Origin of the sequence: Paenibacillus bovis (assembly GCF_001421015.2) — a bacterium.
GTDB lineage: Bacteria > Bacillota > Bacilli > Paenibacillales > Paenibacillaceae > Saccharibacillus > Saccharibacillus bovis.
The window spans coordinates 737501-792500 of sequence record NZ_CP013023.1 but is presented as its reverse complement, the minus strand read 5'-3'; the positions used below and the strand labels follow the sequence as shown (position 1 = coordinate 792500).

The following is a 55000-nucleotide window of genomic DNA, read 5'->3' as shown; positions in this document are numbered from 1 at the left end:
CGACAATAGCTGATTGAACTTGCAATAAGCATAGAAATGATAAGAGTTTCTTTTATAATAAGCAGTTAATTTTTTTGCAACTTCTATATTATATTTTATTACTGCTTTATTGATTATTCTCCTTTGAAGTTTAATCAAACAATTTGTCAGATCCCGTATTAAATTGAGCTTTCGTCAGATGATGAGTGAGTCTCTTTATCTGACGCATGACGTTTTAATCACTTGTTGTGCTTCATCTGATAGTATAAATGCTTAGTGATCATCATAGTACAAGTACTTAGTTATCGTCGCTATATACAAAAACAAACAGAGAACGAATAGATACCCGTTCTCTGTTTTTGAAATGATCTATTACGGACGCAGCAGGTTCTCCATATAGCAGGACTAGAGAAATGCGATCTCGCTTTTCCTTTTGTAAAGCAAGCTCCTCCAAGTTTGAAGATCGTATACGCATGATACATGGCGGTATATTCTTTTTCTCTATAATTATGGAGCCTGAATCTCCGGAAACGCGTTTTGTACCTGTTTGGTAAAATTGGCTAAGACTGCAGCATAGTCGGTATGATTGGTAATGCCTTCTTTTGCGACTTTGCGCCATGTACTGAGAATTTCTTCACTGTACTTGTCGGGTTGGAGCGCAGGCAGGTCTTTGACTACATCGTAGTACACTTTCATTACTTTTTGGTCGCCGGTGATCTCGGAGGTGAATGTATTTAGATTCTTCTCATATACTTTGGCGTTTCCCGGCATATTGCCGGTTGCCTCTAGGTTATGCTGCTGCCACTTCTCACCGGCGATATATTTGATAAACTCGTAAGCAAGTTCCTGATTGGGTGATTCCCGATAAATACCACGGTAGGTTCCTCCGTTATAGTAGCCTTCTGGTGTACGCGCGACTCCGTATTTTCCTTTGGCTGCTCCGTTGTCATTATCAATCATAAATGAGGCCCAGGCCGGCATTGTCGTCAGAACTACACTGCCATCATTAAGGGCATTTCCCCAGCCCGCTGACATAAAGGAGAGCTTGGCATCCACATTGTTATCATTAATCTGCTGCTGGATCGTATAGTACTGTTCCCACTTGGGGTCGATATTTAACTTGCCATCTTTGACCCAGGGTTCTGTATTGTATGCTTCGATATCAAACAGGTCACCTGAATTGGAGATCAGATGCACCTGCCCCTGGCTTTGCTGTTCCACTTTCTGCCCCAGAGCAATGATTTTATCCCAGCTATTCACCATATCGCTGATTTGGTCTGGATCATCGGTACCCAAGTACTTTTGAGCATTCTCACGAATATACCAGAATCCTCCGGGAGAAGAGTGGTCAGATACAGCGCGAATAGTATTATCGGATGCTCTCCCCAGTGCCTGTACGTAAGGCACGTAATTAGCTACCAGATCTTCCGCCCCCATAGCCGACAAATCCGACAGATACTTGGAATCGATAAACTTGCCAATATAGGAACGTTCCAGATCAAATACATCCGGTACATTCTGTCCGGATTGAAGAGCGGTTAGCAGCTTGGTCTGATAATCGTCCCCCGGAAATGTTTTGACTTCGACTTTCACCTTGGGATTTTCCTTCATAAATTGGGCAGCCATATCCTCTACCTGATCAAAAAACGTCCATACGACCAAATTGCCTTCCAGCTCTCCACTGGCATTACGGGCAGGTTGACTTGCTGTTGATTGCTTATCTTTGCCTCCGCAGCCTACCAGCATTGCGGCAATCAGCAAGATAGCGATACTTGTTCTCCAGACAGTTGTTGTTTTCACATGGGATTCTCCTTTGAAATCGAATAGGTACGGGTATAGACGTATATCGAGCTAACCTTTGACTGCGCCTGCTGCTACACTGCTGATAATGCGCTTCGACATGATCGAGAATACAATGAGTATAGGAATAATCGAGATCACAATGCCTACATATTGTGCACCAAAATCAGCTGTGAATTGCGATTTGACACCAGCGATCATAACAGGCAACGTCTGAAGTTCATTATCAAAAAGGATAATTAACGGGTTGAGGAAATCATTCCATTTGCCAATGAAAGTAAAAATTGCGAGTGTAGCTATTCCGGGCATCATAAGCGGCAGTACCAGTCGGTGGAAAATATACAACTCCCCACTGCCATCGATTCGGCCGGATTCGATAATCTCGGAAGGTATAGAGCTATCGGCAAACTGCTTCATCAGAAAAACACCAAATGCATTATGGACCGATGGCAAAATCAGCGGCCAATACGTATTCAGCCATCCAAAGGAGTCCATCAGACGGTAAAATCCGATAATGCCCAGCTGACCCGGGATCATCATCGTACCCAGTACAATAGCAAATAGCATACTGCTAAGACTAAAACGATATTTAGAAAATCCATAGCCTGCCAGCGCAGAGAAATATACCGTTAACAGAGTGGAAATCACACTGATTAATGTAGTATTGGCAAAGCCACGCCAGATCGGTACGGTCTCAATCAATCGATGATAATTATCCAGCAATTGATCCCCGGGAATCAGCAGCAGCTGACGAGCGATACTGGAGTTGGTATGTGTCGCTGTAATAAACATGCTGTAAAAAGGGATCAGACAAATTACGGCGCTTCCTATCAGTAAAAGGTAGATGAACAACCTGGATAGTATTCTTCCTGTTTTTCCATTGTTCGCATCAGGTCGTTCGGGTACTGTCTTACTGCTCCACTCCATTTTTAACCTCCCTGGTTATTATTCATAGTAAGTCCGCTTATAGATATGCGACCACAATTCTTCCTTCCTCGTCCACTCCGATCAGACAGGCTGTCATACTGTTATACAGCCAGACCTGCTTTTACTGCTCTCGTCTGCGTGTAAGCCAGACGGTGACGGCAGTAAAGCACATTACAATCACAAACACACCATAAGCAATAGCTGCCCCATAACCAAAATTGAAATTCTTGAAAGCCGTCTCATACAAATACATAATCATGGTACGAGTCGTATTATTAGGACCATTGCCAATCATATACGGCGAATCGAATAACTGCAGTCCTCCAATCACCGACGTAATCAGTGTGAAAATAAATACCGGGCGCAGCAGCGGAATCGTTACATACCATGTTTTCTGCCAGCCGTTGGCACCGTCCACCTGTGAAGCCTCGTATACTTCATCAGGAATACTCTGCAGGCCTGCGATAAAAACGATCATATTAAACCCAAAATTCTGCCAGCAGATAACAGCAGCTACAATCAAGCGGGACCACCATGGATTGTTAAACCAGTTAATCGGATCTTCCACCAGACCAATCGTGGTCAGCAGCTTATTTATACTCCCTGTCTGCCAATCAAAAATCAGGCTGAACAATACCCCGAGCGTAACAGGCGTGATAATATTCGGAAAATAGTATATGGCACGAAAAAAATGCTTGCCCCGGATAAATTTCTCATTGAGGATAATGGCAAGCGTAATTGCAATAATCAGTTGAGGAACAATCGAGAAGATCCAGATGATCAGCGTATTGCCAATCGATTGATAAAAAGCTATATCATGCAGCAGGCGGGTATAATTGCCAAAGCCTGTGTATGCCGGATCATTAAATGCATCCCAATTGGTAAAGCTCAGATAGAGCGTATACAGAATAGGCACCAATCCAAATACAGCGAACGAGATAAAAAACGGAGCAACGAAGATGTACCCAAAATAATATTTATTGAGCTTGGAATTCACGATTCTCCCCCTTTGGCAACGTCTGTATTCACTTTAGAACAGGAATCACGGATGACCAGCGAAGGTTCGAGCAGATGCACCCGGCCAGATACGGATAGTATGGCTGTATCTGCGCCGTTTGCTTGCTGCCCTTGCTTGTCTGACTGTATCGGCGATCCTCCTCCTTTCTCCAGCTGTTCGAACAAGCTGGCAGCTGCCTGGCATCCGATTTGTTCAAACGGCTGCCGGATAGTTGTAAGCGCAGGCCTTACCCATTCGGAGATAGGAATATCATCATAACCAATGATGGACATCTGCTCCGGTACAGACAATCCATATTCATGGATCGCACGAAGCGCTCCAATAGCGGTCTCGTCATTAGAACCGATTACAGCTGTAAAATCAGCTTGTTGCAGCAGTTTCTTCATAGTCTCGTAACCTCCCTCTTTACTCCAATCCGAAGACGTTACAAGCGCTTGATCATATTCCAGCTGATGCTGCTTGAGCGCTTCACGATAGCCCCTAAAACGATAATCACTGGCTGTAGCATATTCAGGGCCAGAGATGTAGGCTATTCGGCGATGACCGAGCTCATACAAATAACGTACCGATTTTGCTGTTCCCGCCCCATTATCTACATCGATAGCCAAAATATTGTCCATTTCTCCGTGATCGCCTATAAGCACTACCGGATACGGAGTCTGACTGATCTGTTCCAGCTCCTCTTTGGCACGCTTTTTGAAACTAAGCAAAATGATGCCGTCTACCTCGCCTTCATACAACAATTTCAAAAATGAGCTCTCTTGTCTGCGCTCTGCGGCTTTTCCTCTCGGGTAATTAGAATCCCAACTGTAGAATACACTGTTATATCCGTGATCGTGGGTGATCTGCTCAATGCCGCGTATGATACCGGAGTAAAACGTGTTGGATATATTGTCGACGATGACACCGATATTAAATGTCTTGTTCATTACCAACCGGCGTGCGTTCATATTACGATGGTAATTGAGCTCCTTGATCGCTTTCTCCAGTGCTTCCTGGGTGTGCCGCCGGACGGATTGGCCGTTAAGATAACGAGAAACAGTACTCTTGGATGTATTAGCCAGTCGTGCAACGTCATGAATAGTAGGTCCCATAGGTTTTCCCTCTCTGTCTCTATGTATTAAATGTGTGTTGATCCCAACGTATGTATTCGTCTGTTAGATAGCTGTTTCTTTTAGTGGGAACGTTCCCAGTTGTGCAGCTAATAACATATACCCTAAAATGCGACAATATAACAAAAAAAGCGTCAGTTCACCATAAAATGGGACCTGACGCCTTGTATTAAAGACTTTGTGATTATTAGAAAAAGGATTATAGTTCTCTGCGCCCTTCCAGCGCTTTGGACAGGGTGACTTCATCTGCATATTCCAGATCTCCGCCAACCGGCAGTCCGTGAGCAATCCGGGTTACCTTTAGATTAAATGGCTTCACCAGACGCGAGATATACATGGCTGTTGCTTCGCCCTCAATGTTGGGGTTGGTGGCCAGAATCAGCTCCTGCACCCGCTCATCACTCAGACGATTCAGCAGTTCTTTGAGCTTGATTTCGTCGGGACCTATACCTTCGATCGGCGAGATGGCTCCATGCAGTACATGATAATAGCCATCGAATTCACGGGTACGCTCCATCGCGACCAGATCCTTGGGCTCCTGTACCACACAAATGACAGAAGCATCTCTCGTTTTGTCCTGACAGATCTGGCATGGATCCGCGTCAGTAATATTACCGCATACGGAACAGTAGTGAAGATTCCGCTTCACATTGACCAGTGCTTTGGCAAAGTCAATCACGTCGTCTTCTTTCATACGAAGAACGTGAAAGGCAAGCCGACCGGCTGTCTTCGGCCCTACTCCCGGCAAGTGCGTAAAAGCATCTATCAATTTAGCAATCGGTTCGGGATAATACAATACAGCGATCTCCTTTGAGACCGGTCATTTGGCTAATGCCGATCTGTTATTTTAGAACAGGCCAGGAATCTTCATTCCGCCTGTGAATTTACCCATATCCTGGTTCGCCAGTTCTTCTGCTTTGCTCATTGCATCGTTAACAGCTGTGAGTACCAGATCCTGCAGCATTTCCACGTCATCCGGATCTACAGCTTCCGGTTTGATGTTGATAGAGATAATTTTTTTGTGTCCGTTAACCTCAACAGAGACTACGCCGCCACCAGCAGAACCAGATACTGTTTTGGAACCCAGTTCTTCCTGTGCTTTCAGCATTTGCTCCTGCATTTTCTTCACTTGCTTCATCATCTGATTCATGTTACCCATTTCCAATCATCTCCTCTAATAAAGTATAAGTGTATTTATCATTATTCCTTGATTACAACCAATTCCTCGCCAAACAGCTGAATGGCTTCATCCACCAGTGCATCGCTGTTGGCGGATTCCTCGTGCTCCAGTTTGAGCTCTTCACCCGGTTGATCGCTTGTTCCTTCGATCGCGTCCATCCAGTCTTTTTGCATCATCGTTACGAGGCGATAGGTACCGCCCAGTATTTCATTCAATACCGATTCGATCACCTGCTTGTTGGCAGACTTCTCGATCGTCTCCCGGTGCATATCATGCTTGAAGGCGACCAGAATCGCATCTTCATGAAAAGATACAGGGTCACAGTTTACAAACCAGGCATGGATAGTGACTTTGACCTCTTTGACACGCTGCAGCACTTTGCTCCAGGAACCAGAGATTTTGGCAAAGTCCTCATGATTGCGGTTGGACACATAATGGGTCATTTGTGATGGAATCTTGGCGGCAGACGATATTCTCGGAGCAGGTGCCCGTCTGCCCGTATTCCCGGAAGCTGCAGCTTCTCCTCCAGCAGCAATACCGGATTTGAGCGCTTTATCCAGCTTTTGCTCCAGTGCTGCCAGCTGCTGCTTGAGCTGTCTTACCTCACTCGCATCAGCCGAGCTGCCACTACTGGAAGCTGCCCCGGATGCATTCTCGGAAGCACCGCTACCCGGTATACTACTTAGCTTGAGCAGCGCTACTTCAAACAGCATTTGCGGCTGGGTCGCATACTTCATCTCGGTTTGATAATGATTCAGCGTATCGATCATAGCAAACAGCTGCTCTTTGGTAAAAGCGGCCGCTGTCTCGCGGAAATTATCCGGGTTCAGCATACGCTCAGTCAGATCACCCGCCTGCGGGATCATCTTGATCATCAGCACATCACGGAAATAGTATAGCAGATTCTCCATGCACTTCTCTGCACTCTTACCTTCCTGCATAAATGATTCTACCATATGCAGTACCTTGCCTACATCATTCTGGAGTAATGCCGAAGCCAGTTCGGCAAACTGCTCGGAGGCAATACCGCCTGTCATCTGCAGTACCTGCGAATACGTGATCTTGCCTTCGGTAAATGAAGATACCTGATCCAGTATACTCAGCGCATCCCGCATCCCGCCGTCGGACAAACGAGCGATGTACTCCAAAGCATCCCGTTCCGACTCCAGACCTTCCTGCTCGGAGATTAGCTGCAGACGCTCTGTCTGCTCCTGCAGCGATACCCGGCGGAAGTCAAACCGCTGACAACGTGAAATAATCGTCGCCGGCAGACGATGAGGCTCTGTTGTAGCCAGTATAAATACCACATGGCCCGGCGGTTCTTCCAGTGTCTTGAGCAGCGCATTGAACGCTTCCGTCGTCAGCATGTGGACTTCATCTATAATATATACTTTGCGCCGGACTTCGGTGGGCGCATATTTTACCTTTTCTCTGAGATCCCGGATTTCTTCGACACCCCGGTTGGAGGCGGCGTCAATCTCCAGTACATCCATAATATTGCCGGAAGTGATCCGTTTACAGGTCTCACATTCATTACAAGGCTCGATCGCCGGACCTTTTTCACAGTTGATCGCTTTGGCCAGTATTTTGGCGGCAGATGTTTTGCCTGTACCTCTGGGACCATTAAACAGATAGGCATGTGAAATACGCTCTTCCCGAATGGCATTCTGCAGTGTCTGAATGATATGCTGCTGTCCTACCATGTCCTGAAACGACTGCGGCCGCCAAGCACGATAAAGTGCGATATGTTCCACTTGCTTACCCTCTTTCTTGTATATGGCTACCTTTGATTTAAACTGTTCTCAAAGGTGATCTGGCATAAAAATAACTACAATAAAACAAAAGAACTTACCTTTAATTATACTATAAATCAGCATCAAGAAAAACCTGCAGACCCTAATTTCACAAACAAAAAACACCTGTTGCAGTACGCAAAAGGTGTTATGAATAGCTTAGTTATATACCGTGCACCTGTCTTCGATAATTGCGATCCAAGCGGTTCTTCTGAGCGACAGCTCAGGATAGGCACTCCCTCGGCACAAGAACGAAACTGCTTATGGCTGCTTCCTTCCGGACCTGACCAGGTTCACAGGTGTTCCTTGCGAAGGACCCATCCGTCAACACTGCGCTCAGATACCTGCCTTACATCGACAATACCTAGGACAGGAATTCAATCTCGCTATAGCGGATTGCGAGTTATAGGGCACCGCTACCTCCCCATCTAGCACGGCATTAAGTAATTATACCTGACACACGTAGACAATGCAACTATCCACTTGGATATGTTTTGCCGGGTCAGTTGGTTGTCGCGGAAGCCGTAGTGGAACGGGTCGTACGTCTACCCGTGTTCCCGGAACCGGTACTGGACGAAGGCGAAGATTTCTTGGCACCGGAACTGCCGTTTTTGCTATCTTCCCGGGTATCAAATGTAGCAAGGAACTCCTGATTGGTCTTAGAGTTGCGCAGCTTTTTGAGGAAGCCTTCCACAAAGTCCTGGCTATCGTTCATATTTTTGCGGATATGCCAGATGGTATCCAGCTCTTCCTTGGCAAGCAGATCTTCTTCGCGGCGTGTACCCGAACGGCGGATATCGATCGCCGGGAAAATACGGCGCTCGGACAGTTTACGGTCCAGATGCAGCTCCATATTACCAGTACCTTTGAATTCTTCGTAAATGATATCATCCATACGGGAGCCGGTGTCGATCAGCGCTGTCGCCAAGATGGTCAGACTACCGCCTTCCTCTACATTACGGGCAGAACCGAAAAAGCGCTTTGGACGATGGAAAGCTGCCGGATCAATACCACCGCTCAGTGTACGACCGGATGGCGGAATCACCAGATTGTAGGCACGTGCCAGACGAGTGATACTGTCCATCAGAATAACGACATCTTTTTTGTGTTCGACAAGACGCAGTGCACGCTCCAGCACCAGCTCGGCTACTTTGATATGATTCTCGGGCAATTCGTCAAATGTAGAAGCAATAACTTCACCTTTGACCGAACGCTGCATATCTGTCACTTCCTCCGGACGCTCGTCAATAAGCAGCACAAAAAGCTCAATCTCCGGATTGTTCGTTGAGATGCTGTTCGCGATTTCTTTGAGCAGGAGTGTTTTACCGGCTTTGGGAGGTGCTACGATCAGACCACGCTGTCCCAGTCCGACTGGAGCCAGTACATCCATGATCCGTGTAGAGAGTTTGTTGGGAGCTGTCTCAAGAACCAGCTTCTTTTGCGGGTAGAGAGGAGTCAGCGCAGGGAAATGAAGGCGTTCTGCTGCTTGTTCCGGACTGATACCGTTTACGGCATTAACCTGAAGAAGTCCGAAATAACGTTCGTTTTCTTTGGGTGCCCGGCATTTACCGGATACCAGGTCTCCGGTACGCAGATCGAATTTGCGAATCTGTGAAGCCGAAATATAAATATCCTCTGCACTTGGCAAATAATTGATCGGCCGCAGGAATCCGTATCCTTCAGGCAGTATTTCAAGTACGCCCTGCATGAACATAAGTCCACTGCGTTCAGCCTGCGCACGTAGAATTGCAAAGATCAATTCCTTTTTTTTGAGCTGCCCATAATACGGAATCTGGTACTGCTTGGCCAGTTTGTACAAGTCGGTCAGCTTCATTTCTTCCAAATCGGAAATTTGTAAATCCATACAATAACCACCTATTCAATTTTATAGAGAATGTTAGACAATCGATAGAATAATGTTGGGAATAATCAGAAGATTGAATTATACGGAGTGGATACTTCCAAATTCATTCATAGGATAGCATTACCCATTTTGGGAGGAGATATTCAAGAGGTATGTATTTTGGGAAATACAAGTGAATTCTCCTCCCTGTAAGAGGGACAAACAAATTAGAGAGTCGGTGTTTCCAGCGTCTCTCTCCATACATTGGCACCCAGATTGCGCAGATTATCTACCAGATGGTCATAACCACGATCAATAAACTCTACACCGGATACTTCGGTTACACCTTCACCTACAGTCAAACCTGCAATAACCAGCGCCGCACCTGCGCGCAAATCCATTGCTTTGACTTTGGCTGCATTTAATTCGCCGCCTTCGATAATAGCCGAGCGGCCTTCTACCTTGATCTTGGCTCCCATGCGCGCCAGCTCCGGCACATGCTTGAATCGGCTGCTGTAGACAAAGTCACTCAGCACACTGACTCCCTGTGCTTGTGTGAGCAGACTGGTCATCGGAGATTGCAGATCGGTAGCAAAGCCCGGATAGGTCAGTGCTTTGACATCTACATGGTTGTAGGAAGCCTTGCCGAGAACACGGATACCTTCATCCAGTTCATCCACATGCACGCCCATTTCCAGCAGCTTGGCGGTTACCGCCTCCAGATGCTTGGGAATTACATTGTCAATCAGAACATCACCGCGCGTTGCCGCTGCAGCGATCATATACGTACCTGCCTGAATACGGTCAGGAATAATGGAATGTCGACAGCCATGCATTTCGGAAACGCCCTCAATACGGATCGTTTCGGTACCAGCGCCTTTGATACTTGCGCCCATGGCATTCAATAATGTTGCTACATCTATAATCTCAGGCTCTTTCGCCGCGTTTTCGATAATGGTATGGCCTTTGGCTCTTGCTGCCGCCAGCATAATATTGATGGTCGCACCCACACTGGCTACGTCCAGATAGATTTTGGCTCCACGGAGCTCTTTGGCATATAAATGAATCGAACCATGTTCATTGGTAACTGTTGCACCGAGTGCTTCAAAGCCTTTGATATGCTGATCGATAGGTCTTGGTTCAAAGTTGCAGCCGCCCGGCAAGCCGATCGTTGCTTCTCCAAAACGTCCAAGTAACGCACCCATCATATAATAGGATGCCCGCAGCTTTTTGACAGGTCCGTTGGGCATTGGAATAGATCTGACACTGCTTGGATCAATACGCATCTGGTTATCCAGTTCATGCCAGCTTACGCTTGCACCCAGATTCTCGAGAATTTCCGCATAAACTGCCACATCGCTCAGAAGGGGCAAGTTATCCAGCACGACTTCTGACTCGGCGAGCAATGCCGCAGGAATAAGCGCAATGGCACTGTTTTTTGCACCACTGATGGTGATAGTTCCCTGCAGCGGACGTCCGCCACTGATCATCAATTTTTCCATAAAGCTTAATGTCCCCCTACGTGTTTTGCAGCCGATAAAACGACACGTGCTGTTGATTTTTGGCGGTTAAAATGGAAAGACACCGGCTCAGCGGTGTGCTCTCCATAACAACCTATTTAATTAGACCTTTTCCGGCTGGAAAAGTTCCGGTTTATTTCTGTTTTAACTTCTGCATACTGTAATATACACTACGCCCATGCAAAAAGCCAATTACGCTTTGTTGCTTGTACCGAACTCACGGATTTTACCGATAACGGTTTGTTTGATCGCATCGCGACCTGGAACGATGAAAGTACGTGGATCGTAAGCTTCCGGTTTGTCAGCCAGTACTTTGCGAACCGCTTTTGCGAATTCGATCTGGTTTTCGGTGTTTACGTTGATTTTGGAAGTACCCAGGGAGATCGCTTTGTCGATATCGTGTTTAGGGATACCAGTACCACCGTGCAGTACGAGTGGCAGTTTAACCGCGTCACGAATTTCTTCCATTTCTTTGAAGCCCAGGTTAGGCTCGCCATGGTAAGGACCGTGTACGGAACCCAGTGCAGGTGCCAGTGTATCGATACCTGTTTCTTTAACGAGGCGTGTGCACTCTTCCAGGTCAGCGTACATGATACCGCCGATTACGTCGTCTTCCTGTCCGCCTACAGTACCAACTTCAGCTTCTACGGAAACGCCTTTAGCGTGTGCATACTCAACTACTTTTTTCGTCATTTCGATGTTCTCTTCGATAGGGTGGTGAGAACCGTCGATCATAACGGAAGTAAAGCCAGCGTCGATCGCTTCTTTACATTTGTCAAAGCTGGAACCATGGTCCAGGTGAATGGCTACAGGAACCGTGATTTTCATATCGTGAAGCAGACCTTCTACCATTTTGACAACAGTAGTGAATCCGCCCATGTGACGTGCTGCACCTTCGGATACACCGAGGATTACTGGTGATTTTTCTTCTTCCGCTGCACCCAGAATCGCTTGTGTCCACTCCAGGTTGTTGATGTTGTATTGACCAACTGCATATTTACCTTCGAGTGCTTTGTTTAACATATCTGTCATAGATACTAATGGCATAATGACATCCTCCTCAAAAATGTTGGGTATGTCCCAAAATTGTGTAAGCCGCTACTGCATACGTGCCTATTATAACATAACCCACTTCAAATACTAAACAAGCAATTTGAAAAGAGATATGCGCCTTCGCACATTCAAATCAAATGATTTGCAGCCTTAATACAGGGTCATTGATCTACGCCGGTACCGCGCAAACACTGGTCAACGGCCTTGCGCATATCATCAATATCAAACGGCTTGGTAAAGTGACCAATCGCGCCCAGGTCTTTGGCTTTTTGGATAATATCCAGCTCGCCGTAGGCAGTCATCATAATGACGTGAATCTGCGGATGTGTGGACTTGATATGGCGCAGAATCTCCAGTCCATCCATACCCGGTATTTTCATATCCAGCAGTACCAGATCGGGAACTTCCTGCTCTACCACTTCCAGCGCCGCCTTGCCATTGGCTGCCTGGAACATCTGATAGCCCTCATTGCTGAATAATTCTACAAGCAATATTCGAATTCCATTTTGATCATCGACAATTAATATTTTTTTCTGTTCCATCTGTCACCTTTCCCTTCGTCTGTGCTGATCGGTTCTCCTGTTGGTGCATTGATCTACTATTCAGAACGATGACGAGCTACAATATCCTGTTTGGGTTGAAATGTAAATCCTTACTTTGAATAACATAATATACACTTTCGCTTTTTTTCGCGTAAATCCTGCATCATTGCGAAAAAGACAGCGCATACTGCGACAAAATCTGCCTTGTACACCGCTGTCCAATCCCTACCAATAAGGGATGCAAAAAGATACGCTTCAATTACCTATTTGCCCGGGTATCTATTCATACTGTTTTATTATACAAAAAAACCACCTGCATCTTCTTCAAGATACAGGTGGTTGCCAAAAATAAAAATTAAACGTATAATCTTAAACCCGGCGCTCTTATGATTGATGAGCAAGGGAAGCTTTGACGAATTCACGGAACAGTGGCTGTGGACGGTTCGGACGGGAAGTGAATTCCGGATGGAACTGTACAGCCAGGAACCATGGATGATCAGGAACTTCCACGATCTCTACCAATCGGCCGTCCGGAGAAGTACCGGAGATTTTCATGCCGACTTTTTCAATCTGCTCACGGTATTGGTTATTGAACTCGTACCGGTGACGATGACGCTCATATACCAGCTCTTCGCCATAGCATTCCATGGCCAGGGAACCTGGTTGCAGCTTACAAGGATACAGTCCCAGACGCATCGTGCCGCCCAGATCTTCGATATCTTTTTGTTCCGGCAGAAGATCGATAACCGGGTACGGTGTAGCCGGATTGATTTCGGAGCTGTTTGCACCTTCGAGACCTGCGAATGCGCGTGCATATTCAATAACGGATACTTGCATACCCAGGCAAATACCGAAGTAAGGAATCTGTTGTTCACGAGCATAACGGATTGCGTTGATCTTACCTTCAATACCACGATCGCCGAAGCCGCCAGGAACGAGGATACCGCCGATGCCGCCAAGCTTCTCAGCTACATTCTCGTCTGTCAGTTCTTCTGCATCTACCCAGCGGAGTTTTACATCTGCATTGGCATGATATCCAGCGTGGGACAGGGATTCTACAACACTCAGGTACGCATCGTGCAGCGCTACATATTTACCGACAATCGCGATTTCAACTGTTTTTTCCAGATGCTGAATACGGTTCAGCAGCTCTTCCCATTCCGTCATATCCGGAGCTGGTGCATCCAGTTTCAGGTGATTTACAACGATATCGTCCAGACCTTCTTCACGCAGGTTCAATGGAACTTCATACAGTGAAGATGCATCACGACATTCGATTACTGCATTAGCGTCGATATCACAGAACAGCGCGATTTTGGCTTTCATGTCTTCGGACAGCTCATATTCGGTACGGCATACAATTACGTTCGGCTGAATACCGATACTACGCAGTTCTTTGACACTGTGCTGGGTTGGCTTGGTTTTGACTTCGCCGGCTGCTTTGATATAAGGAATCAGTGTAACGTGAATGTACATCACATTGTCACGGCCTACATCACTCTTGATCTGACGAATGGCTTCGAGGAATGGAAGACTCTCGATATCCCCGACTGTACCACCGATCTCGGTAATAACAACATCAGAGTTGGCTTCACGGCCAGCGCGGAATACGCGTTCTTTGATTTCATTCGTGATATGCGGGATAACCTGTACTGTACCACCCAGATATTCACCACGACGCTCTTTGCTGATAACGGAGGAGTATACTTTACCTGTCGTTACGTTGCTGTTTTTGGACAGGTTGATATCGATAAAACGCTCATAGTGTCCCAAATCCAGATCGGTCTCGGCGCCATCATCTGTTACAAATACTTCGCCATGCTGATAAGGACTCATTGTTCCCGGGTCTATGTTAATATAAGGATCGAATTTTTGGATCGTTACTTTCAAACCTCTGTTTTTGAGCAGTCTGCCCAGTGAAGCGGCTGTAATCCCTTTACCCAGTGAAGATACAACCCCACCTGTTACAAAAATATACTTTGTCACAATATAACCTCCTAATTATTATCCAGACATTCAAATCAGCATCTTGCCGCCATGAATCCTACGTAGTTCATCTAACAACCAGCAGAGCCCACTTTAAATCTTCTACCAGTTCATCGATCCATCGTAATGTTCCATCGCGATCAGGACGCCCAGGGGGAGATATATCCCAAAAAAAACAAAAAAAGTGACACCCGTAGCCACGGGGCACTTTATTTATTTCAGCAAATTATGCGCTGCATATATGTTGATTTATAGTTTGATTCATAAGCCCATGCAATAGTTTACTCTGTTCTGCAATGCTGTGTCAAGACATATCCCGAGAAAGATGAACGTAATATTTACTTTCATCTTTTTGGGAGCGCAGCGAGCCTTTATGGCAGGTCTGAATATACCTTATTTCCGTTCATTGTATTTGCAAAATCCATATTTATTCACAAAAAAACCTGCCCCTTCACAGGGCAGGTCAGGAAATTAACGGTCTTCGTCCGTATCTTCCTCTTTGAATTCCGTAGTTTCCTCGTCTTCGTCGAAGTCTTCATCCTCATCTTCATCTTCGATGACCAGGTCTTCGCTATCCTCTTCATCCTCGGAGAAGATCGCTTCATCATCATCGTCGTTGTCATCTACATCATCGTAGTTGTCATCTTCGATTTCATCATCTTCATCGTTGGTATCAGCTACATCTTCGTTGTTGAACTCATCATCTTCGATATCATCATCATCATTATCGTCGTTGATAATACGTGGACGTTTGGCGTTCGCTACCGGATCTTCAGCGCGCTCCAGTGGATACCAGCGCTTCAGGCCCCACAGGTTGGTACCTACACAGGCAAAACGGCCATCAATATTCAGCTCTGTATACAGCTGAGCGATATATTCGTTAATTTGCTCTTCCGTATAACCGCGCAGTTCGGCAACTTCCTTCATCAGGTCACGGTAATACAAAGGTGTATTAATTTTTTTCAATACCGCAAAGGCCAGATCCACCATTGGGATCTCGTGCACTTTCTCCGGATTGATCTTCAATTCTTGCGGTGTGCTCACTTACGGACACTTCCTCTCGGATCCAATTTCAGTCTGCTTATTTGATTCTATCCCGATACGTTACGGATAGGAATGAAAAGGCTCTACGATACATTATACAAAATGCTGAGTTAAGTAAACCCTATTTAACTGTAAAAATCAAGTTTTTTACAAAAAACAATAGGTATACTCCACGATTGTTAGACAAAGCGTGTAAAAGCGGCGGATTCCGCCTGCTTACATACGGTCCGGTGCCGATACGCCAACCAGACGCAGCACATTGGCAATAACGATACGAACGCTATCCAGCAGGGCCAGACGAGCCAGCGTTTTCGGCTGATCTTCAGTCAGGGTACGCTCTGCTTTGTAGTAGCTGTGCAGCATGGATGCCAGTTCATATACATAACGGATCAGGCGATGCGGCGCAAAGTTATCAGCCGCCATGGAAATCTCCTGTGGCAGTTCACCCAGCTTTTGCAGCAGTGCATATTCGTGCTCGGTCGTCAGTTGGCTGTAGTCGATCTCCGACAGTGCAGGCAGTGTAATTCCCTGCTCTTCAGCCTGACGGAAAATACTGCAAATCCGCGCATGCGCATACTGCACATAAAATACCGGGTTCTCGTTGGAAGTAGACACCGCCAGATCCATATCAAAGTCCAAATGGGAATCAATGCTGCGCATCGCAAAGAAATAACGAACCGCATCTACGCCTACTTCAGCCATCAGGTCTTCCATCGTTACCGCTTTACCGGTACGCTTGGACATTTTCACCTTTTCACCGTTTTGGAACAGGCTGACCATCTGTGCAATCAGAACTGTCAATTTGTCCGGGTCATTACCAAGCGCCTGCATCGCTGCCTTCATACGCGGGATGTAGCCGTGGTGATCCGCTCCCCAGATATTGATCATACGATCGTAACCGCGGCCGTATTTGTCTTTGTGGTAAGCGATATCCGGCGTCAGGTACGTGTACGTACCATCGTTTTTGATCAGTACGCGGTCCTTGTCATCGCCATAGGCAGTAGTACGCAGCCATGTTGCGCCTTCTTCTTCGTACACTTCACCGCGCTCGCGCAGTTCGCCCAGAGCGTCGAGTACCTGACCGTTCTCGTACAGAGAAGTCTCGCTGAACCAGATATCAAAGTTCACGCGGAAATCTCCCAGATCGCGCTGGATTTTTTCCATTTCTTTTTTGAGACCATAATCACGGAAAAAGGAAGTACGTTCGCTGGAAGACATGGACAGCAGGCTATCGCCTTTTTCAGCTACCAGTTCTCTCGCAAAACCGCGGATATCTTCACCATGGTAGCCATCTTCCGGCATAGGTGCATCCTGTCCCAGCTCCTGCAGGTAACGGGCTTCAATCGACAGGCTCAGATTGGATACTTGATTACCGGCATCATTGATATAGTATTCACGGGTTACCTGGTAACCGGCAAAATCAAGCAGGTTGCACAGGGAATCGCCGAATGCAGCGCCGCGGGCATGACCCAGATGCAGGCTGCCTGTTGGGTTGGCACTGACGAACTCGACTTCGACCTTGCGGCCCTGTCCATTGTTGGTACGTCCGTACTTGTCGCCCTGCTCATGAACAGCCTGGATCACCGGATAAAGATAATTTTTGTTAAGGGTAAAGTTGATAAAGCCAGGACCTGCAATCTCGGCATGCTCAATACCACCCTGCTGCAGATTCAGGTTGGCAATAATGCTTTCTGCCAGCATGCGTGGATTTTGTTTGGCAATACGGGTAAGCTGCATCGCGATATTGGTAGCCAGATCGCCGTGGTTTTTGTCTTTGGGTACTTCGAGCGTAACTTCCGGCATATCTTCCGGACCTACAATACCTGCTGCGAGTACAGCTGCATGTACGGCTTCTTTGACGGAATTACGGCTTTGTTCCAGTGGATTAACTGTCATTGTCTAATGTTCCTCCTGTATCTTGCACTTCGTAGGGTTAATTCTCCGTATACTGGCAATGCAGCCGGAGATGATTGCTATCGGTCTATGCTTTGGGGCGATCACTGGTTGGGGACTGAGCTGCCTGTATATCCAGACTGACCTTGAATGTACCGTTCAGCTGTTCATGTACATACAGATCATATTCCCAGGTGATTTTACCCATATATCCGTTCAGTTCGTTATGAATCAATGAAGTATGCGTAATCAGGCCGAAACGGGTAAAAGGCGATCGGTAAAATCCGGTCAGCTGCTCTCCCTGCCGGAAGGACTGTTCCGCTTCTACGCCGCCGTGACGCATAATTTTGATCTCATCCTTGCTGATCCTCACTGTTGTACGGACTTCCTGCTGTGTGGATTCGGGTGTTTCGGTATAGCGGATATAAATGCTGCTGCCTTTCTGGAAAGCCTGACCGTTAAAATGGGTGGTGACGCTTTCCCCATTCTGGTCACTGTGCAGCGTCAGATGTACTTCGTTCGATTCTGTCATAAAACCCAGCTCCATTTTTGGTATGACTCCATCTTGGCTTGTTGAATATAGAACATTTTCACGATAAATTCAATAAGCACAGTCCCTTCTATTGTACCATTATATTGAAGCGAAAGCCGCTTTTTCCGACAAAAAATAGCGTGTTTCTGCTGATTGTGCATTTGGGGTTCATTTTATATGACCAACAGGAATATCTCGGCACCAGATCAGCACAGATACGGAACAATTACGCAAAAAAACCTGTATATCCCGGCGATACCGCAGGATATACAGGTCTGTTGTTATCTTACTTGCACAGATCTTCGACGAACTTAGGCAGTGCGAATGCTGCTTTGTGCAGGCGTGGTGTGTAGTACTTGTTGCTTTCCATTTCCGGAATAGACGTCTCGTCCACTTCCAGAGGATCGTATTTTTTGCTTCCCATGGTGAATGTCCACAGTCCACTCGGGTAAGTAGGAATGTTGGCTCCGTATACACGAACGATCGGGAAGATTTCTTTGACATCTTTGTTGACCTGCTGAATCAGATCGGCTTTGAACCATGGGTTATCCGTCTGAGCGACGAAGATACCGTCTTCTTTGAGTGTCTCGTAGATGCCTTGATAGAATCCTTTTTCGAACAGTGGTGCTGCTGGTCCTACAGGCTCTGTGGAATCGACCATGATCACATCATACGTATTTTTGTTCTCGATGATGTGCATGTAGCCATCTGCTACCATTACTTCTACACGCGGATTGTCCAGTTCGCCAGCGATTTCCGGCAGGTACTTTTTGGAGTACTCGATAACTTTGCCATCGATCTCGACAAGAACTGCTTTTTCCACTTCTGGGTGTTTCAGCACTTCACGGATAACACCGCCGTCGCCGCCACCGACAACGAGTACATGCTTCGGATTCGGGTGCGTGTTCAGGGCAGGATGAGCGACCATTTCATGATAAACAAACTCATCTTTGACGGTTGTCATTACCATGCCATCCAGCACCAGCATGCGTCCGAACTCTTCGGTATCGATCATTGCCAGATCTTGAAAATCAGTTTTCTCTGTTACCAGAGTCTCGCGGATTTTGGCTGTAATGCCGAAAACCGGCGTTTGTTTCTCGGTATACCATAATTCCATATTTATTACCTTCTTTCGCGTATATTCAGCTGAATCAAGGGGATAGTCCTTATCATTCATTTCGCATTATACGCGATATAATCCCGGACTGCAAAAGGAACTTGAGCAGCTTCGGGATGCAGTACTTTCCACAGAACAAACCGCCATTTCTTGAGCAAATTACAGACTCTCGATTGGTTATTCTATTCATTCGGCACAAAGGAGCTGATTATAATGAACATTCACGAAATTGTACAACTGACAGCACTCGAAGCCGCTCCGCGATTACTCGGTAAAATGATCAGCCGAATCACCGAAGATGGCGAGATCCGCTGCCGGATTGTCGAGACGGAGAGCTACGGCGGAGCCGAGGACAAAGGCAGTCATGCCTACGGCAACCGCCGCACTGCACGTACGGAGATGATGTTCCGGCAGGGCGGTTATGCCTACATTTACCTGATCTATGGCATGTATCACTGCCTCAACGTGGTCACCGGCGACGAAAATGATCCGCAAGCTGTACTGATTCGCGCGGTAGAGCCTCTGACTCCAAAAGATGAGCAGCTCATGCTAAAACACCGTCCGGCTGCAGCGCGCCAGCTCAAAAATATCTCCAATGGCCCCGGCAAACTTTGTCAGGCCCTTTCGATCGACAAATCGTGTAACGGATTGCATCTGTTGGCAAGTGGCGGAACATTACGGCTGGAAGATCCACCAGAGGATATTTTTTACGATATCGAATCCGGGCCGCGCATCAATATCGACTATGCCCAGGAGTATGCAGCCAAACCATGGCGCTTCTATATTAAAAACCATCCCTATATCTCTGCCAAAAACACGACTCCACTTCCTTATCTATTGGAGCGGCCGCCGATTCTGTAGCTGCTGCATAGTGACTATTATAATAAAAAACCGCTGGAACGGAGTCTTTACTCCGCCAGCGGTATCTGATCGGCTGACTGTTCCAGCCATTGATTCATTTGTTCCACGGTCATCGGCTTGCCATAATAATAACCCTGCATAATAAAACAGCCTTTGGATTGGAGGAATTGAATCTGTTCAACCGTCTCCACGCCTTCTGCAACCATCTCCATATTCAGATTATAGGCGATAGCGATAATGGTGCTAATAATCGACTGTTTGGATGCATGATCAATATTACGGACAAATACCTGATCGATTTTGATAATATCGACCGGCATCTCATCCAGACTGCCTAACGAAGAATATCCTGTACCAAAGTCGTCCAGCGAAATGCCCACGCCCTGCTGCTGAATCTGCTGCAGCTGTTCAACGGTGCCTTCGATTCCGTTCATCGCAATAGATTCCGTGATCTCCAGTTCCAGATATTGAGGCTCCAGTCCGGTATCGGCCAGAATCCGGGCAATACGTTCGGGAAAGGCAGAGCATTCAAACATACGCGCAGACATATTAACCGAGATCGGTATATAAATATCTGCCTGCTGCTGCCAGATCTTGTTCTGCTCGCACACCTTTTCCAGAATCCAGTCTGTCATGGGGATAATAAGGCCTGTCTCTTCGGCAATAGGGATAAATTCTCCAGGAGATACAATACCCAGCTGTGGATGCTTCCAGCGCAGCAGCGCTTCCATCCCTGTCAGCCGATTATGCAGGGAATCCCATTTGGGCTGATACACAATAAAGAATTCTTCCTGCTCCTGGGCATTACGCAGATCTTTCTCCAGCTCCATCCGGCGAATCTGACGCTGATTCATATCTTCACTAAAAATGCTGTACTTGTTCTTGCCGGTGTTTTTGGATACATACATCGCGGTATCCGCAGCCCGCATCAGAAAAGTGCGTTCAAATCCATGCTGCGGGACAAGCGCGATACCGATACTGCCTGTAATGAACAGCTGGTTGTTAGCGAGATGGTAAGGCTGCTTGATCGAATCCAGTATGGATTCCGCCAATTGAATCGTCGTATCGACAGAGCCTGAACTGGATGCAATCAGGAATTCATCACCGCCGAGCCGGAAAACAATACCCTGATTCTGGGTACAGAGCTGTAGTCTTTTGGATACTTCTATTAGTAGTTCATCCCCTACATCGTGACCCAGCGTGTCATTGATCGATTTGAAACGATCCAGATCGAGAAACAGAACTGCTCCTTCGGTCTGCGCTGTAAATTCCTTGGTAAAATAACGCTGCAGTCCATGACGGTTCGGCAGGCCGGTCAGCGGATCACTGTATGCCATACGTTCCAGCACATGTTTCTCCACAAATACGGCCGCCCACGAAGCCGCCAGAATAAACAGCGTCACAATCGCTACTGCAGAAATCAACAGCATCTGGCCTGCCGGAGGCGCGCTCTGCAATTCCTGCCGGGTGTAATGAAACTGGGTCGCCGCCATGCCTACGTAATGCATCCCGGAGATTGCGAGTCCCATAACGACAGCACTGTAGAATTTCCAGATACTGAAGCCCGGATGATTACGAAAACGACGAAAAAGAAGTAGGGCTGCATAGGAAGCCATCAAAGCAGCAGCCAGTGACAATAGCCAGTAGACTGGATCATATGTGATCATGACCGCTGTATGGAGAGCAGCCATGCCGGTGTAGTGCATTGCCACAATACCCGCACCCATAAGCGCACCACCCAGGCTTATTTTCCAGAGCCGGGTCACTGCATCCAGTGTCACGTAAAAAGCAATCAGTGAAGCCAGAATGCTAAATACAGCAGACAGAGCGACAATTTTCAGATCGTAGCTCATGCTGATGTCTGCCTCCAAAGCCAGCATACCGATAAAATGCATAGACCAGATCCCATTGCCCATAACAAAGGCGCCCAGACCTGTCCATAGTGCCTTGTTCCTGCCAGTGGACTGGCCGACCTTGCCGACGATATTCAATGCTATATAGGAAGCCAGAATAGCGATAAGAACAGATAGCGTTACGATATAAGGATTATAGTGTGCATGTATATATTGCATTGTTCATCTACCCTCCTTTACTTCTAATTAATTATCATACAAGCAAGACGGACTATAGATCCGCCATTGGGTACAAAGCAGAGTTACCTTCATAATAAGGGATATCGCCAATCCGCTACTTCTGCTTACTTACTAAACTGTATAGTATATAAAACGGCATTATTGCTCCTTTTTGTGATAGTAGATTGTTCCGCTCCGCAAATAAGTTAGGAAGCGATTGAATAAAAAAGAATGGCAGACCCCGTAAGAGTCCACCATTCTTCCCACATATTATATTAGGATGCTACAAGTTATTCGGTAATATTGAATTTGGATGACATCCGATCCATCAGACGAGCAATTACAGTGGCTGCTTCAGCCCGTGTAGCATTGGCACCTGGAGCAATCTTGCCATTTGGTCTGCCCATTATAATTTTTTCTTTGACGCCTGTAGCGAGGGTATCTTTAGCCCAGTTGGAGACTTGTTTTTTATCGCTAAAAGCATTCAGAGTCTGCGCGGAATCTGCAGCGAATGAGCCGGCAGGATCCAGATAATTCAATGTGTTGCTGATAATATGCGCCATTTCTTCACGTGTAATCTGCTTATCCGGTTGGTACGTACCGTCCGTATAACCATCGGTAATGCGTGTTGCGCTTACTGCCGAGATCGCATCATGGTGCCAGTCATTGGCTTGTACATCTTTGTAGCTGGCTGTTCCAGCAGATGTGCCGTTCAGCTGCAACAGATTATTGATCATTTGCGTAAACTGAGCACGGGTGATCACTGCATTTGGATCAAACTTGTTATTGCCTACGCCGTTAAGAATACCCAGATCCTGCAAGCGATCAATATTTGCCTTGGCCCATGAATTATTCACGTCTACAAAGCGAGTTTTGGCAACAGACTTCAGTGTAATAACAGAGCTGTCAGCAGTGTCGTTCAGATCAGCAGCTGTACCTTCTCCACTTGCAGCTGTTACAGTGTTGGCATCTGCTGCTGGGGTTGTAGCAGCAGAGCCGCCACCTCCTCCGCCAGTTCCAACTTCAGCTGCTGGTGTTACTGCTCCAATACCTGCTGCGCTGGTTACGCCATTATCTGCCGGAGCTGGTGTTGTTGTAGCAGGCGCTGTAGCTGGGGCTGGTGTTGTAGCAGCTGGTGTTCCGCCTGTTGGTGTGGCTGCAGTAACAGGATTAGCTGGTGCCGCTGGTGTACTTGGTACAGTTCCGCCGGTTTCGCTCGGTACGGTACCTCCATTTTCACCAGGTACGGTTCCGCCGGTTTCACTTGGAATACTGCCGGTAGTTCCGCCATCATCGTTTCCTGCGTCGGTTTCTGGATCAGTTCCTCCTCCGGTTCCTGGGTCAGTTCCTCCAGTTCCTGGGTCAGTTCCTCCAGTTCCTGGGTCAGTTCCTCCAGTTCCTGGGTCAGTTCCTCCTCCGGTTCCTGGGTCGGTTCCTCCTCCCGTTCCTGGGTCGGTTCCTCCACCCGTTCCTGGGTCGGTTCCTCCACCCGTTCCTGGATCAGTTCCTCCACCCGTTCCTGGGTCGGTTCCTCCACCCGTTCCTGGATCAGTTCCTCCTCCAGTTCCTGGGTCAGTTCCTCCTCCAGTTCCTGGATCGGTTCCTCCACCCGTTCCTGGGTCAGTTCCTCCACCCGTTCCTGGATCAGTTCCTCCACCCGTTCCTGGGTCGGTTCCTCCTCCCGTTCCTGGGTCAGTTCCTCCACCCGTTCCTGGGTCAGTTCCTCCTCCGGTTCCTGGGTCAGTTCCTCCTGGAATTTCTACTCCATTATAAGGAAGTGTTGCAATTTCTGTTTCCGTTCCATTGCTGGTTACCGTAACGGTCAGTTCACCATCGGTTGTCGGGAACGTGAAGTTTACTACTGCTTGGCCATTGCCGTCGGCTACTTGTGTGCCGAGCAGGTTGCCATCAGCATCATAAACTTTGACTGTATCGCCGGAAGCTACATTAGTTACTGTAACGGTTCCTTGGTCACCATCTACATTGCTCAAATCAGCGGCTGGTGCTGGCGTTGCTGGAACATCTACTCCGCTGTATGGCAGCGTTGTAATCTCAGTTTCCGTTCCATTGCTGGTTACCGTAACAGTCAGTTCACCATCAGTTGTTGGGAACGTGAAGTTCACTACTGCTTGGCCGTTACTATCGGCTACTTGTGTGCCGAGCAGGTTGCCATCAGCATCGTACACTTTCACTGTATCGCCAGAAGCTACATTAGTTACTGTAACGGTCCCTTGATCACCATCTACATTGCTCAAATCAGCGGCTGGTGCTGGCGTTGCTGGAACATCTACTCCGCTGTATGGGAGTGTGGTGATTTCCGTTTCGGTTCCATTGCTGGTTACCGTAACAGTCAGTTCGCCATCAGTTGTCGGGAACGTGAAGTTCACTACCGCTTGGCCGTTGCTGTCAGCTACTTGTGTGCCGAGCAGGTTGCCATCGGCATCGTACACTTTCACTGTATCGCCAGAAGCTACATTAGTTACTGTAACGGTTCCTTGATCACCATCTACGTCGCTCAAATCAGCGGCTGGTGCTGGGGTTGCTGGTAAATCTACTCCGCTGTATGGCAGTGTGGTGATTTCCGTCTCGGTTCCATTGCTGGTTACCGTAACAGTCAGTTCACCATCGGTTGTCGGGAACGTGAAGTTTACTACTGCTTGGCCGTTACTGTCGGCTACTTGTGTGCCGAGCAGGTTGCCATCGGCATCATACACTTTGACTGTATCACCAGAAGTTACATTAGTTACTGTAACGGTTCCTTGATCACCATCTACATTGCTCAAATCAGCGGCTGGTGCTGGCGTTGCTGGTAAATCCACTCCGCTGTATGGCAGTGTTTTAATTTCTGTTTCGGTTCCATTGGTTACTACAACTACTGTCAGCTCACCTTGTTCGTTCGGGAAGGTAAATGTCAATGTAGCTGTACCATTTCCATCAGCCACTTCGCTTGCGAGTACCTGATTGTCGGTACCATAGACAATAACAGTATCTCCTGAGCCGACACCTGTTACGACTACGGTTCCCTGATCACCACTCACATCACTAATTACTGCATCAGGTGTTGAAGGGGTACCTGGATTATCGATCACAACATCTGAATAGTTAATGGAATCTACTAGTATAACCGAACCATTACGTTCCAAACGGATAACCAGTGTACCTTGAGACTTGGTAAAAGTAACCGGAATACTTAGTTGTCCACTTGTAGTGGCTGTAGCTGTTCCCAGTAGTTCATCATTTTCGTCGTATACATTAATAACATCGCCTGCTTGTACTCCATTTGCACTTACAGTTCCCTGGTCCCCTGTTACATTTACCAGTTCAGCTGTTACCTGTGTTGCCGGCAGTTCTACTCCGCTGTATGGCAGCGTTGTAATCTCCGTTTCGGTTCCATTGCTGGTTACCGTCACGGTCAATTCGCCATCAGTTGTCGGGAACGTGAAGTTCACTACTGCTTGACCGTTGCTGTCGGCTACTTGTGTGCCGAGCAGTTTGCCATCAGCATCATACACTTTCACTGTATCGCCAGAAGCTACATTAGTTACTGTAACGGTTCCTTGATCACCATCTACGTCGCTCAAATCAGCGGCTGGTGCTGGCGTTGCTGGAAGATCTACTCCGTTGTATGGCAGCGTTGTAATTTCCGTTTCGGTTCCATTGCTGGTTACCGTAACAGTCAGTTCGCCATCGGTTGTCGGGAACGTAAAGTTTACTACCGCTTGGCCATTGCCGTCAGCTACTTGCGTGCCAAGCAAATTGCCATCGGCATCGTACACTTTCACTGTATCGCCGGAAGTTACATTGGTGACTGTAACGGTTCCTTGATCACCATCTACGTCGCTCAAATTAGCGGCTGGTGCTGGCGTTGCTGGAAGATCTACTCCGCTGTATGGCAGCGTTGTAATCTCCGTTTCGGTTCCATTGCTGGTTACCGTCACGGTCAATTCGCCATCAGTTGTCGGGAACGTGAAGTTCACTACTGCTTGACCGTTGCTGTCGGCTACTTGTGTGCCGAGCAGTTTGCCATCAGCATCATACACTTTCACTGTATCGCCAGAAGCTACATTAGTTACTGTAACGGTTCCTTGATCACCATCTACGTCGCTCAAATCAGCGGCTGGTGCTGGCGTTGCTGGAAGATCTACTCCGTTGTATGGCAGCGTTGTAATTTCCGTTTCGGTTCCATTGCTGGTTACCGTAACAGTCAGTTCGCCATCGGTTGTCGGGAACGTAAAGTTTACTACCGCTTGGCCATTGCCGTCAGCTACTTGCGTGCCAAGCAAATTGCCATCGGCATCGTACACTTTCACTGTATCGCCGGAAGTTACATTGGTGACTGTAACGGTTCCTTGATCACCATCTACGTCGCTCAAATTAGCGGCTGGTGCTGGCGTTGCTGGAAGATCTACTCCGCTGTATGGCAGTGTAGTAATTTCCGTCTCGGTTCCATTGCTGGTTACCGTAACAGTCAGTTCGCCATCAGTTGTTGGGAACGTGAAGTTTACTACTGCTTGGCCGTTGCTGTCGGCTACTTGTGTGCCGAGCAGGTTGCCATCAGCATCGTATACTTTCACTGTATCGCCGGAAGTTACATTAGTTACTGTAACGGTTCCTTGGTCACCATCTACGTCGCTCAAGTTAGCAGCTGGTGCTGGCGTTGCTGGAAGATCCACTCCGCTGTATGGCAGCGTGGTAATCTCCGTCTCGGTTCCATTGCTGGTTACCGTCACGGTCAGTTCACCATCGGTTGTTGGGAACGTGAAGTTCACTACCGCTTGGCCATTGCCGTCAGCTACTTGTGTGCCGAGCAGGTTGCCATCGGCATCATACACTTTGACTGTATCGCCGGAAGTTACATTGGTGACTGTAACTGTCCCTTGATCACCATCTACGTCGCTCAAATTGGCAGCTGGTGTTGGCGTCACTGGCAGTTCTACTCCACTATATGCAAGCGTTATAATCTCTGTCTCGGTTCCATTGCTGGTTACCGTAACAGTGAGTTCACCATCGGTTGTCGGGAACGTAAAGTTTACTACTGCTTGGCCATTGCCGTCGGCTACTTGTGTGCCGAGCAGGTTGCCATCGGCATCGTACACTTTCACTGTATCGCCGGAAACAATATTCGTAGCTGTAACCGTTCCTTGGTCACCATCTATACCAGTCAATTCTGCTACTGGATCTGTTGTCGGGAATACAATTCCCTGATAATCAAAGCTGCGTACAGTAGTTTCCACTCCACCAGAAGCTACTTTGGCAAAAAGTCGTCCCTGTGCTTTGAGGAATTTGAAGCTTACTGCCGCTTTGCCGCTTGCGTTTGCCGAAGCAGATCCAAGCAATTGATCGTCATCGTCATAGACTTTGGCGATATCGCCTTCATTCATGCCTGTCACTGTAATAACCGCCTGGTCTCCCTGTTCGGAATCCAGAGCAATATCGGCTACCGGTGCGTTGGCTGGTGGAACTTCTTCAGCCGCATACGTCACTGTTACAATATTACTGTCCATCTGATTACGTGTCAGTTGTACGGATACGGAGCCGCCTTCGGGCAGCAGCTGTACTTGCAGCATTACCCAGTTAAATGAGCCGGCAATATCGCTGCCCAGCAGTGTTCCATTGGCATCATATACACGGATCATATCGCCTTGCTGCAATCCGGTTACTTGAACCGTATCTTCATCACCGGTCACATTGTTTACACTGACACTGGATTGAGGCAATACCGGACCCGGTTCTGCTGTATATACGACATCTGTAGCTATGCTGGCAATACCGCTATGCTCTCTTGTAAAAGAAAGCGTACCTCCGTATGGCTGCAGTGTCAGACCAGCCGTAATATTGCCATTTGTATCTGCTGTTTTGGTGCTGATTACATTATTGCTTTGATAAATAGTAACAAGATCACCTGCTACCAGATTACGGATACTGACGCTATCCATATTTCCTTCATTATTTACAATCGTAATATCTGCCGCCGGAATCGGAGGCACGACTTCTGCTCCATACGATACAGATACCGGGCTGCTTTCAATGCCCAGGTATTCTGTACTTACCTGCATTTCTCCGCCTGCCGGGATCAGGGTCAGTTCAATAACAACTGTACCACTGGCATTGGCTTTGCCGGTACCCAGTACCTCATTATCCTGATACACCGTAATTGCCTGATCTTCTTTGAGATCGGTTATGGTTACAGTGTCTTCATCGCCGTAATTGTTTTGTGGTTGAACCTGACTTGCATCAATTGCAGGTACGATAATGGAGCCGTAGCTGATTTGTGCAGTTGGACTCTCGACTGTATTACGAACCAGGCTGACGCCTACTACACCACCATTTGGAGCCAGATCGGTATCCACTGCAGCTACTCCGTTGCTGTCCGCAGTACCCGTACCCAGCAGTTCTCCATTGGCATACACATGGATGATATCGCCATTTTGCAGACCACTTACTGTTACTTTGGAGGTGGCTTCGATCAGATTCTCTACTTTGATTGCAGCTGGCAGAAGAGGTTTGACGATCTCTGCACTGTAGCTGACGAGTGTTGGCACACTTTCCACACCATTACGCACCAGCGCTACACTCAGGCTGCCGCCAACAGGCAGCAGAGTTACAGGTACTTCTAGCGTACCGTCTGCCTGCAGATCAGCACTGCCCAGCAGATCAGCGCTGCCATATACTTTTACGGTGTCACCCTGTTTCAGGCCGCCAATTTTAACGATATCCTGACTGCCGGTATTGTTATCTACATTTACACTTGCTGCCGTCAGTGCCGGCACGACTTCTGCCAGATACAGAACCGGTGTCACTACACTCTCTACGCCCTGTGAAGTTACACTGACATCGATGACACCACCTACAGGTACGAGTGCTGCATTGATTACAGCCTGACCGTTACTGCCTACAGTCGCTGTACCCAGCACTTTACCGTTACCATATACGGTGATCAGATTGCCCTGTGTCTGTCCGGTAACGGTAACTGTATCGTTATTGCCGGAATTATTACTTACCGTGATATTGGCAGCTGTTACAGGTGGTACAACAACTGCTCCATACGTGATGGAGGTAGCAGCACTTGCCAGTCCATTACGCAGCAGCTCCACGCTCAGACTCCCGCCCTGCGCATTCACACTCACCGGAATACTGACTGTTCCGGAAGCACCTGCAGTAGCAGTACCAAGTACTGTACCGTTGCCATATACTTTTACAGTATCACCATTGTTCAAGCCGTTCACACTTACATTTGCTGTTCCATTCAAAATAGGAGACATGGAGATCTGGTTGCTCAGAATAGCAGGTACAATCTCTGCTACATATACAACCGGCGTCGCCAGACTTTCCACTCCTGCATGATTCACACTGACATTGACCGAACCGCCTACAGGAAGCAGTTGTACAGGAATGGAGACTTTCCCCTGCGCATCTACTGTGCCTGTACCCAGTACACCTGTGCCATCATATACAGTGACTGTATCTCCTTCTGTCAGATTTACAGCCGTAACAACATCTGCATTTCCGGACAGATTTTTCACTTGAATATTGCTGGAGAGAATCGACGGAACGACAATGGCCGCATAGTTAACCGTCGTTGTAGCACTTTGCAGGATACCCTGCTTTACACTGATATTGAGACTGCCACCTGCCGGTTCCAGCAGAACAGGTAATGTCAGTGTATTGGTAACTGCCGGTGCTGTTGCCAGAACCGTGCCGTTGGCAGATACTGTAACGATATCTCCGATCGACAGATTCTTGACAGTTACCTGGGAAGTTCCACCATATGAATTGGTAACTGTTACATTACCGGAAGCTACCGGCGGAATAATTTGAGCCGGATAACTGACTGGAGTCGCTGCACTCTCTACACCGCTGCGTTTGCGGGTAACACTCAGGCTGCCGCCTTCCGGTGTCAGTGTTACTGCAATGGTAACTGCTCCATTGCTGTCTGCTGTGCCCGTACCAATCGCACTGCCGTTGGAGTAGACTGTCACCAGATCGCCTGCGGTCAGTCCGGTTACAGCTACACTATCCTGAGTGCCGTACGAATTGCTGACACTGATATTAGCTGCCGGAATCGGACTCAGTACGGCTGCTGTATAGGTAAAGGAGGTTTTTGCACTTTCGGCTGTACCACGCAGCGCACTCACCTGAATCGTGCCGCCTGCTGCAACCAATGCTGCCGAGATGCTTGCCTGTCCAGAAGCATTGACTGTACCTGTACCGAGAACTTCATTTTTATCGTTGTAGACGGTAATGGTATCTCCCGGGTTTTGGCCGGTAACCGTAATAGTCGAATTGCCGCTGATTGCATTGCTTACACTGATCTGTGCTGCTGTCGGCGGAGGCACTGCACCGATCACTGTGAATGTTCCCTGCTGGGTTGCTTCCCCAATCGTAACATTCAACAGATTTTTAACAGAAGCTCCAAAAGAGTAATTGCCTGCTGCAGGCAATGTCTTGTTATTTAAAGTTAGCGTATTGGAAGCCAACAAGTTGAGTCCAATTAAGGAAGCGTTTAAAGTTATCGTTCTTCCGTCACTACTGATTGCGTTCGCCGGAAGATTGGTTCCGTTAAACTTGTCCGCTACAGTGGCTGTAATACCTGCAGGTAAGGTAAATACCGTACTGCCTGCCAGATTCAGTTGAATGCCAGGTGCATACGTAATAGCCAAATTTGTTTTTTGGCCTGCCACATTCTGTCCATTTGCTGAAGATATACCTAGTGCTCCATCTGCTGCCTGGACATGACCTGGCCAGCTGGAGAATACCAGCGCCACTACCAATAACATGGTAAACAGCGTATACCCTTTTTTCCTCATCTCTTTCTCCCCTTTTGAACAGTTTTTTGGGTGCCATGCAAAGAACTAACAGGATTTTTACTTGGCGTATAATCTTACTTTCGCCGTCATTTTTAATATGGATTATAGGTCTTTTCTCCTAATATAAGGTAATTATGTATGATTCTACTTTCTTAGATTAATTACGACAAAATTAGAGCATCAAAAAAGACCATCTTATGTGCAAGATGGCCTTTGATTTATAAACTTTTGTACTTGTCCGCACAATTATAGATCCATGCAGCAAGATATTAATGTGATTTATCCTATACTTTTATTGAATACAGCGGCAATCGCCTGTGCACGATCCGTTACACCCATTTTATTAAATATATTAGTTAAATGATTTTTCACCGTATGCTCACTAATAAATAGCGTAGCCGCAATTTCTTTGTTGCTGGACGCTTTGACAACCAGCTCCAGAACTTCCTTCTCCCGTGGAGACAGCCCAAACTGCTTTACAATCGCATCCAGTCCGCGGCCTTCTGCTCCTTCTGCAGTAAGAGCCTTAGCTGCCGGCGCTTTCTCTTCCACCAGATTGATTTCGGTCTGAAGTGTATGTCTGCTCAGTACAAACAGGCGGAATTGACTGACTAATCCCTGATCCACACCATTGATCTGCAGATCATTCACTACGCGCATATCATGATCGCCAGCTGTTGCAATAGCAAAAGCCAGGGCCATAATCTGCCCACCTTTGGAATAGGAACCGGTGCCAAGAATACTCTGGTCGTCATGTATATGCTTGTAGTCCTCGATCATTTCCGCTTCCTGCTGGAAAAGATGCGGGAAGCTGCGCAGCATGGAAGGATCGGTACACGACATCAGACAGGCACGACCAATCACATCGGCTTCTTCCTTGCTGATGCCGCCCCACATAGCAAATTCCTGTACAATTTTTTGGGCATCGGCAGTCAGCTGATAATGAGCAACATTCCATTCCCGGATAGCTTCATGCAAAATATGCGCAAACCGGTTGCTGTTGGACAAATACTGCTGCCGATCATGAACAGACTTCATGACGACACTGCCCATCATTGCCAGAGCCGACAAAATCTCGCGACATTCTTCGCCTTCCTGCTCATTGCTGACAGCAACGCACAGGACAGCTCTTGTCCGGTCTGCATAGACGATCGGATATTCCAGCATCAGCGAGAACGGAGTAGTCGGATTAATGAAGGAACTCGCTGCAGGCTTATCACTATTGTCGAGATAGCGGCGGGCGATATCCTTGGCATATGTTTCCCCTTTGGGACTCTGCATACCGCGCGCAACCATCTGTATTTTTCCATCTTCCGAAGAACGGTGAACCACAATGGAGGCGGACGGATTCCACACCAGATTGAGGCTCATATCGACCAGCATGAACATCACACGCTGGATATCCTGCACCGATATAATCATGCGGGACAGCTCAATCAGCGGCTTGAAGCGCTGCAGCTGTTTCTCCATTTTCTCGTACGTAATATGGTTGCCGATGTACCAGCCCATTAGGGAGATCATCGTTTCTTCAAACTGCGGATTGATACTTGGCGTAGAGCGTTCTTTGAAACTCAGGCCAAATAACAGTCCGTATACCTCATTCTCATAACGAATCGGGAAACACTGCACTTCATAGACCGAATCCAGCCCATTTTGCTGGAAAAAGTGATTTCTTGGGTCCCGCGATATATCTCTCCAGCGGCTCGACTGCGGACTGAGTACTGCCTGTCCGAGGAAGCCTTCGCCTTCATGGAAGGTCGAACCGCCCAGCGTTCCCGAATTCATGCCCATACTGTTCATGATCGTATATTTGCCCGGAGCCGTTTTGAGTGCAAATCCGAATACGTCTGCCAGATCGCTGCTCGCCAGTACCGCACGAGTAATTTCTTCGATCGGATTCCCGATACTTTGCTCGGTAATCAGCGTTTCATTGAGTGCATTCAGGCGCTGGGTCAAGCGGTTTTCCTTGAAACTCGATTTTAAGATAAGAGATAGCGCTTTGGCGAACTTGGTAATCTTTTCACGCTTGAAAATCTCCTGATCGGGAGAAATTTCGCCCGTATTCTGAATCCAGCTGCGCATTAACTCAATAAAGTCAGCAGGTGCCCCGCTCTCCGGCTGTACATAATTTGGATGCGTAATGATGGACTGAAGCGTTCCCTGCTGAATCAGTATACCGCCCCATACATACATGCCTGTATCGGACTGATCTACTGATACAGGAGCAATCAGCCATTTTACACCCGGTACCCATTGATCGGACAAAATCGTCTGACGGATGCCCTGCAGTTTATCGATCTCCGTCTTGAACATGTTTTGCAGTTCACTGCTATATTTTTCAAATACGGAGGAATCGTCAATATTGGAAGGAGCCGTTATCAGCTGACCCTCATGGTTGGTAACAAAGACCAGCAGATTGGTCAGCTGGGCATACGTATCCTGAAGTTCCTGACAAATCTCTCTGGTATCGTTCATCATATAAGTATCAATCATAAGCATTCAGATCCACTTCTGTCTGTATATAAGGAGCTTTATATCGATAGATCGCACGTATCCCTTGCCCATTCTTTTCCAGAATGGACATCTCCGCCAGACGGTTCAATGCCTGTTCCGTTACCTGCTGGCTGCGGCCAAGCCGCTTGGATAAGCCGTTGCTGGTCTCGATCGCATACGGGTTATTTTCAAAAAATAACGTGCATTCCATCTGCAATGTAATCACATCACTTTCTGCCACCATAAGGTCCCAATCCCTCCTTATATCAATTGTACGAAAGGTTTCTCGGCTACATTTGCGATAATGTGTGGAGCAGATACACGTCCACTCGGAGATTTGGTCACCTGCAGATATTGGTAATTACCATCTACCCACGTACGAATTACACCATTGCATGTACGCTCAAGGAACGAAGCCGTTTCCGAACCAATCTCGGCAAAGTTACAGTGTACTACAATGGTAATACCCAGTGAGCGCCACATCGACATCTCTTCCGCAAAATAACGAAGCAGGAAATCTTTTCCTCGCTCGGAAATAATCGTATTCAGATCATAATATACAAACCAGCGCTTGTCACACAAATCTTCACATTCAAAAATCGGATTCAGCCGCTCGTTAAGCACCTGTGCATACTCTTCATTAGTAACTTTATCCACACGAACCATAGCTTTTTCCAGATCCGCTTCCACTGCTCTGCGATAATGTTCAATAAAGAAGGCTTTCCCTTTACGTGCTGCTTCTCGCAGTGACACCCCAAACAGCTCGATCGTGTCTGCAAAAGTATCCAGCGATGTATTTCCCGACATCATCGTCACCGTACAATCGTCATCCTTGATACGCTGGGAATAAATTGAAGACAGCAAATAACGGTAATTGGCTTTGCTGTTTGTATCAATCATGAATACACTGCCCCGTGGAATACCACCTGCCAGCATATCATCCAGCGAATCGATACCGGTAGACAGCACTTCCGCTTCGCGAATCAGCATCTTGTCTTCGGCCATCGACAGGGAAGGCACAATATATACGCCATTATGGATAAACTTGTAGGTATGTTCCCCTTCCAGAATACGAGTACCGCGCATTTTCAATACTTCAATCGTCCGCTTGCGGTATTTATCCATTAGCGGCTTGAGGGACAGGCGTACAATCCCATCGCAAATATAGTTCTCAAAAGGCATGCTCATCCCTTCAAACTCGGAATACTCCCGGATAAAAAAGGAAGTCAAGGAATGCTTGCGCATAATATTACGGATAGAATATACATTCGTCCGTACGTTTTCTTCATCTCCCACCATTCTAAAAAGACTGATACTGTCAATAACTACCCGCTTGCAGCCGATCTCATTAACGATCTGTTCGAACAGGCCATGAGGCTGGAGCATTTGTTCCAGCAAAATATCCGGTTCCATACAAATAACGCGCAGCTTGTTCTGCCTTTCAAGATCCCGCAAATCCCAGCCAAAGCCGTTCATATCCTCATAGATCTGCTCCGGAAGTTCCTCGAATGTAATGTAAATTCCCGGTTCATTATGCTTAACTGCACCTTCTACCAGAAATTGCATACCAAATGTTGTTTTGCCGGTTCCCGGTTCACCTTCCAAAATTACTACAGCTCCAGGCGGCACTCCACCATATAGAATATCGTCCAGACCTGGTATACCCGTTTGAACAGCCTTCTTTTTCTGCATATACTGCTCCCTCCATCTGTAGAATATTTTAGTCAAGCAAGGGGTAGCTTTGTCCTACGAAGATGACTGTACAGCAATTATAACAACCTATCGCGATTTGGAGAAAGGTATTTTCCATTTTTGTAGAAATAGAGTAGAAATAGAAAGGTGTTTAATCAATTATACCCTTTTTTTCCAATTATCAATGATGTATTCACAATAAATTATTGCGATACTTCCAAGTATTAAACATATTTTCCAGCAGCCCCTCTGCTCAAAGAAAAAGCTGGAAACCATCCAAGATTTCCAGCTTTTGCCTTATATTATTGTTACGCATAATTGCAGTAAAAAGATTAAACTTTTTTACCTATTTTTTCATTATTATGCTCGGGGTTCCAGTGCCTGTTTTAATTCTTCGGAAGAGTTGTTCCACCATTCCTCATTATGACTGACAAGCAGCTGACGAAGCGCCGCTTTTGCTTCCTCATCCAGTCCTTCCAGCATAACCCGGCGCTTGATCGCGTAATCCAGTTTGTTCACATGCTCGGCGAGAATCTTCCAGCCTTTTTTATCTTCTTCATTAATCCACATCTCGCAGGCAGTAGCTCCGGCATAGTTGGCGCCTTCTGCCAATTTGTCTACTGCTACCCATACGACCCATACCTGGCGACCGCCCTCCACCTCTTCACGATTCGGTGTAAACTTGATACCGCGCTCGACCTTGCTCTTGGCATGCATGGCACCAATATCGATACGCGCTTCACCACGATCTACTATTATAGGAGAAACATTGTTCAGATTAATGGCACCTGCGCCAAATCCTTTGTGCTTGCTGCTTTTGGTACTGCTACTGATAATATTGAGAGATACTGCTTTTTTGCCCGGTTGATTTTGTTCCATGAGTCTAGTAACTTCCTCTCTGTATTGGATATATGAGTCATAACTGTTTATAATGGTAAAATGAGTTTGTTCGGCTGTTTTTATTTCTTACTGTACATAATAACATCATCATTATTGTAACGAATATCCTTTTAAAAGCCAACGAAAGTCGATTCCTGTCACTTTTTCGGCAAAAAAGAAATTTAATTGTCTCAAATGTATAAAGTTTACAAATTTATAACCGAAAAAGATTAAAGAACAGGCAAGCATAAGCCCAAATGAGTACGAATAGGCATTGAATGAAGAACAAAGATTAAATTTTTTTAATAATTACAAACCTGATAGTGACGGGCTTTCTCGCTTGCTAACGCATTCATTTAGCAAGTTATCCTTAAAAAAGGATGAATAAACGTTTGCCAAAGTAAAAAACCTCTGTTAAAATAAATCCAGCGAGTTATTAGTAACAACTTTGTAAACTTTAACAATGAAGCTTGTAACTTTTGTCAGAAAAGATGAAATTTGTCGTGAATCGAATATGGACTACGGTGCAATCAATAAGTGTGAAGCCAAATTCCGTGGCACCGGGAAGCGGGGGAACCGTTTTGGGTGAATTGATCTTGTTTCGGAGGGATCATAGGGGAAACCTTCTACCGAATCCTTAAGCTAACCTCGCAGGCATTGGAAGGGGACAAATGATTTTGAATATGAAAAAGAAACTAACCGCCGCAGTAATGGGATTCGCAATTGCGTTTACTGTTATGGGGACTAGCAGTGCAAGCGCAAATTCCAAAATGGACCAGATCATCGAACCAGCCATGGGTACACCATATCGTATTGGTGGAACATCTTTTAGCGGTTTTGACTGCTCCGGATTTACTCAATATGTATTCGGTCAAATGAATATCGATCTGCCTCGCCAATCGACTTCTCAGTATCAAGTCGGCGACGCTGTATCCAAAAGTGATCTGCAAGCTGGGGATCTGGTATTCTTCAACACTACGGGGGCAGGCGTTTCTCATGTAGGCGTTATGGTAAGCAGCAGTCAATTCGCACACGCTTCAACATCCAAAGGCGTACGAATTGATAATATTGATATGGACTACTACCAAAACCGCTATGTGGGCGCTAAGCGTGTAATGAGCAACTTCTCTTACAGCAGCTATGCAGCCGAGTAATTAACATTTATTCTAACTGTATATATAATTCATTTACTAACCGTGAAGGATTCCCGCCAGAATCTTTTGCGGTTTTTTTATTGCTTACTTGTAAGACGTAACAACCTGGGAATAGGTTACATATTTTGAGAAAAATAATTGCTGCAATGTGAAGTTCGACTGTTCAGGTAATTATGTCTACTATATAGTACCCGGATCGTAATTATGGTAAACACATTTTCCAGTAAAAATTAATATTAATTTTTGAAATATCGGGCAAACGCACTTTATAGTACGCTTGTGATTTGTGCGCTGTCGTAAAGCAGCTGATCATGGATATTATTCCTTTTCGGATTATATCCTGGCTATTAAGCTTGAATGTGAACCGTGCCACTTTTATAATCTGTAGTAGCTAACTGTACAGGATGCAGTCCCAGCAAGTGAGACACTATGATATATGATGAGGAGTGACTGTTATGAATCATTTTTCTGTACCTTACTTTCATACTGCTCCCCTCCATGAGCAGCAGGCTGCCGAAATATGTGAATGGGTATACGACCCGCCTTATGATATATATGGATGGATGTCCTGGGACCAGATGCAGGAGCTGGAGATCGAATTTGGAGACCCCGAACTGCGACAGCAACAGTATCTGGCAGTATTGAATAATAAGGGAGAACTGGCCGGCTTTGCGCAGCTTTTTCCTTTGCAGCAGACGATTCGGCTGGGTATCGGCATGCGGCCGGATCTGTGCGGTCATGGCTATGGTGCCGAATTCACCCTTGCGGTCGTAAGAGCCGCTATCCAGCGTAATCCGGAGGCCGAGATTGATCTGGAAGTGCTCACCTGGAACCAGCGCGCGATTCGTACCTACCAGAAAGCAGGATTTCATATTACCGATACGTATACACGGCGTACACCGGATGGCATGAAGCCTTTTTATTGTATGGTTTATGAAAAGGAGAATGCCTAACCTTTTCTTCATAGCAGCATCCGTGAATTCCAAAAAGCACATCCGGCAGCGTATAGACTGCGAGATGTGCTTTTTTGGTTATAAGCCGCCGATACCCGGCAGTCTTTTATTCAACTATCCGACTATTGATATATAAACACACCTGAGTAACGACCGATATCAGATCAGCGATACAAAAGTCATCTCTTCCTCGCCAATCAAAATATTAATCCGATGCGTATCCGGGTCATGAATAACAATCCCGCTGCCTACATGAATCACAGGCTCTGAACCCAGTGCATAGAAAAGATCTTCAGCCAGCGCTTCCTGTACTTCGAGCTTTTCGCTATCCTGAAGCGCTACCCATTCTTCCGATTCCATATGAAAAAACATATAGCTGTCCGGTATCATATCCAGCGCCGCTGTCAGATCCGTGAGAATTTCTTCGTATTCGCGACCGTGTTTTACCCCCATGGCTCTTCTCCTTTCCATCTGCCCATATTGTCACAATTGCCAACTTCTTTCCATTATAACTCAAAAAACTCTTAACAAAGTATCATATTCTGTCGATAAAAAAGTATCAGCTTTTTAAGTAACGCCATCATTCCATGGAAGAGAATGATGCAAGAAATAAACTATACTCATGGACGAGGTGTATTATGCAAATTTCAACAATTATTGGCCTGGCGCTCGGGTTTCTATCCCTGGTGGTTGGTATGGTGCTCAAAGGCGCTCCATTGATCAGTTTGGTTAACAACCCGGCGGCTTACGTTATCATTTTCGTAGGTACGGCAGGAACAATCTTTATGGCATTCCCGATGGCAGAAGTAAAACGTATTCCCAAGCTGTTCGGTATTATTTTCAAAGAAAAACCGCTTATGAGCAAAATCGATTTGGTACGCATGTTCATGGAATGGGCGTCTATTACCCGTCGTGAAGGCTTGCTCGCCCTAGAATCCAAAGTCGAAGAAATTGATAATACGTTTCTTCGCAACGGTATGCGTATGATCATCGATGGTAACGATCAGGAATTTGTTCAGGATGTTCTGATGGAAGATATTAATGCAACCGAAGAGCGTCACCGCTCCGGAGCTTTGATTTTCACTCAGGCAGGTATGTATGCTCCTACACTCGGCGTACTCGGTGCCGTTGTAGGTCTGATCGCTGCACTGGCCGACTTGAGTGATATGGGTAAACTGTCACATGCTATCGCCGGTGCATTTATCGCAACCGTTCTCGGTATCTTTAGTGGTTACGTACTATGGCATCCGATGGCTAACAAATTGAAACGTCTGTCGAAAACAGAAGTCGAAGTAAAGCTGATGATGGTCGAAGGACTTCTGTCGATTCAATCAGGCGTATCAACTATGGCCATCAGCCAAAAGCTGTCTGTATTCCTGACTCCTACTGAAGTTGCAGCAATGGACGCGGATGGAGGAGGTGGAACCAGTGAGCAAGAAGGGTAAACGACATGAACCCCATGAGGAGCATGCCGACGAGAGCTGGCTGCTTCCCTATTCTGACCTGATGACCCTGCTGCTAGCCCTGTTTATTACGCTGTTTTCCATGAGCTCCATGGATGCTGCCAAATTCGAACAGATGGCTCAGGCCCTCAGTGCTGCCTTTTCCGGTGGTTCTGGTGTATTGAACGAGAATGCAATGGCTCCAACTGCTGGTAAAGTGCCGAACAAAGATCCACAGGATTCTACCGCATCTGCTGCTGCCGCACCTTCGCAGGAGACTTCCACTTCTTCCAAGCAAAAACTGCGTGAGCAGCTGAAAAAGCAGGAGCAGCAGGATCTGGAAAATCTCAAACGCAAGCTGGATAAGTATATTAGAGACAATGGTCTGAAATCGCAATTGACGACCAAATTGAATCAGTCCGAATTGAGCATTACGATTAGCGATAACACCTTGTTCGCTTCCGGACAGGCTACCGTCAAAACAGATTCCCGCAAACTGGCCAAGTCACTATCGACCATTTTGCAGGAAATTCCGAATTACGATGTTATCGTCTCCGGTCATACGGATAATGTACCGATCTCCAACTCCCGGTACACATCCAACTGGAATCTGAGTTCGGACCGTGCACTTAATTTCATGCAGATTCTATTGCTGAACAAAAATCTTGATCCACGTAAATTCAGTGCGATCGGTTACGGCGAATATCGTCCGATCGTCAGCAATGATACTAATATCGGTCGTGCCAAGAATCGCCGTGTTGAAGTCGCTATTGTCCGTAAATATGTGGACAATGATGTTAATCCTACGCTGCAATCTCTGACAGGCAATAAATAATCGTGTCTACGATATTTAGTTAATCATTTTGCAAACAGGCAGATACAGAGCATTCTGTGTCTGCCTGTTTTTTGATTTTTTATACCTGCTCTTTGCGTATTGCGATTGAAAACAAAGAAGGGATTGCCTACAATTATAAAAGGACATAAAATAGCAATATTTTGATGTTTTAGACGATTTTTTTGTGCGATTTTATCCACAGAACGCTTACACAGCAAGGTTTTCCACAGCAAAATATAGTTATCCACAATTTTATCCACAAGCTGTTAACAACGAATATTTGTTCGATGTACAAGTACGATAAATAGCCATACCAAAAAGGAAGTGTTTTCAATTTTAATGGAACAACATACGCACTGGATGAGAGAAGCTATTCGGGAAGCTGAGAAAGCAGAACAGCTGGGTGAAGTCCCGATCGGTGCGGTTATTGTCAAAAATAATGAGATAGTCGGACGTGGTTATAATCTGCGGGAGACGACTCACGATGCAACTGCCCATGCCGAGATTTTGGCGATTCGGGAAGCTAGTGAATCGCTTGGCTCCTGGCGTCTGCTGGACTGTACATTATATGTAACCCTGGAACCCTGTCCGATGTGTGCAGGTGCTATCGTACAGAGCCGTATTCCCAATGTGGTCTACGGGACGATAGATCCCAAAGCCGGCTGTGCGGGTACCCTGATGAATCTGCTTCAGGAGCCTCGCTTTAATCATCGTACCCAGGTGCTGGACGGTGTTCTGCAGGAAGAATGCGCCTGGTTGTTGACCCGATTTTTTCGTGAACTGCGCCTGCGTCTCAAAAAACCCAAACCATTGCAGCCTGAGTAAAGGGGGTTCCCGCTATGTCGATGTCGCTTGAACTGTATAATACCCGCAAAGGAATCCATATTCGGCAGCTCCAACCTGATGATGCCGAATCTCTCCTGCAGCTTCGCCTGCAAAGCCGTGAAGCGAATCAGCAGTATGAACCGCGTTATCCGGAAGATTTTTTTACACTGGCCAGTCAGCTGGATCTGATTTACCGGCGCCGCCAGGAAGCAGCAGAAGACCGCGGATACCTGTTTGGCATCTTTATAACGGCACAGCAGGAACTGATCGGCACCGTTTCGCTAAGTCATATCGTTCGTGGTGTAGGTCAGTTTGCCGAGATCGGATATTCACTGAGTCATCTGCTGCAGGGTCAGGGATATATGACTGCAGCGGTCAAGCTGGTTTTGGAGTACGCCTTTCGCTCGCTTGGGCTGCATCGTATCCAGGCAGGTATTATTCCGCATAATACAGCTTCGCGCCGTGTAGTGGAGAAATGCGGCTTCCAGGCAGAAGGCATTGCTCGTCAGCTGGTCAAAATTAATGGCGAGTGGGAAGATCATCAGATTTATGCCATTCTTGCCAGCGATCTGGAGGAAGACTCCTCGATCTCCTATGAAGCGCCGTTACCCCTTTCTGATCCCAATTCCCAATAAGCTATTTTAGTCGATATTCAATCTATCATTATTCAACTTGTATTGAATGATGTGATACTGCTTTTTAATAAGCATATGTTTACTTTAGGTATAAAAGCTTGCCATACACGTCGTCACAACAACACAGCATAACAAAAACCCTCACTGTTCAATGTGAACAGTGAGGGTTTTTGTTGAGACTGTCACAGGCAAAGTACTCTCCTGTAATCGTCTATTTAGATAATGGCATGGATCTTAGTAGCCCATTTCCTTTTGCAGTTGATCCATCGTTACTACATCAGCACCGGTTGGGATGCCCAGTGTAAATGTTTGTTTTTCGTTGATTTTGGAGTACTGGCTGCTTCCTTCCAGCGCTACCTTCACGTTTTCCTTGGTATCCGGATCAGCAAATACTGCATCCATAACCATTTGTTGATATACCGGGAAGTTGTCATCGTTGATAGCTGTATTCACATGGAACTGGTTCAGCGTCATGTATTTATCCAGCTCGTTTACCGATTTGGTGAACTCGTTCTGGGAATCTTCCGATTGAAGCGATTTTTTCACTTCATCGATATCGGATTGTGTAATATTCAGTGCGGAACGGTATTCTTCTTTGGACAGTACATCCAGTACAGCTGGCAGTGCCTGTTTTACAAAGATCGTTACTGCTTCTTTGGCATTTTCGTTAGTTACTGCGAATTGAACAACTTGCTTCGCATCTACGCCTTCAGGCAGAGCTGCATCTTTTTTATCTACATCTTTAAAGTATTTCGCTTGGTCGTATTTATCCAGTACTGCACTGGACAGCTCCTGCGACAGTTTTTGGCTGGTTTGTACGCTCAGCGGTTTGTACTCTTGACCTTCCATCTTAGCCAGTTCTTTCATATCCAGCTTGAGGAATTTGCCGACTATTGTTTCCGGCAATGGCAGCATAGGGATTTGCGGGATTTTGACATACAGTGTGTCCTGCGTCATCACCATTGGAACTTTGATATTGATTGCGCCATCACTCAGGTTGACGTTCATCGTCATTTCCGTTTGCATTGGGTTACTCTGATATGCACCGGTTACAGAGATCTGTGCATTTTTCAGTGTATTGGCAATCTGCGCATTGGTTGGATCTGTTGATGCTGCGCCGTCAGCAGATGTGAATGCCAGATTTGTGATTTTAAACTGTGTTGTCATTGCATACGATGTCATTTGCGCTGCATTGGTTACAGCTGCTTTTACGGCTGTTTTTGGTTCTTCCTTTTTCGTACAGCCTACCAGTGCCAGTGTGAATACCAGCAGGATCGCCAAAAGGCTTCCAGTCAATCTTTTGTTCATGTTGTTACCCCTTTCGTTTGTGTCCATCAATGAAGTAATGCTCCATGTTACGCAAGCAAACGTTTTACGGACTCCGCATCCATGATAAACCATTTTGACAGTATTTTAAATGACAAACCTAAAATTGGCTGCAAATAACTGCAAAATAATCAAAATTGGCATAAAATCCGGCATATTTACCGGTCTATATCCAATTGTAGCTTATACATAGGACCCTACAGGACTCCTTAGTGAATATCCCTTTTCTTAAAACGTCCACCTTTGACATCATGAATATTGCCTACCGCCATAAACGCATTTTCGTCAAAATGATTGACGATTTCCTTGAGCTTGGCTTCCTCCAATCGGGTAATTACACAGAAGATAACCTTCTTCTCTTCTCCCGAAAAGCCGCCTTCTCCGGATAAATAAGTAACCGTTCTTCCCAATCGGCTGATAATCGCATCGCCTATATCATGCGTACGCTCACTGATAATCCATACCGACTTGGATTGATCCAGACCATCAATCGTAATATCAATGACCTTGGTCGCGATATAATAAGCGATAATGGAGTACATCGCCCTGTCCCAGCCAAATACGAATCCTGCTCCGCACAAAATAAATACGTTCAGGATCATTACAATTTCCCCTACAGAAAAAACTGTTCGCCGGGATAGCAAAATAGCGATAATTTCTGTTCCGTCCAAGGAGCCGCCGGAGCGCAATACAAGCCCTGTACCCAACCCGAGAAACATGCCTCCAAATACAAAGGCGAGTACCGTTTCTTTGACAAAAGCTTCGACCGGATGCAGCAGCAGCGTACCTGTCGACATGACGGTAATCCCTAGCAGGGTAGACAACGCAAATGTCTTGCCGATTTGTTTATAACCGAGCACCAGAAATGGAATATTGAGCAGAAACAGAAATACCCCCAGCTTCCATCCCGTCAAATAGGACATGATGATGGATATCCCTGTAATTCCGCCGTCTGTAATGTTGTTGGGTACCAGGAATAATTCCAGAGCAGCCGCTACCGTAGCAGCTCCCAGAATAATGAGCAGCGAGCGAATCAGCGTACTTTTGAGTGAACGTCTTCCGTGTTCTACCGGTGTGAACTCGGATACCGGAGGTTGTTTTACAGCCATGGCCTTCCTCCTTTTTCTATGTACGTACTTTCATGCCACATGGTGGCAACTTTTTTCCAGCAGTCCGAAAATAACAAACGTTCACCTTTATATTATGGCATAAAATGGATGCTCATCCTATATAAATCAGGCTATCTGTAGCAAAAATACAAAAAAAGCCGTCCCTATTCGGAACGACTTGGTTATTGTAGATGTATGGCGGAGAGGGTGGGATTCGAACCCACGTGGGCTTGCACCCTAACGGTTTTCAAGACCGCCCCGTTATGACCGCTTCGGTACCTCTCCATTAAATCCTAATATTGCACAACACAAATATCATATCATACATCTTTGTACATGACAACTTTTATTTTGTTTTGTTACCGATCACTTCTACACCGCGCATGTAAGGACGCAGTACTTCAGGTACGATTACGCTTCCGTCTTCCTGCTGGTAGTTCTCCAGAATCGCAGCTACAGTACGTCCTACAGCAAGTCCCGAACCATTCAGCGTATGCACGAATTCCGGTTTGCCTTTGCTATCTTTGCGGTAGCGGATACTTGCACGACGTGCCTGGAAGTCCTCTACGTTCGAGCAGGAAGAGATCTCACGGTACATATTGCTTTCCGGCAACCACACTTCCAGATCGTACGTTTTAGCCGCGCTGAAGCCCATATCGGCTGTGCAGAGTGCCAGTACACGATAAGGCAGACCCAGCAGCTGCAGCACACGCTCGGCGTTGGCTGTCATTTTCTCCAGCTCTTCATAGGATGTCTCCGGCTCAACCAGCTTGATCAGCTCGACCTTGTTAAATTGATGCTGACGAATCAGACCACGCGTATCGCGGCCAGCTGCACCAGCTTCGGAACGGAAGCATGAGCTGTAGGCAACATAATGCTTGGGCAGATCTTCCTTGGACAGAATCTCTTCACGATGATAGTTGGTTACCGGTACTTCAGCAGTAGGGATCAGATAATAATCAGAATCCGTCAGCTTGAACAGATCCTCCTCAAATTTCGGTAGCTGTCCTGTACCTACCAGGCTATCGCGGTTAACAATGTATGGAGGCAGAATCTCCTCATATCCATGCTCTTCGCTGTGCAGATCCATCATAAAGTTGATCAGCGCGCGTTCCAGACGTGCACCCATTCCTTTGTAGAACGTAAAACGGGAACCTGTTACTTTGGCTCCGGCTTCAAAGTCCAGAATGCCCAGATCCTGAGCTACATCCCAGTGTGCTTTCGGTGTGAATTCGAACTGGCGTGGTTCGCCATCGCGCCGGATTTCCACATTATCGTCTTCTGACGCGCCTACAGGTACACTGCTATGCGGAAGATTTGGAATAGACAGGGTCAATGCATCGATCTCTGTCTCCAGGGTGCGGATTTCTTCATCCAATGCTTTGATCCGATCGGAGACCTGACGCATCTCCAGAATCAGTTCTTCGGCATCCTCTTTATTCTTTTTGCGCTGAGCCACTTCTCCAGATACGGTATTCCGGCGATTTTTCAGCTGCTCTGTCTCCTGCAGCAGTTCACGACGCTTGGTATCCAGCTCCGGGAAGCCTGCGATCAGATCGAGCGATTTACCACGATTTTGCAGCGCTGTAGCTACACGATCATAGTCATTGCGCAGTATTTTAACATCCAACATAAATAACCCCTCCTAATAAAATAACCTTAACTCCCGGTTCTCTTTTTCGCCGACAGGACAGCTCTTCCACAGCCGCCTGTAAAGGCGATAAACTGCCGGAAAAGCGATACACTGTACCGGGCAAGCGAGAACTTGCCGCCATCCGCAGAGAATCACATTCTACTGGCGGAAGCTGCCAAGAGTTAAGGTATGGTCTATCCTGTATATTCCTATTTGCATACATTTCTGTATACGTTATAAATCAAATGACTGCTTTTGTACTCTGGTCGTAGACTGATTATTTCGCAGCAGCCAGAGACTGTGCCACCATGTCCACAAAGTACTGATGAAGACGATAATCATCGGTTAGTTCCGGGTGGAAAGAGCAGGCCAGCAGATGCCCCTGTCTTGCCGTGACAATCTCGTCGTGATACACCGAGAGCACTTCTACTCCTTCGCCAACCTCTTGAATAAGCGGTGCACGGATAAATACCGCACGAATCGGCTCATCTATTCCTTTGACATCCAGATCAGTCTCAAAGCTCTCACGCTGTCTGCCAAAAGCATTGCGGGATACGGTCATATTCATCAGGGACAGATGCGCCTGATCATGACCGGCGATTCGCTCTGCCAGTACAATCAAGCCGGCACAGGTGCCAAACAAAGGCTTGCCCTGGGCAGAAAACTGCTGCAATGCTTCAATAAAGCCATATTTGCGCATCAGCTTGCCGATCGTTGTGCTTTCTCCGCCGGGAATCACGATTCCGTCGATCTCTTCCAGCTGCTCAACACGCTTGACAGTAACAGCTTCTGCTCCTGCTAACTCAAGACTCCGGATATGCTCTGCAACGGCACCCTGTAGTGCCAAGACACCGATTTTCATGTGCAATCCTTCTTTCTTACCAGCCGCGATCCTGCATGCGCTCACCTGGAGTTAATTTGGAGATTTCGATGCCTTTCATTGGAGCACCCAGATTTTTGGATACTTCTGCGATCAGCTTGTAATCGTTATAGTGTGTAGTAGCTTCTACAATCGCACGGGCAAACTTCTCAGGGCTATCGGATTTGAAAATACCGGAACCTACGAATACACCATCAGCACCCAGATGCATCATCAGAGCTGCATCCGCTGGTGTTGCTACGCCGCCTGCCGCAAAGTTAACTACCGGCAGTTTGCCGTTTTCGTGTACGCCAATCAGCAGATCATAAGCAACACCCAGGTTTTTCGCTTCCGCATACAGTTCATCTTTGGACATGTTCTGTACTTTGCGAATCTGGCTGTTGATATGACGCATATGACGTACGGCTTCTACGATATTACCGGTTCCCGGTTCGCCTTTGGTACGGATCATAGATGCACCTTCACCGATACGACGCAGTGCTTCTCCAAGATCTTTGGCACCACATACGAATGGTACGGTGAAATCATGTTTATCAATATGGAATACTTCATCAGCCGGAGTCAATACTTCACTTTCATCGAGGTAATCAACACCCAGTGATTCCAGTACTTTAGCTTCTACATAGTGACCAATACGTGCTTTGGCCATAACAGGAATGGATACTACTTTCATGACTTCTTCCACAATAGTAGGATCAGCCATACGGGCTACTCCACCAGCAGCGCGAATATCAGAAGGTACACGCTCGAGAGCCATAACTGCCGTAGCACCCGCAGCTTCTGCTACTTTTGCCTGCTCTGCATTCATGACGTCCATGATGACGCCGCCCTTTTGCATTTCTGCCATACCTCTTTTAACTCTCGATGTACCAGTTTCCATGTCCATGCCTCCTGATTATTTCTGTAAGCATCGTGCATATAGCATAATGCTGACTTTCTAAAATGATATGATTCCGTCGGCCTGCGCCATGGAAGCTATACGCACTGCCAGCGCGGATTACAGGACAGAATCTAACTCATAATTTTACATGACACTTCTGCAATATACAATACATTTACTTCGAGCAGGTAAAGTGAAAAAGCGGCCAAAGACAAGAAGCAGGACAGCCTTACGGCATGTACTGTACTTCTCGTCAGCAGCATTCCATCAAGTTAATTAAAACATGTTTTTAACAGAATCGAACAAATCGCCAAACAGATCACCGATCGAGCGGAAGAACAGGCGCAGCCAGCTTCCTTTTTCGACGGGTTCAGCAGCAATCAGGTTAACCGTAGTGACCTGATCCTGAGCGATACTATCGTTTTTATAGGTGTATGTGATTGTTCCAAGCGCTTTGCTTGCTGCGATTGGAGCAGTGCGTGCTGCTTCATCGGACTGAGCTACAGTGTAAGTTACATTTTTGGGCTCTGTGCCTTTTGGTACAACTACGTTAACAGCTGCATCGGTAACAACAGGCACTTCTGTTGCTGCGCCTTTAACTACCGGAATAGTAGCTAGACCGGATACAGCGGATTTTGCACCAATAATTTGTTTGACTTCAAAGTTATCAAAGCCGTAATCCAGCACTTTTTTGGTTTGTTTGAAGCGTTCAGCTTCCGTTTCCGCTCCCATAACGACACTGATCAGACGCATGCCATTACGTTCAGCTGTTCCTGTAAAGCACTGCTTGGCTGCTGCCGTATGACCTGTCTTCAAACCATCCAGACCTGGATAAGCGTATGCTTTAAAGTTGGTGATAGATGAATTGGATTCCAGCATCCAGTTCCAGTTCACTACAGGATCTTTATCTGTCGGACGGAATTTGAAAGATTGAATACTGGTCACGTCGCTAAAATCAGGGTGATCATCAACAATATGACGAGCCAGAATCGCTGTATCCATTGCCGACATTATCGTTTCTTTACCATCATCCGGACGGCTGGCTTCTGGCATATCTGAGATATTTAAACCAGTCGCATTGGCAAAGTGAGCTGTTTTCATACCAAATTCTTTGGCTTTGGCATTCATCAATTTAACAAAATCTTTCTCTGTGCCGCCAATTTGTTCAGCTAATGCTACAGAAGCATCATTGGCTGATCCAATTGCCATAGCCTTATACAAGTCCAGTACAGTATGCTTATCGCCTGCTGCAAGAAACACACGTGAGCCAATTTGAGCAGCAGCATTTTCAGATACGGTTACCACATCGTCCCATTTCAGCTTGCCTTGTTTAACATAGTCAGACACCAAGTATTCTGTCATCATTTTGGACATACTTGCTGGCGGCAGAGCTTCGTCGCTATTAATAGACAGCAAAATTTTACCGGTTGATGCTTCCATCAATACGGCAGATTTCACCTGTAATTCAGGTGCTTTTATATTAGATACAGCTCCTGTTTTGGTATCAGCAGCCTCTGTAGATTTGGTATCTGTAGAAGTATTGGTGCTGGTAGCAGATGCTGCCATGGCAGCTGTAGGAATAATCGTAGATATACAAAGCATATTTACAAGCATCAGCGATGCTACACTTTTTTTGATCAATTGACGTTTCGACTTCTTACCTTTTTGCGTTAATAACTTGCGTTCCAATGTATTAATGCTCCCCTCAAAGTCATAGCTTATGTTGTTCATGTAATATACCGTCTCCGGCATTTATGCAGTTCCATGATTACAATCACCGGTAAATCCTCATATCCGAATAATTATAATCATTTAATCCCGGATAATTCAGCTATTCAGCAGAGCAGATCAATGACCTGTTCAGTATAACAGCTGCTTATGTAACAGGCATAATGTATGGAAAAGCCCAATATCACAATGACTTTCTAATTTTAGCACACGCCGCCATGCAAAAAAAGACAAGCTTGCTGAAAATCACAAGCTTGTCCGAACGTCAATAAAAATCTAAAACGCCAGCCAGGTCGCTTCATCCAATTTTGCAACCAAAAGAGGGTGTATCAAAAGTGTGTACTTCTTCTATCCCACTTTTTTCTACATCATTTTATGGATATGACCTGACTGACTATTTGAATTTTATTTCAGTTGCTTCCATCATAAATGCTATTACTCATAGGTAGTCAGCACTGCTCTGCTGATTATAGCTCTCTTGTGCCGAGATTCTGTTACAGCGAGTAGTTTGGTGCTTCTTTAGTAATTTGAATATCATGCGGATGACTTTCGCGCAGACCTGCACCAGTAATGCGAACGAATTGTGTATCGTTGCGCAGTTCCGACAGATCTGCTGTACCGCAATACCCCATACCGGAACGCAGACCACCGATCAGCTGATGAACCGTATCCGACAATGGCCCTTTATAAGCTACGCGGCCTTCGATACCTTCCGGAACGAGCTTTTTGTCATCATCCTGGAAGTAGCGATCTTTACTACCCTGCTTCATTGCAGCCATGGAACCCATACCACGATATACTTTGAAACGACGACCCTGATAGATCTCCGATTCGCCCGGGCTTTCCTCCGTACCGGCAAACATACTTCCCAGCATTACTGCATCTGCGCCTGCTGCCAGTGCTTTGGTGATCTCACCGGAGTACTTGATACCACCATCGGCAATGATTGGTACACCATATTCACGTGCTACTGTTGCACAGTCATAAATCGCTGTAACCTGAGGTACACCGATACCTGCGATAACACGAGTTGTACAAATCGATCCTGGGCCGATACCTACTTTGACAACCGAAGCGCCTGCCTGGATCAGATCACGCGTAGCTTCGCCAGTAGCTACATTACCCGCTACAATTGTCAGTTCAGGGAACATCGAACGCAGCTTGCGGACTGCATCCAGAATGTTAATATGATGACCGTGTGCAGAGTCGACGACCAGCATATCCACACCTGCATTAACCAGTGCTTCTGCACGTGCAAATGCATCCTGGGAAACGCCAACAGCCGCACCGACGAGCAGACGCCCTTGGGCATCTTTCGCTGCATTTGGGAATTGGATAGCTTTTTCGATATCTTTAATTGTAATCAGACCTTTGAGGATATTATTTTCATCCACCAGAGGCAGTTTCTCGATTTTATGCTTTTGCAGCAGTACTTCTGCTTCCTGCAGTGTAGTACCGACTGGAGCAGTAACCAGATTCTCGCTGGTCATAACTTCACTGATTTTCATGTTAAAATCATGGATAAAGCGCAGATCACGGTTGGTAATGATACCGACCAAGGTGTTGTTTTCATCTACAATAGGTACACCGGAGATGCGATATTTGGCCATTACTGCCTCTGCATCAGATACCATTTTATCTGGAGTCAAAGAGAAAGGATTCGTAATAACGCCACTTTCGGAACGTTTTACACGATCCACTTCTTCTGCCTGCTGCTCAACCGGCATGTTTTTGTGAATAACACCAATACCGCCTTCACGTGCCATAGCAATCGCCATTGCAGCTTCCGTAACAGTATCCATACCTGCGCTGATCAAAGGCACGTTCAATTTTACATTTTTACTCAGTGTTGTAGCGACACTTACTTCTTTTGGCAATACTTCAGATTTACGCGGTACTAACAAGACATCGTCAAATGTTAGTCCTTCTTTAGCAAATTTTGTTTCCCACACGAGGATGTTCCTCCCTTTATTTGGTTTGCTGCCTATCGTATTGAATAATTCATTCCGCTCGCCTACTCTGCACGACTTCCAGGATTATCTATCGCAAACCCTCTGAAATCTTCCGTTAAAGCTATTCTCAGAAGTATTCAATCAACTGGATACTCTATTAAAACCCTTAAATACCAAGGAAATGTACGCCTTGAAAATAAGTTTCTGAAAATATATTATTGCCATCTTAGCAAAGGGGTTATAGGCTGTCAAGAATGTTCCGGCAATATCACTCAATTCCAAGTCTTTGCTCTTACAAGGAGTACTGTTGTCCACGCTAGAAGGACATTAATACTTATTATATTAATTCAATACTGTCATTTTATCTAATAATTACATTATACAAATATCATCATAAATATACTCTTGATCTACCGTATTACTCATCAACCTCTAAAATTCATCCGAATATTTTCCATTTTTATGAATAAGCACTATAATATTGGGTACTTTATAAACAAACCACTCTAACCTCGAAAGGAGTTTGATTATGAAAAAAGGTATGGCTTCTTTACTCGTTGGTTCTGCTTTGTTAATTGGTACAGGTACTGGTGCGCTGGCTGCTACGAACATGGAGGAAGTAACTGCATATTTAAATGATCAAATCAAAGTAGAAGTAGATGGAAATCCAGCAACACTGCAAACAGCTAATGGTAAAGAGGTAACACCTCTTACCTATAATGGCACTACGTACCTTCCAGTACGTGCTACAGCAGAATTGATGGGAGCAAATGTAGTATATAATGCTGCAACAAGTACAGTTCAATTGACTACAGCTACAGGCAATACGTATGCCGGCACTACCGCTTCAACAGGAACAACCGATACGACAACAGGTACTACAGATAGTACGACTGGAACAACCACTAATACGAATACAGGAACGACTACCGATACCAACGCAACAGGTACAAACACTGATGAAAATGGTACACCTAACCCATTTACTGAAACCACCAATAGTGGAACAGTGAACGGTAACGGCGGAACAGTAGATTCCACTACCGGCGGTGAAGTAAATAGCCCAGCTTCCGGAACAACTGTTGATTCTACTACAGGCGGATCTACCAACCCTAGCCAAGATGATGATTCTTTAGGTGAAGATAGCTAATATTAGTGATTCTAATTAATTAGGCGACGCATATATAAGAAAATAAACTACCAAATAATTAAATAGCTTCCAAGAAGAATTTAATTAATAATAGTTAACATTACACCAACTACACAAAGACTCTTTCCACTTGGAAAGAGTCTTTTAAGTAGGCAAAAATGCTTCCTACGTATATTCATCTCTACATAGGTCCATCTACAAGGTAGCAACAAAGGCTTAAAACCCAAACAAAAAAGACGCTATCCAGTGGATAACGTCTTTCTTTTTCGTCGCTTGGCAACGTCCTACTCTCCCAGGACCCTGCGGTCCAAGTACCATCGGCGCTGGAGGGCTTAACGGTCGTGTTCGGGATGGGTACGTGTGGAACCCCTCCGCCATCATCACCAAACGTCTTACCTTACAGGTTGATCACCTGAAAACTGAATCCGAAACGAAACACCGCTGTTTTAGAACGCTTATTTGGATAAGCCCTCGACCGATTAGTATTGGTCAGCTCCATGCATTGCTGCACTTCCACCCCCAACCTATCTACCTCGTCGTCTTCAAGGGGTCTTACTAATTGGGAAATCTCATCTTGAGGGGGGCTTCACGCTTAGATGCTTTCAGCGCTTATCCCGTCCGCACGTAGCTACCCAGCGATGCTCCTGGCGGAACAACTGGTACACCAGCGGTGCGTCCATCCCGGTCCTCTCGTACTAAGGACAGCTCCTCTCAAATTTCCTGCGCCCACGACAGATAGGGACCGAACTGTCTCACGACGTTCTGAACCCAGCTCGCGTACCGCTTTAATGGGCGAACAGCCCAACCCTTGGGACCTACTTCAGCCCCAGGATGCGATGAGCCGACATCGAGGTGCCAAACCTCCCCGTCGATGTGGACTCTTGGGGGAGATAAGCCTGTTATCCCCAGGGTAGCTTTTATCCGTTGAGCGATGGCCCTTCCATGCGGTACCACCGGATCACTAAGCCCGACTTTCGTCCCTGCTCGACTTGTAGGTCTCGCAGTCAAGCTCCCTTATGCCTTTACACTCTTCGAATGATTTCCAACCATTCTGAGGGAACCTTAGGGCGCCTCCGTTACATTTTAGGAGGCGACCGCCCCAGTCAAACTGCCCACCTGACACGGTCCCTGTACCGGATCACGGTACCAGGTTAGAACTCAGATGCGATCAGGGTGGTATCCCAACGGCGCCTCCAAGGAAGCTTGCGCTCCCTCTTCGTAGGCTCCCACCTATCCTGTACAAATCGCACCCCAGTTCAATATCAAGCTGCAGTAAAGCTCCATGGGGTCTTTCCGTCTTGTCGCGGGTAACCTGCATCTTCACAGGTATTAAAATTTCACCGGATCTCTCGTTGAGACAGCGCCCAAATCGTTACGCCATTCGTGCGGGTCAGAATTTACCTGACAAGGAATTTCGCTACCTTAGGACCGTTATAGTTACGGCCGCCGTTTACTGGGGCTTCGGTTCATAGCTTCGCTTGCGCTAACCACTCCCCTTAACCTTCCAGCACCGGGCAGGCGTCAGCCCGTATACTTCGCCTTGCGGCTTCGCACAGACCTGTGTTTTTGCTAAACAGTCGCTTGGGCCTTTTCACTGCGGCCCCCTCGTGCTATTCACACTACCGGGGCACCCCTTCTCCCGAAGTTACGGGGTCATTTTGCCGAGTTCCTTAACGAGAGTTCTTCCGCGCGCCTTAGAATTCTCTTCTCGCCCACCTGTGTCGGTTTGCGGTACGGGCACCTGCTTCCTGGCTAGAGGCTTTTCTTGGCAGTGTGAGATCATGACCTTCGCTACTATAATTTTCGCTCCCCATCACAGCCTGGCCTTAGAGCATGCGGATTTACCTACATGCAAGCCTCACTGCTTAGACGGACATCCATCAGTCCGCGTCACTACCCTCCTGCGTCACCCCATTGCTCATAACGGCTTTCGGTGGTACAGGAATTTCAACCTGTTGTCCGTCGACTACGCCTTTCGGCCTCGCCTTAGGTCCCGACTTACCCTGAGAGGACGAGCCTTCCTCAGGAACCCTTGGGCTTTCGGCGGATCAGATTCTCACTGATCTTTTCGTTACTCATACCGGCATTCTCACTTGAATTCTGTCCAGCGCTCCTTACGGTACACCTTCAACCTAAATTCAACGCTCCCCTACCCCTGATACGAATGTATCAAGCCATAGCTTCGGTGGTGTGTTTAGCCCCGTTACATTTTCGGCGCAGAGTCACTCGACCAGTGAGCTATTACGCACTCTTTCAATGGTGGCTGCTTCTAAGCCAACATCCTGGTTGTCTAAGCAACTCCACATCCTTTCCCACTTAACACACACTTGGGGACCTTAGCTGATGGTCTGGGCT

38 protein-coding genes, 1 tRNA gene, 2 rRNA genes, 1 other RNA gene and 1 riboswitch (1 of these 43 only partly in view) are annotated in these 55000 nt (G+C 46.6%); of the genes, 8 read left to right on the top strand and 34 right to left on the bottom strand.

The window, feature by feature from the left end; all coding sequences use genetic code 11:
* Nucleotides 1–486 precede the first annotated feature (486 nt).
* The 17 genes from AR543_RS03425 to speE all read right to left on the bottom strand — a co-directional run bounded on the left by AR543_RS03425 (nucleotide 487) and on the right by speE (nucleotide 19339).
* On the bottom strand, nucleotides 487–1779 hold the full coding sequence (locus tag AR543_RS03425; RefSeq protein WP_060531854.1) for an ABC transporter substrate-binding protein: 1293 nt from the start codon (nucleotides 1777–1779) through the stop codon (nucleotides 487–489).
* Nucleotides 1780–1830: 51 nt separating this feature from the next.
* Nucleotides 1831–2571, bottom strand: coding sequence for a carbohydrate ABC transporter permease (locus AR543_RS03420; protein WP_227871826.1), 741 nt, complete (start codon nucleotides 2569–2571; stop codon nucleotides 1831–1833).
* Between the two features lie 256 nt (nucleotides 2572–2827).
* Entirely contained in the window at nucleotides 2828–3703 is an 876-nt protein-coding gene (locus tag AR543_RS03415) for a carbohydrate ABC transporter permease (RefSeq protein ID WP_227871825.1), read from the bottom strand.
* Complete coding sequence (locus AR543_RS03410) at nucleotides 3700–4818, bottom strand: LacI family DNA-binding transcriptional regulator (RefSeq protein WP_060531849.1); 1119 nt, start codon at nucleotides 4816–4818, stop codon at nucleotides 3700–3702. The genes AR543_RS03415 and AR543_RS03410 overlap by 4 nt, the downstream gene beginning before the upstream one ends.
* Nucleotides 4819–5035: 217 nt before the next feature.
* The gene (gene recR / locus AR543_RS03405) at nucleotides 5036–5632 is read right to left on the bottom strand and encodes a recombination mediator RecR (protein WP_060531848.1); all 597 of its coding nucleotides are present in this window, start codon (nucleotides 5630–5632) and stop codon (nucleotides 5036–5038) included.
* Between the two features lie 51 nt (nucleotides 5633–5683).
* Nucleotides 5684–5995 carry a YbaB/EbfC family nucleoid-associated protein gene (locus AR543_RS03400; protein ID WP_060531846.1) on the bottom strand — a complete coding sequence of 104 codons (312 nt, stop codon included), beginning with the start codon at nucleotides 5993–5995 and terminating at the stop codon, nucleotides 5684–5686.
* Nucleotides 5996–6036: 41 nt separating this feature from the next.
* Nucleotides 6037–7770 (bottom strand): DNA polymerase III subunit gamma/tau, encoded by a 1734-nt coding sequence (dnaX, locus tag AR543_RS03395; protein WP_060531844.1) that lies wholly within the window; start codon nucleotides 7768–7770, stop codon nucleotides 6037–6039.
* 209 nt (nucleotides 7771–7979) lie between these two features.
* An RNA gene (gene ffs / locus AR543_RS03390) (signal recognition particle sRNA large type) lies at nucleotides 7980–8246 on the bottom strand.
* Nucleotides 8247–8311: 65 nt separating this feature from the next.
* A complete protein-coding gene (gene rho, locus AR543_RS03385) occupies nucleotides 8312–9673 on the bottom strand; it encodes a transcription termination factor Rho (RefSeq protein WP_060531842.1) in 1362 nt (453 codons plus the stop codon).
* A gap of 206 nt (nucleotides 9674–9879) precedes the next feature.
* Nucleotides 9880–11154, bottom strand: a complete 1275-nt coding sequence (locus AR543_RS03380; protein ID WP_060531839.1) for a UDP-N-acetylglucosamine 1-carboxyvinyltransferase — start codon at nucleotides 11152–11154, stop codon at nucleotides 9880–9882.
* Between the two features lie 210 nt (nucleotides 11155–11364).
* Nucleotides 11365–12219, bottom strand: coding sequence for a class II fructose-1,6-bisphosphate aldolase (fba, locus tag AR543_RS03375; RefSeq protein ID WP_060531837.1), 855 nt, complete (start codon nucleotides 12217–12219; stop codon nucleotides 11365–11367).
* A 167-nt stretch (nucleotides 12220–12386) separates the two neighbouring features.
* Nucleotides 12387–12767: a response regulator gene (locus tag AR543_RS03370; RefSeq protein ID WP_060531835.1), complete on the bottom strand. Its 381-nt coding sequence runs from the start codon at nucleotides 12765–12767 to the stop codon at nucleotides 12387–12389.
* A 384-nt stretch (nucleotides 12768–13151) separates the two neighbouring features.
* The gene (locus AR543_RS03365; RefSeq protein ID WP_060531834.1) at nucleotides 13152–14753 is read right to left on the bottom strand and encodes a CTP synthase; all 1602 of its coding nucleotides are present in this window, start codon (nucleotides 14751–14753) and stop codon (nucleotides 13152–13154) included.
* A gap of 471 nt (nucleotides 14754–15224) precedes the next feature.
* Nucleotides 15225–15797, bottom strand: coding sequence for a DNA-directed RNA polymerase subunit delta (gene rpoE, locus AR543_RS03360; RefSeq protein WP_060531832.1), 573 nt, complete (start codon nucleotides 15795–15797; stop codon nucleotides 15225–15227).
* 216 nt (nucleotides 15798–16013) lie between these two features.
* Nucleotides 16014–17693 carry an arginine--tRNA ligase gene (gene argS / locus AR543_RS03355; RefSeq protein ID WP_060531830.1) on the bottom strand — a complete coding sequence of 560 codons (1680 nt, stop codon included), beginning with the start codon at nucleotides 17691–17693 and terminating at the stop codon, nucleotides 16014–16016.
* An 85-nt stretch (nucleotides 17694–17778) separates the two neighbouring features.
* Nucleotides 17779–18222, bottom strand: coding sequence for a YwiB family protein (locus tag AR543_RS03350; RefSeq protein ID WP_064505617.1), 444 nt, complete (start codon nucleotides 18220–18222; stop codon nucleotides 17779–17781).
* 286 nt (nucleotides 18223–18508) lie between these two features.
* The gene (gene speE / locus AR543_RS03345) at nucleotides 18509–19339 is read right to left on the bottom strand and encodes a polyamine aminopropyltransferase (RefSeq protein ID WP_046216635.1); all 831 of its coding nucleotides are present in this window, start codon (nucleotides 19337–19339) and stop codon (nucleotides 18509–18511) included.
* A 213-nt stretch (nucleotides 19340–19552) separates the two neighbouring features.
* On the opposite strand from speE, the gene AR543_RS03340 reads away from it, so the two are divergent.
* Complete coding sequence (locus AR543_RS03340) at nucleotides 19553–20200, top strand: DNA-3-methyladenine glycosylase (RefSeq protein ID WP_060531826.1); 648 nt, start codon at nucleotides 19553–19555, stop codon at nucleotides 20198–20200.
* A 47-nt stretch (nucleotides 20201–20247) separates the two neighbouring features.
* Here AR543_RS03340 and AR543_RS03335 read toward each other — a convergent pair whose 3' ends face one another.
* The 6 genes from AR543_RS03335 to AR543_RS03310 form a co-directional block, all read right to left on the bottom strand.
* Nucleotides 20248–22272, bottom strand: coding sequence for a bifunctional diguanylate cyclase/phosphodiesterase (locus AR543_RS03335; RefSeq protein WP_060531824.1), 2025 nt, complete (start codon nucleotides 22270–22272; stop codon nucleotides 20248–20250).
* A 290-nt stretch (nucleotides 22273–22562) separates the two neighbouring features.
* Nucleotides 22563–31079 (bottom strand): S-layer homology domain-containing protein, encoded by an 8517-nt coding sequence (locus AR543_RS03330; protein ID WP_060531822.1) that lies wholly within the window; start codon nucleotides 31077–31079, stop codon nucleotides 22563–22565.
* Between the two features lie 279 nt (nucleotides 31080–31358).
* Nucleotides 31359–33557 carry a response regulator transcription factor gene (locus AR543_RS24915; protein WP_269466989.1) on the bottom strand — a complete coding sequence of 733 codons (2199 nt, stop codon included), beginning with the start codon at nucleotides 33555–33557 and terminating at the stop codon, nucleotides 31359–31361.
* 7 nt (nucleotides 33558–33564) lie between these two features.
* A complete protein-coding gene (locus AR543_RS03320; RefSeq protein WP_060531818.1) occupies nucleotides 33565–33816 on the bottom strand; it encodes a hypothetical protein in 252 nt (83 codons plus the stop codon).
* A 17-nt stretch (nucleotides 33817–33833) separates the two neighbouring features.
* Nucleotides 33834–35264 (bottom strand): ATPase domain-containing protein, encoded by a 1431-nt coding sequence (locus AR543_RS03315; protein WP_060531816.1) that lies wholly within the window; start codon nucleotides 35262–35264, stop codon nucleotides 33834–33836.
* Between the two features lie 360 nt (nucleotides 35265–35624).
* Nucleotides 35625–36143, bottom strand: coding sequence for a YwhD family protein (locus AR543_RS03310; protein WP_060531814.1), 519 nt, complete (start codon nucleotides 36141–36143; stop codon nucleotides 35625–35627).
* 533 nt (nucleotides 36144–36676) lie between these two features.
* Nucleotides 36677–36815: riboswitch (cyclic di-AMP (ydaO/yuaA leader) on the top strand.
* Between the two features lie 11 nt (nucleotides 36816–36826).
* Between AR543_RS03310 and AR543_RS03305 the strand changes: the two genes are divergently transcribed.
* Entirely contained in the window at nucleotides 36827–37297 is a 471-nt protein-coding gene (locus AR543_RS03305) for a C40 family peptidase (RefSeq protein ID WP_060536617.1), read from the top strand.
* Between the two features lie 455 nt (nucleotides 37298–37752).
* Nucleotides 37753–38250, top strand: a complete 498-nt coding sequence (locus AR543_RS03300) for a GNAT family N-acetyltransferase (RefSeq protein ID WP_060531812.1) — start codon at nucleotides 37753–37755, stop codon at nucleotides 38248–38250.
* Between the two features lie 159 nt (nucleotides 38251–38409).
* Here the strand turns inward: AR543_RS03300 and AR543_RS03295 are convergent, their stop codons facing one another.
* The gene (locus tag AR543_RS03295) at nucleotides 38410–38703 is read right to left on the bottom strand and encodes a hypothetical protein (protein WP_060531810.1); all 294 of its coding nucleotides are present in this window, start codon (nucleotides 38701–38703) and stop codon (nucleotides 38410–38412) included.
* A gap of 185 nt (nucleotides 38704–38888) precedes the next feature.
* Between AR543_RS03295 and motA the strand changes: the two genes are divergently transcribed.
* The 4 genes from motA to AR543_RS03275 all read left to right on the top strand — a co-directional run bounded on the left by motA (nucleotide 38889) and on the right by AR543_RS03275 (nucleotide 41987).
* Entirely contained in the window at nucleotides 38889–39695 is an 807-nt protein-coding gene (gene motA / locus AR543_RS03290; protein ID WP_060531808.1) for a flagellar motor stator protein MotA, read from the top strand.
* Nucleotides 39679–40527: a flagellar motor protein MotB gene (gene motB, locus AR543_RS03285; RefSeq protein WP_060531806.1), complete on the top strand. Its 849-nt coding sequence runs from the start codon at nucleotides 39679–39681 to the stop codon at nucleotides 40525–40527. The genes motA and motB overlap by 17 nt, the downstream gene beginning before the upstream one ends.
* 339 nt (nucleotides 40528–40866) lie before the next feature.
* Entirely contained in the window at nucleotides 40867–41352 is a 486-nt protein-coding gene (tadA, locus tag AR543_RS03280) for a tRNA adenosine(34) deaminase TadA (RefSeq protein ID WP_017815686.1), read from the top strand.
* 20 nt (nucleotides 41353–41372) lie between these two features.
* Complete coding sequence (locus tag AR543_RS03275) at nucleotides 41373–41987, top strand: GNAT family N-acetyltransferase (RefSeq protein WP_060536616.1); 615 nt, start codon at nucleotides 41373–41375, stop codon at nucleotides 41985–41987.
* 234 nt (nucleotides 41988–42221) lie between these two features.
* Here AR543_RS03275 and AR543_RS03270 read toward each other — a convergent pair whose 3' ends face one another.
* The 8 genes from AR543_RS03270 to guaB all read right to left on the bottom strand — a co-directional run bounded on the left by AR543_RS03270 (nucleotide 42222) and on the right by guaB (nucleotide 51495).
* Nucleotides 42222–43295, bottom strand: coding sequence for a hypothetical protein (locus AR543_RS03270; RefSeq protein ID WP_060531801.1), 1074 nt, complete (start codon nucleotides 43293–43295; stop codon nucleotides 42222–42224).
* A 227-nt stretch (nucleotides 43296–43522) separates the two neighbouring features.
* Nucleotides 43523–44422 (bottom strand): YitT family protein, encoded by a 900-nt coding sequence (locus AR543_RS03265; protein ID WP_060531799.1) that lies wholly within the window; start codon nucleotides 44420–44422, stop codon nucleotides 43523–43525.
* A 196-nt stretch (nucleotides 44423–44618) separates the two neighbouring features.
* Nucleotides 44619–44707 (bottom strand) — tRNA-Ser (locus AR543_RS03260).
* A gap of 61 nt (nucleotides 44708–44768) precedes the next feature.
* Nucleotides 44769–46055, bottom strand: a complete 1287-nt coding sequence (gene serS, locus AR543_RS03255) for a serine--tRNA ligase (protein ID WP_060531797.1) — start codon at nucleotides 46053–46055, stop codon at nucleotides 44769–44771.
* A gap of 277 nt (nucleotides 46056–46332) precedes the next feature.
* Nucleotides 46333–46917, bottom strand: a complete 585-nt coding sequence (pdxT, locus tag AR543_RS03250) for a pyridoxal 5'-phosphate synthase glutaminase subunit PdxT (RefSeq protein WP_060531795.1) — start codon at nucleotides 46915–46917, stop codon at nucleotides 46333–46335.
* Between the two features lie 16 nt (nucleotides 46918–46933).
* The gene (gene pdxS / locus AR543_RS03245; protein ID WP_017815692.1) at nucleotides 46934–47815 is read right to left on the bottom strand and encodes a pyridoxal 5'-phosphate synthase lyase subunit PdxS; all 882 of its coding nucleotides are present in this window, start codon (nucleotides 47813–47815) and stop codon (nucleotides 46934–46936) included.
* A gap of 276 nt (nucleotides 47816–48091) precedes the next feature.
* On the bottom strand, nucleotides 48092–49429 hold the full coding sequence (locus AR543_RS03240) for a D-alanyl-D-alanine carboxypeptidase family protein (RefSeq protein WP_418304215.1): 1338 nt from the start codon (nucleotides 49427–49429) through the stop codon (nucleotides 48092–48094).
* Nucleotides 49430–50037: 608 nt separating this feature from the next.
* Entirely contained in the window at nucleotides 50038–51495 is a 1458-nt protein-coding gene (gene guaB, locus AR543_RS03235) for an IMP dehydrogenase (protein ID WP_060531793.1), read from the bottom strand.
* 529 nt (nucleotides 51496–52024) lie between these two features.
* Between guaB and AR543_RS03230 the strand changes: the two genes are divergently transcribed.
* Nucleotides 52025–52645 carry a stalk domain-containing protein gene (locus AR543_RS03230; RefSeq protein WP_060531791.1) on the top strand — a complete coding sequence of 207 codons (621 nt, stop codon included), beginning with the start codon at nucleotides 52025–52027 and terminating at the stop codon, nucleotides 52643–52645.
* A 271-nt stretch (nucleotides 52646–52916) separates the two neighbouring features.
* Here the strand turns inward: AR543_RS03230 and rrf are convergent.
* Both rrf and AR543_RS03220 read right to left on the bottom strand, forming a co-directional pair.
* A 5S ribosomal RNA gene (rrf, locus tag AR543_RS03225) occupies nucleotides 52917–53033 on the bottom strand.
* 71 nt (nucleotides 53034–53104) lie between these two features.
* Nucleotides 53105–55000, bottom strand: a 23S ribosomal RNA gene (locus AR543_RS03220) (it continues 1028 nt past the right edge of the window).

Coding starts and splice junctions, on each gene's coding strand:
- AR543_RS03230 (WP_060531791.1), top strand. CDS start 52,025: ATGAAAAAAGGTATGGCTTCTTTACTCGTTGGTTCTGCTTTGTTAATT.
- AR543_RS03295 (WP_060531810.1), bottom strand. CDS start 38,703: ATGGGGGTAAAACACGGTCGCGAATACGAAGAAATTCTCACGGATCTG.
- AR543_RS03310 (WP_060531814.1), bottom strand. CDS start 36,143: ATGGAACAAAATCAACCGGGCAAAAAAGCAGTATCTCTCAATATTATC.
- tadA (WP_017815686.1), top strand. CDS start 40,867: ATGGAACAACATACGCACTGGATGAGAGAAGCTATTCGGGAAGCTGAG.
- AR543_RS03330 (WP_060531822.1), bottom strand. CDS start 31,079: ATGAGGAAAAAAGGGTATACGCTGTTTACCATGTTATTGGTAGTGGCG.
- pdxT (WP_060531795.1), bottom strand. CDS start 46,917: ATGAAAATCGGTGTCTTGGCACTACAGGGTGCCGTTGCAGAGCATATC.
- AR543_RS24915 (WP_269466989.1), bottom strand. CDS start 33,557: ATGATGAACGATACCAGAGAGATTTGTCAGGAACTTCAGGATACGTAT.
- AR543_RS03380 (WP_060531839.1), bottom strand. CDS start 11,154: ATGGAAAAATTGATGATCAGTGGCGGACGTCCGCTGCAGGGAACTATC.
- AR543_RS03300 (WP_060531812.1), top strand. CDS start 37,753: ATGAATCATTTTTCTGTACCTTACTTTCATACTGCTCCCCTCCATGAG.
- motA (WP_060531808.1), top strand. CDS start 38,889: ATGCAAATTTCAACAATTATTGGCCTGGCGCTCGGGTTTCTATCCCTG.
- serS (WP_060531797.1), bottom strand. CDS start 46,055: ATGTTGGATGTTAAAATACTGCGCAATGACTATGATCGTGTAGCTACA.
- AR543_RS03400 (WP_060531846.1), bottom strand. CDS start 5,995: ATGGGTAACATGAATCAGATGATGAAGCAAGTGAAGAAAATGCAGGAG.
- AR543_RS03320 (WP_060531818.1), bottom strand. CDS start 33,816: ATGGTGGCAGAAAGTGATGTGATTACATTGCAGATGGAATGCACGTTA.
- AR543_RS03340 (WP_060531826.1), top strand. CDS start 19,553: ATGAACATTCACGAAATTGTACAACTGACAGCACTCGAAGCCGCTCCG.
- AR543_RS03315 (WP_060531816.1), bottom strand. CDS start 35,264: ATGCAGAAAAAGAAGGCTGTTCAAACGGGTATACCAGGTCTGGACGAT.
- AR543_RS03305 (WP_060536617.1), top strand. CDS start 36,827: ATGAAAAAGAAACTAACCGCCGCAGTAATGGGATTCGCAATTGCGTTT.
- AR543_RS03370 (WP_060531835.1), bottom strand. CDS start 12,767: ATGGAACAGAAAAAAATATTAATTGTCGATGATCAAAATGGAATTCGA.
- AR543_RS03270 (WP_060531801.1), bottom strand. CDS start 43,295: ATGAACAAAAGATTGACTGGAAGCCTTTTGGCGATCCTGCTGGTATTC.
- argS (WP_060531830.1), bottom strand. CDS start 17,693: ATGACAGTTAATCCACTGGAACAAAGCCGTAATTCCGTCAAAGAAGCC.
- AR543_RS03275 (WP_060536616.1), top strand. CDS start 41,373: ATGTCGCTTGAACTGTATAATACCCGCAAAGGAATCCATATTCGGCAG.
- rho (WP_060531842.1), bottom strand. CDS start 9,673: ATGGATTTACAAATTTCCGATTTGGAAGAAATGAAGCTGACCGACTTG.
- AR543_RS03420 (WP_227871826.1), bottom strand. CDS start 2,571: ATGTTTATTACAGCGACACATACCAACTCCAGTATCGCTCGTCAGCTG.
- AR543_RS03335 (WP_060531824.1), bottom strand. CDS start 22,272: ATGCAATATATACATGCACACTATAATCCTTATATCGTAACGCTATCT.
- AR543_RS03240 (WP_418304215.1), bottom strand. CDS start 49,429: ATGCTTGTAAATATGCTTTGTATATCTACGATTATTCCTACAGCTGCC.
- AR543_RS03350 (WP_064505617.1), bottom strand. CDS start 18,222: ATGACAGAATCGAACGAAGTACATCTGACGCTGCACAGTGACCAGAAT.
- AR543_RS03410 (WP_060531849.1), bottom strand. CDS start 4,818: ATGGGACCTACTATTCATGACGTTGCACGACTGGCTAATACATCCAAG.
- AR543_RS03265 (WP_060531799.1), bottom strand. CDS start 44,422: ATGGCTGTAAAACAACCTCCGGTATCCGAGTTCACACCGGTAGAACAC.
- fba (WP_060531837.1), bottom strand. CDS start 12,219: ATGCCATTAGTATCTATGACAGATATGTTAAACAAAGCACTCGAAGGT.
- pdxS (WP_017815692.1), bottom strand. CDS start 47,815: ATGGAAACTGGTACATCGAGAGTTAAAAGAGGTATGGCAGAAATGCAA.
- speE (WP_046216635.1), bottom strand. CDS start 19,339: ATGGAATTATGGTATACCGAGAAACAAACGCCGGTTTTCGGCATTACA.